Consider the following 57671-nt stretch of genomic DNA (forward strand, 5'->3'; position numbering starts at 1 on the left):
TTCGAGACTTGGAGAAGCCCACGCCGTAGCTTGCTCGGCGTTGGGAGTCGTCACGAATAAAAGCGTTTTTCATTAGTGATCAATTTAGCCGCTACAACACCCCCTAAAAAGCCGAAAAGATGACCTTGCCAAGAAATTCCAGGACGACCTGGTAAAACCCCAAATACCAGTCCCCCATAGAGAACCCCAACAATTACTGAGAGACAAATTGAAGCAAAATTTCGCTGAAAATAGCCTCGTAATAACAAAAATCCTAAATAGCCAAAAATCAGGATACTTGCCCCAATATGTACTGATCCTGGTGCGCCAAAAAACCAAACTCCGAAACCACCGATAATCATTGTTAAGAAAGTGACAATCCAAAAATCACTGGTTTCTTGTAACATGACTAACCATCCTAACACCACGAAAGGAATGGTATTACCAATTAAATGAGCTAAATTTCCATGTAAAAAGGGGGCAAATAGAATTCCTCTCAACCCAACAAGACTGTGAGGAATAATACCAAAGCGATCTAACCTTCCCCTAAAAATAGACATATCTAATAATTCTGTCACCCAGAAAATTGCGACAAAACTGCCTAAAATCATAGCATGGGTTTTCATCTCACGGGAGAGAGGATTTTGTTTGTGATCACTCATCTTGTTGATCCTAGAATTAATGGGTTAGTGACTACATTTGTACCTTATATCAACCATCATACTAATTATTCTCAATTTTAACGCTACATAACTTAATCTGACAACCCTAGAGAAACGTTTACAATGAGGATAAGAGAATCTGCTGAGAAAAGACTCAGACGCTTCTCAGAAGAATTGAGGTAGCGCAATGCTCAATAAATCTTTTAGTCTAATGTTAGGAATAACCCTCTTAGTGAGTGGGTTTCCTAAAGATATCCTAGCTTATCCCGTCCGGATCAGAACTAATCCCTATCCAGGCATCCATCGAACAATTATCCCACCCAATAATCAGCCTAGTAGGTCTTATGATCGAGGTAATTCCTATTATGATAGGGGAAGGAATTCTTATTCGAGAGAAAGGATTATTATTGAACGCGATCGCCGAGGATATTGTGGTAATTGTCATCATCCTAACCATTCTAAACCGTCTCGATCTCATCCTGGCTATCAAAGATATTATAATCATAACCGATCTAACATTTTGCCAGGCAACAATTATTAGGAATTTATTCCCTAATTATTAATCGACTACCTTAGAAAGATCAGAGTCCTTTAGAAAAATTGCCCGAAAAATTTCAGCATTTTTGTATATTTATGTATAATTTACACAGGCAGTCACAACAGCTAAAAGACAATGATACGCTCTAAGAGCAAAAGAAAAGCAACGAAGGGTCAAAAAGAGACTTCAGCCATTGATATCAAGGAAAAACTCGCCAAAAAACGCCAAGCGAGAGAAAACACAAGAAAAATCATGGGTTTAATCGGATTCTCTTTATTCTTTGCGATTATCGTGGGAGTAACTTTGAGTTTCAGTATTAGCCCCAAAGTCGGTATTGGCGTTGGTTTGCTAGTGCCAACCATGGTTATTTGTTACAATTATCCCCGAATGGCTATGTGGGCCTTTCTCATTTATATGCCATTCAGTGGTACCGCAACCTACTGGATTGGTGGAGGAAATGCCCTCTTTCAAATATCTAAAGATGCCTTTTATCTTCCTGCCTTATTGGGCTTTATAACAGAGTGTCGCCGTAAAAGAAAACCAATTATTGTGCCTAAAAAGCTACTTCCTACTTTACTTTTTATCTTAGTATCCGGCCTACTCACACTATTTTTAGTCAATGGATTACAGGAATTTCTCCCAACTTGCGATTCTCTCAGCGAGTATGAAGAGCTTTTGCGAGATGCTAATGGAGAACTTATTTTAGGTAGCAATGGAATCGTTATAAGAACACCCTGTAAAAATGGAATTCCCTTTCTACAAGGGGTACTGGGATTAAAAGTATTACTTGGTTATGTTCCCTTGATTTTTTGTGCTTATTACTTAATTGAAGATAAAAAAAAGTTACTTTTTTTAGGTCGTTTGCTCGTTATTTTAGCGATTATTTGCTGTCTGTTAGGCCTAGCCCAATATTGGATGTTAAAAACAGGTCGATGTCAGGGAACAAATCACCTGACAGGACTCGATTTATTCAAGCCCCAATTAAATGCTAAATGCTTGGTCGGCGGTTCTCTACTTTATAGTCCCAGTCAAGGTCAAATTCGATTACCTGGAACCTTTGTATCTCCTTGGCACTGGGCATGGTTTTTAATAGGAAATGCCGCCATTACTTTTGCTGTTGCTTTTAGTGATACATCTTTCTTTTGGCGCAATACTGGTTTAGTTGGCATGGCCCTAGTTTTTATTAATGCCATTATCTGTGGGCAAAGAATAGCCTTAGCGATGGTGCCAGGGGTAATTCTTATTTTACTAATTATCACAGGACAAGTTGCTAACCTTAAGCGATTTATCCCTATTGGAATTGGCCTTTCTTTTGTTCTGTTTATTGGATTTTCTTTTTTAAATCCAGATTTTATTCAAGAAAGAATTGACAGTTTTGTGGCTCGGTGGAATGCGTCTCCTCCCTATGTTTTTATGCAAGAACAATTCTTAGTTGCCCTAGATAACCAAAAAGGAATTTTAGGGAGGGGTTTGGGTAAAGCTACAAACTCTACTCGAATTTTTGGTCCTATTTTCTTAATAGAAACCTATCACCCTAAACTGTTATTTGAAATTGGTTTTTTAGGCTTAGGAGCGTTTATGATTTTTGTTAGTCATTTATCCTTTCTTTCTTTCAAGGCTATGAAACCCTTAAAAGATAAAGCTCTAAAAAGTTTTGCCTCTGGTTTTTGGGTGTTTCTGTTAATTATTAGCTACTTCCCCTATTGGTATCCCCTAGATACTGATCCGGTTTGTGTCTACTATTGGCTGTTTGCTGGTATTATTTTTAAATTGCCACTTATTGATAAAGAGGAACAAGCTAAAGTCAAAGCCCAAAAAGAAGCAGAAGACGCTAAGAAAAAGAGAGTTAAATCCACTAAAAAATTCCCATCAGCTGCCTAAAATTATGAACTATCCTTTGATTTCTTTAATTATTCCTACCTATCGACGAGAACAAATCCTAAAAGATACTCTTGAAGATGTTATTAAGCAAGATTATCCCAGTCTTGAAATTATCGTTGTCGATCAAACTCTCACCCATGAACCAAGCATTCAAGCTTATTTAGAACAGCTAGTTAACACCAATAAAATTAACTGGTTTCGCATTAATTGGGCCAGTTTACCAGGTGCTAGGAATTATGGTGTTCGACGGGCTAAAGGTGAGATTGTTATCTTTATTGATGATGATGTTCAATTACCCCCAAACTATCTATATGCTCACGTAGAAGCTTATCATAAATATCCAGGGGTTGGAGCCATTGCGGGACGAGTTTTAGATCGCATGAAATTGGCTGATTCTGAAAAGGTGAATAACCCTGAATCTCCCTATACTATTGATATTTTACCACCAGAAGCAATGGACCCTGGTATTGCTTGGTATCATATTGATTTAGTTCATACAACTAAACCACAACAGGTGATCTCAACCCGTGGTTGTAATATGTCTTTTCGACGGGAAATTTTTACTAAATATAATGTTTGGTTTGATGAAAGATTTCGAGGCAATGCTGTTAGAGAGGAGTCTGATTTTTGTTTACGGTTACGACAAACAGGTTATCAAATTTGGTATGAACCTGATGCTTATTTAGTGCATTTAGGAGAAGAAACAGGAGGATGTCATGACATCAGTACCCGTTCTTTTAATTATCAACTCACTTTCTATCATAATCATTTTTTGATGGCTCTGAAAAATTTAACTTTTAATCAACAATTGCGTTTATATGCTAAACTTTTTGACTGTCATGTATTAGGAAATCCTCCCTGTAATAAAGGGGGTTCACCGATTAAAATTCTGGTACGTTTGTTTTTTTATAGCTTGGGATTATTGGATGCGATGAAAACAGTTATTTTCGCCAGGTGGAATGATGGACAAATTTATAGTAAAGAAGATTTAAACAGTTCTAACTTGAATCAAAATAAACTCTCTCAAATAGCTTAAATAAACCTTGCTTGTTAATTAATACTAATATGAGAATTTTAGTTGCTAGTCACACCTACATTGTTGATCTAAACGGTGAAAAATTTAGGACTTTAGCGAACCTTGAACCAAATATTGAGGTCATAATTGTTGTACCTAAACAATGGCGGCCAGGTGGGGTACAAAATCAATTAATTGAGACAAAACCTCGCACTGAGGGACAATTTAGAGTGATTCCTATTTCTAATTTCAGCAAAAATAATCAAGGATTATTAACATTTGGCTTAGATATTATTCCTTTATTGAAAGACTTTAAACCTCAAATAATTCAAGTTGAACAAGGGGTTAAATCTTTTGCTTATGCTCAGTTAATTACCCTTAATCGTTGGTTAAATCTCCAAGCAAAAAATCTCTTTTTTACTTGGTGGAATCTCCCCTATACCTCTAAATTTCCTATTTCTTATTTGGAACAATATAACCTCAAAAATACTGATGGTTTAGTAGCAGGAAATCAAGATGCTGCTGATATTTTACAAGCTCATGGCTATAATAATGCTGTTGAAGTGATGCCCCAATTGGGAGTAGATGAAACTTTTTTTTCTCCCCAAAAACAGCCCGAATTAGCCAATAAACTAGGCATTAAACCAGAAGAATTCGTGATTGGATTTGTAGGGAGATTTGTAACAGAGAAAGGAATTTTGACTTTATTAAAATCCGTTGCTAATTTATCTCAGTCTTCTTGGAAACTGCTCTTATTAGGTAGGGGAGAATTAAAAGAAACAATTCTTAGTGAGGCAAAAAAAATCGGACTTGAAAATAGATTAATTATTATAGAAAGTGTTCCCCATGATCAAGTAGCTCGTTATATTAACTTGATGAATGTTTTAGTTTTACCCTCAGAAACAACCTATCAATTTAAAACCTTAACTGCTGTAGGTTGGAAAGAACAATTTGGCCATGTTTTAATTGAAGCGATGGCCTGTAAAGTTCCTGTTATTGGGTCTAATTCTGGGGAAATTCCTAATGTTATTGAAGACGCTGGATTGATTTTTCCGGAAGGAGATGATCTCGCCTTAAAAGTTTGTTTAACTCAACTCATAGAAAATCCACAGTTAGCCCAAGAATTAGCAGAAAAAGGCTATCAAAGAGTATTAGAAAAATATACAAATAAAGCCCTGGCACAACAATTATTAATTTTTTATCAAAAACTTTTACAATCATCTTAAAACAACCAAGAAGCAAAAAGTCAGCAATTCTTGAAAAAATTTCCTTAACATCATTGTCCACAAATAGGGATTATACTGCTAAGCTAGAGAGAGAAACTTTTTGAATCGGGATCAAGACCATGCTAATTTTACCAGGAACAACAGTACGCATCACTAATCCTAATGATACTTACTACCATTTTGAAGGACTGGTGCAGCGGGTAAGTGACGGAAAAGCTGCTGTATTATTTGAAGGCGGAAATTGGGATAAACTTGTCACCTTTTTGTTATCTGAAATAGAAGCTGTTGAGCTAACTTCAGGCAAGAAAAAGTAAGATTAATGAATTAAATTATTGTTTGATAGACGCAAAATTTTGCGTCTCTATAGTTGTTTATTTAATTATGCGTCTTCCCTTACCCCAATTTGCCACAGATAGTCGTCGTCCCGATCATATTGCAGAAGTGATTGAAACATCAACCACGCAATTTTTAGCCCAATGTTTGGAACCAGAAACCTTAAGTTTTCCTGTGATGCCTCCCTTTGGCAGTTGGGTAAAATCCTTAGATGAAGAATCAGGCAATAAAATTTTAGGAATTGTTACCTATGCTACCACAACTCCTATTGATTCAGTCCATCGTGCGAGGGCATTAGGCTTATCTTTATCAGATTTACGGGAACAACAACCCCAAATTTTTGCCATGCTTAAAACGGAGTTTCGGGCAGCAATTGTTGGCTTTGAAACTTCTCAAAATATGGTTAATGGTAATGGACAAAATTTAGGAAAAATTTATCAATTTTTGCCTCCTCGTCCCCCTCAAATTCATCAAGCGGTGTATCAATGTCAACCTACAGAAATTGTTTATTTTAGTGAACAAGTTGAGTTTTTACGGATTCTTTTACAAGTTAAAGAGGCCCCCTCAGAAGCGTTGATCGCGGCGGCAATTAGAGAGATTTATTTATTACGAAAAGCTGATCGAGATTGGTTAGTTAAGGTGGGACGAACATTAAGCATTTTATTGAAAGATGATTATGATCGTTTACAGTACATTCTCAGCCAAGTTACTTTATAAAAACTATGAACACAGAAACAACTATCAGCTATAAAACGCGCCAAAAATCTTTTAATGTTGGAACTTTTAACCTATATAATTTAGTATTGCCTCAGGTAAAATACCACGGTAATCGAGAATATACACCAGAAGTTTATCAGCAAAAAAAAGCTTGGATTAATCATCAATTAAACCTGATGAAAGCTGATATTATTGGGTTTCAAGAACTCTTTCATCAGGAAGCATTACAGGAAATTATTGCAGAAAATCAAGACTATAAAGACGCGGCAATTATTACCACTAACCCCACAGGAGAATTACCCACTGTTGCCCTTCTCTCTAAATTTCCAGTTATTAAATATACAATATTTAAGGAATTTCCTCTAGGAATAAATTTGGATTTTAAAGAGGTTATTATTCCGATTAATTCTTTTAGTCGTCCTGTAATTGCGGCGGATATTGCCTTAACAGATGATATACAATGTACTGTATTTGTTGTCCATCTAAAATCGAAACGTCCTATTATTCCTGAAAGTGTTGATCGTCAAGATCCAGTGGAATTTGTTAAAGGAAAAGCAAGGGCTTTAATTCTTCGTGCGGCGGAAGCAGCAGCCTTGAGAGTAATTCTCATGGATAAGCTAAAAAATCGTCAATATCCTGTGATTGTTTTAGGAGATTTAAACGATGGAAATCTAGCTGTTACTACCAGAATGATTATGGGTGAACCCCCTTGGGAAAAACTGAGATTTGAAGCCAAGAAAAAGATCTGGGATGTTCTGCTTTATAGTGTCAAAGATATTCAAGCCCGTCAAAGCTATGGGGATTTTTATTTTAGTCATATTCATAATGGTTATTATGAAAGCTTAGATCATATTTTAGTTAGTGAAGAATTTGTCGCTTTCAACCGTGAAAGTATCGGAAAAGTTACCTATGTTTCTGTGTTTAATGATCATTTAATTGATGAAATGTTAAGCGATGCTGAAGTAGAACCTTGGCAATCAGATCATGGACAGGTTGTGGCTTCTTTTCAACTCAAACCACCCCTTAATCCTTCCTAGGGAAATTGCCCCTTATTCGGTTCGGTTCTACCACTGTTCTTAATCTCTTGATTCCGTTATCATCAGAGATGCTAGAGGTCAATTGTTTGCACTGAGAGAAATTAATGATTGTGTCTGAGGGATTATTAGAGAAACTAAGCGATATTATTAATCGTCATGAAGATACGGTGATTCAAACTTGTGTATCTCAGCAAACCACCGAGGAAATTGACCAACTTCGACTTAAGGGACAAGGACAATGGTTTAGTGCGATCGCCGCTTTAGAAACCTTACTTTTATCCCAAATTGGGGAGACAACTGAGGTAAAATTTACCTCTCAAGGACTCATTTTATCAGCCCCTACGCCTATACTTTGTCATCCCACCCTCACCAACCAACTTCAGACAGGAATTTTTACCTTACAAATGGGTCAAAACTGCGTAGGAAAAAGGTTTCAGCTACCAGCGGCCCCAGCGACTTGCGTAAATATAGACCCCCCAGGAATTACTCAACTGCCTTTATCTCCTCAAGATCCCCTCGTTACTGAACAATTTTGCCTGATTTTAACTCCTCATTTTGGGTTAATGATGGTTTTAGGGGAAGATCGCCTAGGACTGCCAGCCTTTCAATTTTCCTTTGATCCTGATGTGGTACAACAAGGATGGTTAACCTTGCGATCGCGTCTCGTTATGACCCATCATCCTCAATTATGGCAGTTAGATGAGTGGGTTGAAGAATTTCCCCCAATTGCGCCCAATTATCGCATTGTTAGCCAATTTAGTCGGTTACTTCTCCATTATTTACCCCAATTTCCTACTCTTTCTGCTCGAAAAATTCGTTCTTTTTGTGACTTAGAAACTTCTAAGAAAACGGCGAAAAAAGTGGCAGATATTCCTTTACATCTTCAGGGAATTGATGAAGCCACAGATATTACTTTATTACAGGCCTTAACCCATGAAATTCGTACTCCTTTAACCAGTATTCGTACCATGACAAGGTTATTATTACGGAGTCGAGAATTAGAGCCAAAAATGATTAAGTTATTAGAGAATATTGATCAAGAATGTACGGAACAAATTAATCGCATGGAATTGATTTTTCGGGCCACAGAACTAAAAAGCAAAACTAATCACAACTTAGCAGTTGAATTAGTGTCAACTTCTTTAGAAAGTCTTTTAAATCAATGTGTTCCCCGTTGGAAAAAACAAGCCCAACGACGAAATGTCGTGCTTGATGTGGGACTTCCCAAGAAATTACCCCAAGTGGTTAGTGATCCTGGAATGTTGGATCAAGTGTTAACTGGATTAATTGAAAAATGTACTCGTAGTCTAACAAATGGGGGACATCTTCGGGTTCAAGTTAGCACCGCTGGTCATCAATTAAAGTTACAATTTCAAACAGAATCTAATCAACCAAATAACCCGCTTCAAGCCTTAGGACAGTTGTTAATGTTTCAGCCAGAAACAGGTAGTTTAAGTCTTAATTTAGATGTGACAAAAAACCTCTTTCATCGTTTAGGCGGTAAGTTAATTGTTCGTCAGCGATCGCAACAAGGTGAAGTGTTTACAATTTTTCTACCTTTGGGAACAAATTCGGTTAGCTACCGCGCCGTTAAGTAGATGATAAAAAAGTTCATAGTGAGGGCTGAAGCCCTTAATAATTATACTTTGATTATTTTTACTCGCTATCCTGAACCGGGAAAAACAAAAACCCGTTTAATTCCTGTTTTGGGAGCAGAAGGAGCAGCAAATTTACAACAAAAACTAACAGAACATACCCTAAAAGAAGCAAAAAAACTCTTAAATTATCTGGCTATTTCTATCTATTATACAGGAAAAAATAAGCAATTAATGCAAGCATGGTTAGGGGATGATTTAACTTACTATTCCCAAGCAAGCGGAGATTTAGGAAACCGCATGAATTCCGCTTTTGCTGAGTCGTTTAAGTTGGGATTTTCTAAGGTTGTGATTATTGGTATTGATTGTCCTGATCTTAATATAAACATTCTTAAAAGTGCCTTTAATTACTTAGAAAATAATGATTTAGTGTTAGGAGAAGCTGCGGACGGTGGTTACTATTTAATTGGTTTAAAAAAAGTTATCCCTGAATTATTTAAGGATATTGCTTGGGGAACATCTCAAGTTTTATTGATGACGAAAAATATTGCTGATCAACTTAATTTAAGTTATCATCTGTTACCTATTTTATCCGATATAGATCGTCCAGAGGATTTACAGATTTGGGAGAAATATTGATAAGTAAGCAGAATTAATAAATATGCTCCTATAATTAAAATAGGCATTTTAAAACGGATTCTGCATCAATTATGGCACTGCTTACCACAGGAAAAGGATTCATCCGCGCCTTAGAAAAATCCGGCGCATTAGGGGTTTATGCTCCCTTAGAAGGGGGATCTGAAGGACGTTATCAACGACGTTTACGGACGAATGGCTATAATAGCTTTTCTCTTACGGCCCGAGGACTAGGAGACGTGGGAACTTATCTAATGGGAGTCCATGGGGTGCGCCCTCCCCACCTCGGTAAAAAGAACATTGGGCAAGAGGCAGCAGTAGGGCCAGTTTATTTTATTCCCCCTATCGCTGGCTATCAGTTAGAAACTTTGCCCCCCAAGTCAAAAGGGCTGGTTTTGTGGATTTTAGAAGGCTATGTCCTTTCTCAAATTGAATTGACCTATTTAGCTAATTTACCTCAACAAGAACCCCGTCTTAAAGTGGTGATAGAACTCGGTGGGGAACGTTATTTCCGTTGGCAACCCCTGGAGGAATTAATTAAAGTGGCTTAGGTTTTGTGTTAGGTGCAAGATCTCAGTCTAGCTATCTAAGGCGTAAATTGACAATCTCCCGATTATAAATTGGGAGATTTTTGGGTGAATCTGGATTCCAGGGAACAGAGTTATTTTTTTTGGCGAGAAAAGATAGATTTTTAAGACTTGGTGGGTAAACTAATCATGTGTCTTTTCCCCAAACTAATCATGACTCATCTTATTCTAAAACACCTTATCCGAAAGAAACAAGACAAAGGATTTACCTTAATCGAATTATTAGTTGTTGTTATCATCATCGGTATTTTGGCCAGTATCTTGTTTCCCCAAACTATGAATTATATTGGACGAGCGAGAGAATCAGAAGCCAAAGGGACAATGGGTACATTAAATCGCGCTCAACAAACTTTCTTTAATGAAAAACGGATATTTGCCACTGGGACGGAACAGCTAGAAGTGCCTATGGGCAATGAGAAATATTATACAATTTTCCTGGGTGAAAAGAATGATGATACCCAAGGGTTACAGGGTGCGGTAGGGAAAGAGAATGGGAGAAATGCCACCCGCGATTATGCTGCTGGGGTTGGTTATGATCCAGATGAGCGGACATTTTCAACGGTTGTTTGTCGTTCCACCGATAAAGCGAGCGAATATGGAATTGACGGTTTAGCTTCTACTGATACCAATCTTGGCACGGGAAAAGTTGGCGGTGTGATTCTTAATGGGACAACGGTTGAATGCGATGATTTTCTACTTCTAGAAACAGTTAAATAAGGTTTTTAAGATTTAGGGATGACGACTGCCATCGGGCATGGTTGCCTCAGTTAAATTAATATCACTAATATTACTATTACGGAAGTTAGCATTTCGCAAATCTCCCCCCCGCAAAGACGCATCAATTAAATTAGCACCCCGAAGAATACTATCGCTTAAATGAGTTTTATTTAATAATCCATAACCCAAATTAGCATGACGGAGAATTGCCCCTTTTAAGTTAGCCCCTTTGAGATTAGCAGAACTTAAATCAATTTCGCTGGCAAAAGTGATCGCCCGTAAATTAAACTCAGAGAGAGTGACCAGACTGAGATTCACCTCTCGTAAAATCGCCCCCGTTAGATTCGCTCCTTTTAAATTAGAGCGGCTAAAATTCGCCCCTTGTAAAAAAGCCTCTTGGAAATCAATATTTTGCAGCTTACTTTCACTCAGATCCGCTTTATAAAGATTGGCATTAGTTAAGTCAGCTTCTCTGAGATCGGCCCCACTAAGATCGGCTCGACTCAAATTGGCCCCACTGAGATCCACACCACTCAAATTGGCCCCACTAAGATCCACACGACTTAAAATAGCCCCACTTAAAATGGCACCACTGAGGTTTGCATTACTGAGGTTAGCACTTCTGAGATCAGTGTAACTAAGATTGGTTTGTTTGAGGTTGGCCCCGCTCAAATCAGCACTAATGAGGGTTGCTTCTTCTAAATTTACCCAACTTAAATCCGCATTGCTCAGATTTGCTCCGGTTAAATCTGCTGCGAATAATTTAGCACTGATGAGACGGGCATTAATTAAGTCAGCACGGTTTAAATTAGCACGACTGAGATCCGCTCCGCTTAAATTAGCCCAATCTAAGGCGGTACGGCTTAAATTAGCTTCACTGAGATTAACCTGAATCAGATCGGCCCGCTGAAGATCCAGCCGACTAAAATCCCTGTCTCCCTGACTATATCGCCAGATTAACTCCTCAACATTCATAAAATGTGAAATAATCAAACCTAGGTTTGACATAAAGTGATCTCAGTTGCCTTATTATTACTTAACATAACAACTGTAACTTAGATATTTTCTATTATGTGTGTTTTGGATCAACCTGGGACAATTGCGGTCATGAATGCCAGGCAAGATAGGGTAATTTGGGGGCTGTAGCCTTAATTTCTTCAAGGTTTTGAATCAACTGCCCACAGCTATCCCAAGTGCCTTCTAATAGCATTTGACGCGATCCCTCTCCCATAGCAATCGGGGCAACCCAATCATTGCATCTGATTTCCTTTGTAGTTAAGTCTAGGGTAACTTGAGCTTGGGGGTTGGTTTGGAGTAAACTTTGGAGGGTTTTGATCGCTTCTGGGGAGGCGGTAACACAAGGAATGCCATTGGCGATACAGTTGCCAAAAAAGATCTCAGCAAAACTTTCTCCCACAATAGCCTGTATACCCCATCGTATAATAGCTTGGGGGGCGTGTTCCCGTGAGGAGCCACAGCCAAAATTAGCATTAACCACTAAAATTTGAGCATCTTGGTATTGGGGCTGATCAAAGGGGTGTTTTCCCTTTAATTGGCTGCGATCATCCGCAAATACCTGCTCTCCTAACCCATCAAAGGTAACACAACGCAAAAACCGCGCTGGAATAATGCGATCGGTATCAATATCATCCCCAACTAAGGGAATTCCTTGGCCGGAAATAGTTGTGACTTGGCTCATTGATGTAATCCTTTACAATTTTTAGCAAACCGAAGTTAGATTTCTCCTTCTATAATAAGCCGTGAGAAACCTTTCGGATCTGATTAAACGTTTGCTGACGAACAATTATCCTTTAAAGCATAGGTAACTTGTTCTTGTTCTTCTGGGGAAAGATCGGGGAACATGGGTAAAGATAAGACTTCACGGGCGGCCTTTTCGGTGACGGGAAAATCTCCTTTTTGGTAGCCTAAATTTTGATAAACTTTCTGTAAATGCAAGGGAATAGGATAATAAATCATAGAAATAATCCCTTGTTTTTGCAAGTTTTCTTTCAGGCGATCGCGGAATGGACTCTCCCCTTGCTCTTTATCTTCAACTAGGATTGTATATTGATTCCAGACATGATAGCCGGACTCAATTTCCTGGGGAAGTTGTATCCCTGGAATGGGGTTTAATAATTGATGATAACGTTGAGCAACTTCTCTTCTTTGTTCATTCCATCCGTCTAAATAAGGCAATTTAACTTGTAAAATAGCGGCCTGTATCGTGTCGAGACGGCTATTAATACCAACAACATCATGATAATAACGTACCTCAGAGCCATGTTCTTTAATGACACGAATGGCATCAGCGATCGCCGGATCATTGGTGGTGACTGCCCCTCCATCCCCACAAGTTCCGAGATTTTTAGTAGGAAAGAAGCTAAAACAACCAATATGACCAATATTGCCCACCTGTTGCTCTCCCCATTTAGCCCCCGTTGCTTGGGCGCAGTCTTCAACGATGTAGAGATTATGTTTTTGGGCAATTTCCAGCAAACGAGTCATATTGACAGGTTGGCCAAATAAATGAACGGGAATAATAGCTTTAGTTTGGGGGGTAATAGCGGCTTCTAGGGCTTCCAGGTCTAAATTAAAGGTGCTGCGCTCAATATCCACAAAAACGGGTTTAGCCCCCACTAGACTGATGATTTCAGCACTGGCGATAAAGGTAAAGGGGGTGGTGATAACTTCATCTCCTGGGCCAATTTTTAAGGCACGTAGAGCTAAATAGAGGGCATCAGTACCTGAATTACAGCCCACACATTGGGAGGTTCCGACATACTGGCCAAATTGTTGTTCAAAGTCGCTGACGGCAGCACCACCAATATAACGACCGGAACGCACGACTTCGAGAACAGCAGCATCAAGATCTTCACTGATGAGCTTGTGTTGACGGACTAAATCGACAGGGGGAATGGTGTTCACTCGCATCTTAATCAAAATTTTATACCTATCTTAAATGCAAAAAGAGGACTCCCGCCATAGTTTCCCCTGGCGGTGAAGCTTCCGGTGAGCGTCACGCCGAAGTCCAAACCGATAGAAAGGTATTAAAGAGGGAATCCTTTGATTAGTTTTCTGTTGAGGGGGACAAGGAAGACAAGGGGGACAATGGAGAATTTTTCCACTAATATTAGGCTAAATAATCAGAATTCAGAGTTGCTGAAAGTTTATGAGATCGTCAATCCTTCGTTTCTGTCTTAAAATGCTGCCAATTTTACTGGCTTTATTGTTATTTGTTGCTTCAATTATCATGATTACTCATGAACTAAAAGCCCATAGTTTACAAAGTATTTGGCAATATTTAAGCACTATTTCCAAGAGTCATAAAATTGCGGCGATCGCTTTAACAGGATTCGGTTATTTAGTCATGACGGGTTATGACTTATTGGGGTTTCGTTATATTAATCAATCTTTGGCTCCGGCTAAAATTGCCTTAACCGCTTTTATTAGTTATGCGGTGGGTAATACCATTGGATTTACTGCTTTTTCAGGGACAGCTATTCGCTATCGTTTTTATGGGACTTGGGGGGTTTCTAAACTTAAAATTGCTCAGTTAATTATTTTTACCCATTTAACCTTTTGGTTAGGCTTATTTGCAGTAAGTGGGGTTGTTTTTTTAGTTGATCCTTTGAGTCTTCCTGCTATTCTTCATTTACCTTTTGAGTCTGCCCATCCTATCGGCATTATCTTTTTGATTTTTGTTTCTATTTATTTTCTGATTAGTGTTTTTGGTAAAGGTTCCCTGAAAATTGGTTCAGAATTGATTAAGTTTCCTACTCCTAAGATTTCTTTAGCTTCTATTAGTGTTGCTGCCCTTGATTGGGGATTAGCATCAGCCGTATTATATTTATTGTTACCTGTTGGACATGGGTTATCATTTTCTGGATTTTTTGGCATTTATATTTTAGGATTAACCGCAGGATTAATTAGTAGTGTTCCTGGGGGTTTAGGAGTATTTGAAACAGTAATTTTATTATTAATTCCTGCTACTGTTTCTAATGCCGATGTGTTAGGTGCTTTAATTGCTTATCGTGCTATTTATTATTTTTTACCCTTGATTGTTGCCTTAATCTTATTTATGGTTAGGGAAATACAACAACATCGAATAACCTAATAAAAAGTTGAGGAAAATATAGTTCTACCCAACCTAGTATGTAAAACTATTAGAGATTATAGATTAAACTCGCTGAATAATGAATAATTAATTATCAATTATCAATTATCAATTATTCATTGGTGAATGAGATTTTAGGAAATTCAAAAATTCTTGAATTTCCTGACTATTTAACTGTTGACGTGATTGCTTATTATAGTTTTGTTTTAAATGATTTCGCCCTTGTTCAATTGTCCAACTAATTCGATTCATTTCTACCAAAATTAAGTCAGTATCAGATAACTCTATAACCCCTGCAATCAATTTCCAACAGGGATCATCACCCTCCCAATTTGAAGGACGATGAGGCATACTAACACTAACTGTAACAAGACAAGGATTGATAGGAAGATAGCCATTATCTAATTTTTTGGCAAATTCAGGATCAGTAATAGCAGCCTCGGTTAATTGTTGACCCCGTTTGGTTATCAACGAACCTTTCCACTTTATTCCTGTACTTCTTATCTCTTTTTTAAGAATAACTCTTAGTGCATAAACTAACTGAAGGGTACATCGTTTTTGAAAAGGAAGCTGTTGTAAATAAGAGACATTAACATACTTCGATAAATTATGTAGAATGTAGGGTGTATCAGAACAATATTGAATCAGATCCGATGCTGGTATAGAATTCAGTCTTTGCCATTTTCCAGACGAAATATTGAGATTTTCCGACTCAAATCCAAAATCGTTTCCTGTATTTTCTAGAGGAATGTCTAAAAGATCGAGTATTTTAGGTTCTTCCCCATTAATGAAGCGGATTTCTTGGGGAACACGACCATCATCAGGGTATTGGGAATAAATTGGACGAATCCAGCGACCTGTTTGGGGATTAATACCAGCAATACAACGTTCCTCATGTTTCCGTGAATTTGCTAAACAAATAATCTGAGTCATGGTTAAGATTATTCAACTAGAGTATAGTCTTATAATTCCCAAATAGTCAGCAAAATTTACAGAATTATTGGAGTTTATTCTGCTTAAAGATGATAAATATTAATATTTCCCCAGTGATCTCTCAGATATTCTGCAACTAAACGACGATGACAATAATGAGGTTTCGCTTCACTACATAATAGACAACTATCTTGGAGTAAATCAGGATCAAGTTTTTTTTCTATTTCTCTTTTGACCATTAATTCTCTAAATTTTTGTTCATAAATTGACCATTCTCCTTTCTTCTTTTTGTAGTCATCTAAAATCTCTTGAGTCGGTGATAAATCTAGCAGATGAATATAATCAATATTGGCAATTTCTTTGAGAAAATATTGTAAGTCGTTACGTTTAGCAAATCCCGCTAATTGTGAAATGTTATTCAGTCGAGTATCAATAATTCGTTTAACTTTTGCTTTTTGTAACAATTCAAAAAATTCTTTAGCTGTTTTTTTTGTAAAGCCAATTGTCGATAAATTAATTGTGTTATTCATGGGTTTTCTCTACATAAGCAATTTTATTTCCTTGTCGTCTGTAAGCTTCTTTTAAAGAATCTTCTAGGGATAAGGTTTGACAAGGAATCTGAGCAGGTAAACTATCAAATAAACTTAATTGTACCAGTTGCTCTCTGTCTGATTGTCCTAAATTATGAATGTTTAATAATCTACTTTCTAATTGCTGATGGGATTCTATTTTTCCATCCTGTAAAATATGATTAATTTCTATAGGAAAGGATTTTAAATGTTGACAAACCAAAATAGCTCGATGACAAGTAATCGGATCTTTTTCGGCACACATTAAAGCAATATTGTAAGATTGAGAACCCTTGAACACACGGTCAATACCTTGAGAAAATAGCTGAGTTTTGGCAATTTCCTCATAAACTGCTTTACCTTCAATATAACAGTTTTGATCCTTTGGTCTAGCCCCTAATTCTTGTCCCAAAAAAACATACTTAATGCCTGAATCTAGTAACGTTCTTTTCAGGTTATCTTGATTAAAGTGTGGTAGATATCGACTATAGGGGGATGAGCGTACATCTGCCAATGCTGTTACATTATATTGAGTAAGTAAGGACGTGAAAGATTCTATGTCTAAGTTAGAATGGCCAATAGTAAATAATCTATTTATCATATTCAGTGGACGTTTCATGAGGCTGCCAAAGTAGGTACAATTGTAACATGAGAAGCTGCTGTTAGAATCAGGTATATTGGCTCCTCTAAATCAGCTTTACAAGACTTGTTAATTATAACAAAGTTGAAATAAATTCTCCAACAAAAAAGCAGCACTTTTTCAAGGTGCTGCTCAAATATTTAATAAGTAAAAACCCTAGGCAATACTAGCCATTTTCACTTCATTGCTGCTTAAAACTTCTTGCAACTCATCTGAATCTACGGTTTCTTTTTCTACCAACATTTCCGCTAATTTATCCAAGATATGACGGTTATTAAGTAACACATCTTTAGCCCGTTGATAAGCAGTATCAACCAGTTGACGCACTTCCTCATCAATAGTGGAGGCAGTCTCATCAGAAAAATCCCGATCAGAAGCAATATCTCGACCTAAGAAAACGCTGCCACCTTGTCGGCCCAAGGCAACAGGGCCCAAGCGATCGCTCATACCAAACCGCGTCACCATCTGACGGGCCACTCGCGCCACCTGTTGCAAGTCATTAGAAGCCCCTGTGGTCACTTCTTCCTCACCAAAGATGATTTCTTCAGCAACCCGGCCACCCAAGGCCACAGCCATTTGATTTTGCAGGTAAGAGCGAGAATATAACCCAGACTCCATCCGATCTTCACTGGGAGTAAACCAGGTTAACCCACCGGCCCGGCCGCGAGGAATAATACTGATTTTCTGTACTGGATCATAGTCAGGCATTAAAGCACCAACTAAAGCGTGGCCTGCTTCATGAAACGCCACTAAAGTTTTGCGTTTCTCACTCATGACCCGATTTTTCTTCTCAGGCCCTGCTAAAACGCGATCAATGGCATCATTGACCTCATCCATAGAGATTTCGGTTAAATTACGACGGGCGGCTAAAATAGCAGCTTCATTTAACAGGTTAGATAAGTCTGCTCCGGTAAACCCAGGAGTCCGACGGGCAATTTTATCGAGGTCAACATCTTTAGATAAGGTTTTCCCACGGGCATGAACTTTGAGAATTTCTTGACGGCCCGCGTAGTCAGGACGATCAACCACCACTTGACGGTCAAAACGGCCGGGACGCAATAAGGCCGAGTCTAAGACATCAGGGCGGTTGGTAGCGGCGATAATTATCACACCCGTATTACCTTCAAACCCGTCCATTTCCGTTAACAGTTGGTTGAGGGTTTGTTCTCGTTCATCGTTACCTCCCCCTAAACCGGCCCCCCGTTGACGGCCTACTGCGTCGATCTCATCAATAAAGACAATACAAGGGGCGTTAGTTTTGGCCTGTTCAAATAAGTCACGAACGCGAGATGCACCAACCCCGACGAACATTTCCACAAATTCAGATCCAGAGATGCTGAAGAAAGGAACACCTGCTTCTCCTGCTACGGCCCGCGCTAAGAGGGTTTTTCCGGTTCCAGGAGGGCCCACTAATAAAACCCCTTTAGGAATTTTGGCACCAATAGCAGTAAAGCGATCGGCATTTTTGAGGAAGTCTACCACTTCAGTCAGTTCTAATTTTGCCTGTTCAATACCGGCCACGTCCCCAAAGGTTACTTGGGTTTGGGGTTCCATTTGTACCCGCGCTTTGGACTTACCAAAGTTCATCGCTTGGGAACCAGGGCCATTTTGGGCCCGTCGCAACAGGAAGAATAATCCGACCAGAAGCAGAATAGGCAAGAATAGGCTACTGGCGACGCGGAACCAAATTCCTTCATCATTTTGGGGTTGTACAGCGATGTCTACCCGATTTTTCGACAAAATATTGATTAATTCAGTATCATTAGGGGGCAAGTTAACCAGTAAAGGTGCGCCACCACTGGGGTTAGGCACTCTTGCTTGGGTTCTATCTGCGCTTAAAGTTACCCGATCAATTTTATGGCTTTCTACTCGGTTAATAAACTCGCTATAGCTTAAACTTTCTCGACTTTGGGAGTTATTGTTATCTAGGAAGGCTGATGCTAGGGCTAATACCACAATCAACAGGAGTGCGTATAGTCCGGCATTTCGCCATTTTTTGTTATTTTTGTTCACGCTTTCGGCCTCTTTAAAATTTACTGAAGGTGAAGATGGAGTTATAGCATTCGTCAGAAGTCAGACTTTCTCTATACTTATAACGGTTGTTAACTTATGTTAACGTTTCTCAGGAAGGTTTGACCAGGGAATTCTCGAAGGCAAGGGTTATTTGATCAGTAAGATGGAGCAAGGAACATGATGAACCACATAATTGCTCACACTGCCCAGTAACATTTCTGATAATCCGGTTAAGCCTCTACGTCCCATCATAATCAGATCTGCTTCCCAAGTTTTGGCTATTTGCACAATGGAGGTACTGGGATCGCCAATTTTCCAATCCCACTCCACAGAAATACCCTGCGCTGAGCCTTGTTGAGCATAGTCTGTTAACCATTCTACGACTCTTTGTTGCTCTGTTTCTAGCCCTTTTTGCCATTGGGGTAGCAGGGTGGTTAATTGGCTGGTGGTAAAGGTTCCATAGGGGGTAATATAAATGTCGGAAGGTATGCAGTGAAAGAGTTTTAAGGTGCTGTTGTCTTGTTTCGCCATGTTTAAGGCTTGAGTAAAGACTTTTTCGCTTTCATCTACATGGGATAAAGGCACTAATATTTTTTGATACGTCATTGTTTAGTAGCTGCTTTTCGCCCAATAATGTTAAGAGGACTTATTTGTATTTTAACCTCCTAACAATTTAATCTTAAAATTTCAGAGGGGGATAGGTTTGGCTCTATTATGATAGGGTGGAGTGCTTTGCGATCGCCGTCAAAAACCCTGAAGAAAGCGATCGCCAATGCTTCAATTATCCGTTAACTCAAGAACACAAATAATCCTATGGGGACAGCTAACCGCATTTGGCTATACGATACCACCCTCAGAGATGGGGCCCAACGGGAAGGGATTTCCTTATCCTTAGAAGATAAGCTAAAAATTGCCCGTCAATTGGATAAAATGGGGGTTCCTTTTATTGAAGGGGGATGGCCGGGAGCTAACCCCAAGGATGTACAATTTTTCTGGAAGTTACAAGAAGAACCCCTTACCCAAGCGGAAGTGGTGGCCTTTTGTTCTACCCGTCGTCCTAATAAATTGGCCGCAGAGGATCAACTATTAAAGGCGATTTTAGCGGCGGGAACCCGTTGGGTGACAATTTTTGGCAAATCTTGGGATCTCCACGTTACAGAGAGTCTGAAGACCAGCCTAGAGGAGAATTTAAAGATGATCGGAGATACAATTGAGTATCTTCGCAGTCAGGGAAGACGGGTGATTTATGATGCGGAACATTGGTTTGATGGCTATGTCAATAACCCTGATTATGCCCTAGAAACCCTCAAAACAGCGAAAGCAGCAGGGGCAGAATGGTTAGTCTTGTGTGATACGAATGGGGGAACCTTACCCCATGATGTTAGCCGTATTGTTCAGGATGTGGTGGTTGCCTTAGAAATTGAACCGGATACAGAGGGGCCGCAATTGGGCATTCATACTCATAATGATTCGGGAACTGCCGTGGCCAACGGGTTAGCGGGGGTGGTTGAAGGGGTGAGAATGGTACAGGGAACTATCAACGGTTATGGGGAACGCTGCGGCAATGCGAATTTATGTACATTAATTCCCAATTTACAATTAAAAATGGGCTATGAATGTTTAGGTGAAAATCAGTTAACCCAATTAACAAAAACTAGCCGTTTAATTAGTGAAATGGTTAATTTAGCCCCTGATGATCATGCGCCGTTTGTTGGGCGTTCTGCCTTTGCCCATAAAGGGGGAATTCATGTGTCAGCAGTCCAGAAAAATCCCCTAACTTATGAACATATTAAGCCGGAAGAAATTGGGAATGAACGACGCATTGTAATCTCGGAACAGTCGGGGTTAAGTAATGTGTTATCAAAGGCCAAAGCCTTTGGTATTGAGTTAACTAAAGATGATATTGCTTGCCGTTATATTTTAGAAAAATTGAAGGAATTAGAACATAAAGGCTATCAATTTGAGGCGGCAGAAGCTAGTTTTGAATTGTTAATGCGTCAAGCTTTAGGACAGCGAAAAACCTTATTTCAATTAAAAGGTTTTCAGGTTCATTGTGATATGTTATATGGGGAAGGAATGCCCTATAGTAACGCCTTAGCCACGATTAAATTAACGGTGAATGGAGAGGATAGATTAGAGGTTGCAGAGGGTAATGGGCCAGTTTCTGCTTTAGATAGTGCTTTAAGGAAGGCTTTAGTCAATTTTTATCCTGAAATTGCTCAGTTTCATCTCACTGATTATAAGGTAAGAATTTTAGACGGAGGGGCCGGAACTTCTGCCAATACTCGTGTTTTAATTGAGTCTAGTAATAGTCAGGAACGCTGGACAACGGTGGGGGTTTCTCCTAATATTTTAGAGGCTTCTTATCAAGCAGTAGTTGAAGGTATTGAATATGGATTATTGTTAAAGTCTTCCCTTAAAAAGTCTGTGATTACAACAATTTAAGGGCAAGCACAGGGGTAAGCGAAAACATATTTTATTAACTATTATCTTTTTGCCAATACTTATAAGCACTATAGGCTAAAGTAACAACCCCTGTAAGGATAGCAGATTCGTCAACTTCAAATAAAGGATGATGCAAAGGATAATTTAACTTATTAGGAGAACCCACCCCTAAACGGAACATACTGCCTGGGGCTTGTTGTAAATATAAAGCAAAATCTTCAGCCCCTAAAGAGGGTTCAGGAAGAATTTCAACGCGATCATTTCCCCAAGCTTCCCGACTGGCACTTTCCAAAATTTGCGTTAAAAGAAGGTCATTTTGAACCGAAGGAACTCCCCGACGATAATTCATTTCATACTTAGCATTATAAGTATTACAAACATTAGAAATAATGCCCTCGATCCACTGAGGTAAGTTAGCATGGGTATCAGGATGCAGCGATCGCACAGTTCCGGCCATTCTCACCTGATCGGCGATCACATTGGGGGCCCGGCCGCCATTAATTTGTCCAATACTTAACACGAGGGGACGCAGAGGGTTTTGAGTGCGACTAATGGCTTGTTGTAAGGTGGTAATAACTTGAGAGGCGATCCAGATCGCATCGATCGCTTCATGGGGACGGGCCCCGTGGCCAGACTCTCCTTGAATAAAAATTTCGATGTCATCAGCAGCCGCAGTTAAGGCCCCGTAGCGAATGCCCACAGAACGGGCAGGAAGGGACGGAAAGACATGAACCCCAAAAATAGCCTTAACGTCTCGCATCGCCCCGTCTTGCACCATCCAGCTTGCGCCCTGGGCAATTTCTTCGGCGGGTTGAAAGAGAAAGCGAATGTTCCCTGGCAATTCTTCTCGCAACTGAGATAAAATCATGGCAGTTCCGAGGCCAAGAGTTGTATGGACATCGTGGCCACAGGCGTGCATAATGCCAGGTTTACGGGAAGCAAATTCGAGTTTTGTGTGTTCCTCAATGGGTAAAGCGTCCATATCCGTGCGAATAGCCAAAATCTCAGATATGGTGCCATTTCCTTCTAAATTCCCGACGACTCCCGTCTTTCCCACTGCTTCTTTAACATGAATACCACAAGAAGAAAGTACCCCCGCGACATAAGCTGCTGTTTGGTATTCTTGGCCGCTTAATTCGGGGTGGGAATGAAGATGACGACGAATTTCTATCAGTCTAGGAAACAGGTTTTCTGCGAGGTCTTTTATTTGAGAAAGCATTGATAATTATGGGAGTTGACACAGGATCATTTTAGCCTAGGGATTACAAAATTTATTTATGTAACGATAACAATTGTAGAGACAATGCCTCTGTTCTTGCCCCAAAACCATCATAGATCTGTAATAATTAATTTATGGTCAAACTTCCTTCTCCCTACAACAATAATAAATATAAATCTCAATCTTTTGATACTAGCCAAGAAGCGGATCTGATTTTATTTGAGCTTTTGCAGCAATTAAAGCCTTATCAAAAAAAAGACAGATTTTGTAAGTTTAATCAGTCGATTAGAAATATAGTGTTAAAGGGGATAAAGTCACAGTATCCTGAAGCAAGCATCAATAAAATCAGGGAAGAATATATTAAGAGGACTTTAGGAGAAAAATGGATTACTATTTTAAATAAGGTTAATGATATTTCAGGATTTATGATTGAAGATCCTCTTAGTTTGGCTCAAAAAATTGCAGATATTTTAGTTGGTTTAGACATTCCTTATTTAATAGGTGGATCTGTTGCCAGTTCCTTGCTTGGAGAAAGTCGTGCTACCCAAGATTTAGATTTAGTGATTGATTTATCTTTATCCCAAGTGACTCCTCTTATTCAAGCAATGGGATCTGATTTTTATATTAGTGAATCTGCTGTGATTGAAGCAATTCAAAATAAAACATCTTTTAATATTATTCATTTATTATCCATTGAAAAGGCTGATTTATTTGTGATGGATAATACAGCTTTTTCTCAATCGAAAATGAAACGCCGTCAATTTTATCCTGTCGATCCTCAATTAAATCAAGGAGTTTATATCTATTCTCCTGAAGATATTATCTTACAAAAACTTTTTTGGTATAATCTCGCAAAAAGTGAATCACAAAAACAGTGGCGCGATGTATTAGGGGTTTTAAAAATTCAACAAGATAATCTTGATTTTGCATATTTAACTAATTGGGCTAATTTATTACAATTAGAAGAATTATTAACAGAAGCATTAGAACAAAGTGGTTTAAAATAATTAAGGATTTTATCTAGTAGTATATTATGCCCTTTGATTTGAATTCTTACCCTTATCCTTCCCAAAGACGCGTTATTTTAGGCAAAAATTGTGCTGTTTCTACCAGTCAACCTTTAGCAACTTTGGCAGGAATTGAAATGTTTCAATTAGGAGGTAATGCGGTGGATGCTGCTGTAGCAACTGCCATTACTTTAACAGTTGTAGAACCGACTTCTAATGGTATTGGTTCTGATGCTTTTGCCTTAGTTTGGGATGGAAAATTACAGGGACTAAATGGGTCAGGAAAAAGCCCTCAAAATTTATCTTTAGATGCTTATTCTTCCTTCAAAGAAATGCCCCAATTAGGATGGTTAACGGTAACAGTTCCTGGGGCCGTTTCTGCTTGGTATCAATTATGGAAACGTTGGGGAAAATTGTCTTTTAAACAGTTATTTAGTCCAGCTATTCGTTATGCAGAAAAAGGGTTTCCTGTTTCTCCCGTAACCGCAGAAATTTGGCGACGCAAAGCAGCAGTTTATTTGTCTCAAAAATCCTCTGAATTTCAACCTTTTAAAAATGTTTTCTTTCCTAACAATAGGGCCCCAAAAACGGGAGAAATCTGGGGAAGTTTGTTTCATGCAGAAACTTTAAAAGAGATTGCTAAAACCGGAGGAGAAAGTTTTTATCAAGGAAATTTAGCGCAAAAAATTAGCAATTTTTCCGCAGATACAGGTGGATATTTAAACATAGCTGATCTCAACAATCATCAACCTTTATGGGTTGAGCCAATTTACACTAAATATAAACAATTGGAAGTCTGGGAAATGCCCCCCAATACGCAAGGAATTGCGACTTTAATGGCTCTTAATATTTTGGAAGGATTAAACTTAGAAAGCTATCCTCGTGATTCTATAGAAAGCTTTCACTATCAAATTGAAGCGATGAAATTGGCCTTTGCTGATGTTTATTGTCATGTTAGTGATCCAGATTATATGAGAGTTTCTAAAGAACAATTATTAGATAAAATTTATGCAAAACAACGTCAAAATTTAATTACTTCTCAAGCAATTTCCTTAGCAAATCCTGGTATTCCTCAAGGGGGAACTGTCTATTTATGTACCGCAGATCAAGATTTAATGGTATCTTTTATTCAGTCTAATTATGATGGGTTTGGCAGTGGAATTTTGATTCCAGAAACAGGCATTGCTTTACATAATCGGGGATCGGGATTTACCTTAGAAACAGGTCATCCAAATCAAATTGCCCCTAATAAGCGTCCGTTTCATACTATTATCCCTGGATTTTTAACCCAAGATCATCAACCTTTGGGGCCGTTTGGAGTGATGGGCGGCCCCATGCAACCCCAAGGACACACGCAAATGGTCGTCAATTTAACTGATTATCAAATGAATCCTCAAGCTGCCTTAGATGCCCCTAGATGGCAATTTTTAGAGGGAAATAGGGTACTTTTAGAAAGGGGTGTACCCTCGGAAATCGTAGCAGGATTACGACAACGGGGCCATGAGATTCAATTATCCCCTGAAACCATGTTTGGTAAGGGTCAAATAATCTTAAAAAATGAGGGCGTTTTTATTGCTGCATCAGAACCTAGGGCCGATGGTTTAGCCTTAGCTTATTAATGAAAATATGTAGGGGTAATTCATAAATTATCCCTACAAAAAACTGATTAAACCAATTTCAGAACTTGGTATTGCCAGGGGGAAAAATCCAGATAAAGTGAATTATGGCCATCAACTTCGTAACTGCTAGGACTCATTATGTCCTGAAGTTGTACCTTTTGACCCGCTAAATCTGACCAAGGAAAGGATAAATAACATTGACTTTGATTTGGGGCATAATTAACCAAGATAATCACCCGTTCGCCCTGATTTTCTTGCCAACTATAGGCAATAAAACAATCCCAAGTCCAATTATCCCCCCAGGCCGGTTGACATTGCAATAATTCCCATTCTCCCTCCCGAACTGCATTTAAGCGCAACCCTTCAAGGAGTTGGCGGTAAAACCCTTGTAATTCAGGATGATGGGGTTGTTCTGGCCCTCGTCCCAAATGTACCGATATTTTTTTTGTCCATCCCTCTAACTGTCCATGATGGAAAAAGCGCAACCCTGGACAAAAATGGGTTAAAACTGCTGCCGCTTGATGAACATCAGGAGCAAACGTTCCTGCGGCCCGAGGTTCATCATGATTTTCCAAAAAACGGGCGGATTTACTCTGATAATCAAGATCGGCGCAAAAATGTTCCCGAACCGGACGGGGAGACTGATCTCTCAGGCGATCGTACAATCGTTTATCGTAAGTATAATCAAACCCTTGTTGTTGCAAAGTCCATTCCAGATCCCAGTAAACCTCGGCCATAAAGACAAAATCAGGATTTTTTTGCCGTACCTGGGGTATCGCTTTGGGCCAAAAAGGTTCGGTGGGAATGCCCCAAGTTCTCTCAAAAATTTCTGGTAAGACTAACATAGCCATATCACAGCGTAACCCATCACACCATTGACCAATGGTTAATAATTCATTGATTAGGGTCGTTTGTAGGTCTGAATTGCCATAATTGAGTTGTAGGGTGTCCGGCCAACCATCAAAATAGGGATCACGACCATAAGCAAGAATTCTCGACCCGTTGGGAGAGTCTATTTTAATATAATTTTGAGGTTGCTCAGCCAGTAAAATTTCGTCACCAGCAATATAATAATCAGGATAGGAATGAACCCAATGATGATCAGGGGCCGTATGGTTAGGAACAAAATCTAACATCAACTTGAGGCCCCGTTGATGTAGGCGATCGCCCAGACGAATTAATGACTCTGGTTCCCCTAAACTGGGATTTAAGTTATAACCTGTAATCGCAAAACCCGACCCAGGGATATCATCTTCGTGTAAGTCGTGTAAAAGTTCTTGATATTCCGCTAACCATTGCGGGTTAGTACGAGAAACTTGACGGGCCACTTCTCCCGTTTGCCAAACACCGAGGAAATAAACCCAATCAAACCCTAAATTAGCCAAGCGATCAAGTTCTGTATCTGGGATATCATCTAAGGTAGCTTGACGGCCGAGTTGGCGAGAGAGTTGATTTAGCCAAACACGGGTATTAATTTGATAAAGAGAAGGATGAAGATTGTTAGGCATAATTTAATTATCCGTTTTTAAAGAAAACAGGGTTCTAGAGGGTGGGCAATGCCCACCCTACAGATTTAGGGGTCAACGGCCGTTGACCCCGTAGGGGTTTATTTCTTATTGAGATACTTCCTCATGGCCTCAAGTTCTACATCAGAACTAGATAGGAGTTCTTCTGCCACTTCATCAGTCAAAATTCCTGTTACTTGGATAATGGTAGCGATACCACCCGTCCAACCTGTTTGGTGACTCGCCCCAATACCTGCCCCACTGTCCCCATGAAAATATTCGTAGAATAGGATCAAATCTTTCCAATAGGGATCATTTTGGAATTTGTCAGAGGCCCCATTTATGGGACGCTTGCCATTGCTATCTTTTAAGAATAGGCTGATCAGTCGTTCGGCCAGTTCCCGTGCTACTTCAAATAAGGTCATATACTGTCCAGATCCGGTGGGACATTCTACCTTGAAGTCATCACCATAAAAGGAATAAAGTCGCCGCAACGAAGCCACAAATAACATATTAACGGGCATCCACACCGGGCCACGCCAGTTAGAGTTACCCCCAAACATCCCTGTATTAGAATCTCCTGGTACATAATCTACCCGAAATTCTTCCCCTGCATGGTGAAAGATAAAGGGATTATCGGCATGATAGCGAGACAGAGAACGAATGCCATAGGGACTGAAAAACTCGTTTTCATCCAGCATTCGTGACAAAACCTTACGCAGTTTCTCCTCAGTAAACACTGACAGCATATAGCGACCGGCTGCCCCTTTTTCATCAGGGATGTGTATATTCTCGATCAGATCAAAATGACGACTCCAAAAAGCTTGGGCCCGCTTATAAAAGTTGGGTAATTTGGCGATATCATCCTCATTAAAAATAGCCACGGCCGCTAAGGGTAAGAGTCCAACTAGCGATCGCACTTTCAGACGCATGGCTGTTCCATCAGGCAATTTCAAAACATCGTAGAAGAACCCGTCTTCTTCGTCCCACATTTCATCTTGGTTTTCTCCGATGCGATCCATCGCCCCGGCAATCCACATGGTATGCTCAAAGAACTTACTGACAAACTCCTCATAAAGAGGATCATGGACAGCTAGTTCTACAGCAATGCGTAACATCTGTTGACTGAAAAAGACCATCCAAGCGGTTCCGTCTGCTTGTTCTAAACTGCCACCTGTGGGTAAGGGCGCACTTCGGTCAAAGACCCCAATATTATCTAATCCTAAAAAGCCTCCTTCAAAGGCGTTGTTCCCGTCACTATCTTTGCGGTTAACCCACCAGGTAAAGTTTACCAGCAATTTAGAGAAGGCATACTTGAGAAAATCGAGATCCCCTTGTCCAAAATTGCGGGCCTTGTCCATTAAATAAATTTGCATGGTGGCATAGGCATGAACGGGAGGGTTAACATCGCCAAAATTCCATTCATAAGCCGGAATCTGACCATTAGGGTGTAGATAGTCGTTGCGTAACATTAAATCTAACTGTTCTTTGGCAAAGTCTGAGTCAATGCTCGACAAAGGCAACATATGAAAAGCTAGATCCCAGGCCGCAAACCAGGGATATTCCCATTTGTCGGGCATGGAAATAATATCATCGCTGTGCATATGGAACCATTCACCGTTGCGGATCTTGCTTCGTTGTTCTGGCCCCAATAATGGGTTAATATTATGCTCCTCTAGCCATTTATCTACGTCATAATAGAAGTATTGTTTTGTCCACAACATCCCCGCTAAAGCTTGACGCATGACATTGACGCGATCGCTATCAGCTTTAATAGCAGGGGGGGTCACAGAATCATAGAAAGCATCTGCTTCCTGCAAACGGGCCTGAAAGGTTGTCTCAAAGGTAGCAAAAGGTTCACCGATTTCCCTAGGGGCAGTTTTCGTCAGACGTAAACAGATCACTTCCGTTGCGCCCGCCCCTACGGTTAGGTGATAATGGGGAGAGCATTTTGTTCCTGTTTGAGCGGGGTTTACTCCTTCCCGTTGTCCATGAACGACGTAGTTATTGATGCCATCTTTGACGTAGTAACTGGGATTTGGCACACCGAATAAATGGGCATTATTAGTTTCGTTGTCGGTGAATAAGAGGGGAACGGTTCGGTCACAATAGAGATAATAATCACTCACTAATTTTTGAAATAATGGATCGGTATGATGAGTTTGGATCACCCGATCTCCGACTTTTTGGATAATGGGTTTTGCTCCCCCATCAGCCCAAGACCAAGTATTCCGAAACCACAAAGTAGGCAATAAGTGAATGTCTGCTGCTTCTGGCCCTCGATTAGCAACACTAATTTTAATTAAAATATCTTCGGTATTGTCTTTAGCATATTCCACAAAGACATCAAAATAACGATTTTCGTCAAAAATTCCTGTGTCGAGTAATTCGTACTCTAACTCATCCTTACTGCGTTGTTGATTAGTTTTGATTAAATCTTCATAAGGATACTCTGCTTGGGGATATTTGTAGAGATACTTCATGTAAGAATGAGTCGGGGTGCTGTCAAGATAAAAGTAATATTCTTTGACATCTTCTCCATGATTTCCTTCACTATTTGTTAACCCAAATAGTCTTTCTTTGAGAATAGGATCATTGCCATTCCATAAAGCTAAAGCAAAACAAAGAACCTGGTGATCATCGCTAATACCTCCTAGTCCATCTTCTCCCCAACGATAAGCACGTGATCGCGCTTGATCATGGGTAAAATAATTCCAAGCATCACCATTATCACTATAATCTTCTCGTACAGTTCCCCATTGTCTTTCACTTAGGTAAGGGCCCCATTTTTTCCAAGGGAAACCATTACGGACGGACTGAAGACGTTGTTTTTCTGCACTTGCTTTTAATCGGGGGTTCTCAGGATTTTGATCCATAGTGGTCATAGAATTTTTCGGCCTTTGAAAGCCATATTCCATAAGGGTTAATCCTATCCTTTGTAGCAATAAATAATGAATAAAGCTTTAAACTTTAGGAAAATTACAACTTTCTGTCATGATTGGGATTTAATCAAGATCTTAATCCCTGTAAGATTAAAAGGTTATACCTTGATTAAGTTTCTTAATTTATTCCCTTTTTCGGTGTTCCCTAAAATTAGAAAAGGCTGTCCTCACTAAATTGATCATAAAAAAGGCAGTCGGTTGTTGCTTGATTAATCTTTTTATTCCTATGACTTTTGATCCTTCATCCCAGCAAAAACATCTAAAAATAAGTATTGATACAACTAACCCAGTATTTCTTCAAGGGTTAGATCACTGGTTACAATTAGAATTAATTAGTGAGCAACAAGTCAAAGAAATTTGTGAGACTCATTTATGTTGTTCTTTGCCTGAATCTGCTATATTAACCAACAGGGAAGACAGAAAAATAGTAGAGGTTACTTCCCTTTCTTTCACTCCCCAAGCAATTCTCTCCGCAGCAACTGCACCTATTCAAAAATTTAGTCATTTTATCAAACAAATAGGACAAGGATTTAAAGAGGAATTAAGTGTCCGTTGGTTGCTATTTTTAGGAGTATTTCTTGTTGTCACCTCCTCCGGTTTATTAGCAGCAAACCAATGGCAAAATTTACCTAACTTTTTACAATATGCCGTGTTATGGGCATATACCCTGAGCTTTTGGGGGATGGGATATTTGACAATTCAAAAACATCATTTAAGGTTAACTTCTAAAACCTTAACTGCCATAGCTTGGTTACTCATTCCTATTAATTTTTGGGCTATGGATAGCTTACAATTAGGGGATAATTGGGGAGAATTAGTTCTCAGTATAATTGCTTCTGGTAGTTTAATTAGTATTCTTTTTGCTTACAGTAAACGGCATCATCGCTGGCTAATTTTTATTAATATTTTAATCCTAAGTTGTTTAAATTGGGGATGGAATTTTACTAATTTTCCTTTATTAGCCATTTACAGTGCCATCTTGACAACGGTTTTAATTTTAAGGTTTTTGAGAATTCCCCATACTGTGACTCGTTATTCCTTAGATTTAGAAAAGGGTTTTATTGTTTACAATCTTTTTATTTTACTATGGCGAGGCATTTTTATTACCCATCTTCCTGTTAAAGAATTGAGCTTAGGAATTGGTATTTTGGGCTGGTTATTACAACGAAAACAACCGCGAGTTAAGCAAAGTTTAACGCCATTTTTAGAAGTCATTGGCATAATTTTACTATTTTGTGGTTGGTTAGCAGGAATAAAAGAATCATGGCCTTGGCAAGCTACTATTGTGACTGGTTTAGGGATACATTTTTTTAGTCAAAGATTACGTCGAGATTGGCGACGACGGGATTTATTTGCTATTTTTATGATTGGGTTACAAGGACTATTTTTATTAGATAGATTATGGCCTTTAGTCTTGCGCCAACAGATGCTAGAATGGGCTGCTCATGTCTCTAATACGGTTGAGTTTGTTTCCTCTATTTATAGTATTATTTTCTTTCCTTATATTGTTATTTTTGCTATTTTTACCCAGTGGATTTATCGTCAATCACAGCCTAAAGTTGGGCAATTTGGAGATTACTTAATTCTCATTATGACCATTGTTTTATCGGGAATTGCTTTTGTTAATCCTTTATGGCGATCGCTTGATTTATTATTATCTACAGCAACACTAATTTATCTCAGTCGTAACCCTAGTCCGATCAGATTTATCTTAATTTATATCACAAATATTTGTGGAATTCTAGGCATTTGTGCCTTTATTTATTGGCGTTTTCCTGGACTTTCTACAACCCAATGGTCACAAGTTTTCTTAGGATTAATGTGTTTGTTATGGACAATTGCTAATCTTAATATTCCTAGGTTGAAAATTTATCGAAGTAGTAGTCACTATTTAGGCTTGATTTTAGGGGGATTAAGTTATGTTTTATTATGGCCAAATATTGAAAAGTTTCTGAATACTGGAACCTCTCAACCTGTGGTTTTATGGTGGTTTCTTACTCCCCTAGCTTTAACTGGTGTTGCTATCACTAATTTTAAAGGATATAAAAAGCGAAGAAGATCAGCATTTTTAAGCACTTATTCCTTGATTTTAGCCCAATCTCTAACCCTTTGGCAACCTTACATTAGATTAATTGGTTTAGGTATTGGAGCAGTTTTAATGTTAGTCAATAGTTGCTTTTTTCTTAATCCATTTGCCGCGAGAATTCAAATTGGTTTTACCATTAGTCTAGGAATTTTTAGCTTATGGGAAACTTTTGAAGGAAGCCTAATAGAATTCCTTGATTTTCCTGGTACTATTTTAGATGATGGATTTCTTTTAATGGCACTTTGGGGGTTAAGTCGTTGGTTACAAAGGTTTCATCATCCCCTAGCAATTATTTATACAAAAGCAACCAATAGTTGGGGAATTCTTGCCTGTCTTGTTCTTTTATTTCGCTTTAGTTTAATTGGATTTTTGATTATCTTTGATAGTCACACCCTCATTATTTCCACTTGGCAACATCTTATTGCACCTTTTATTATTATCATCATGATTATTTTTCGTTATGGAAAAAATCTGAATAATTGGGCAATTTTTGGGATAAATTGGGCTTTAGAACTTTTAATTATTCATAGTATTTTATTGGGAGAATTTGCTTGGTTTAAAATTAGTATTATTAATCTTATTATTGCTGGATTAACCTTGATTATAACTCAGAAGTTAATCTATAAATTTCCTAGCTTATCCTCGATTATAAGCTTTCAGTTATTACCCCTATTTTTTGCTATATTTTCAATTCTTTGGCGACTGAATTATTTTAGTTACTATACAGGATTAATAACGATTGTAGCTGCCTTAATTGGGGTTGGAGTTGGTTGTCGTTTTCCTCAACAAAAAATCTATAGTTATCTCTCTTTTAGTTTACTCACAGTTGGAGTTTATGAATGGTTGATTTATGGGGTGATAAAAGAGATAGAAATTAATTTATTAAATGGTTTATTGTTAATTGTATTAGTAACGGCAATTATCGCTTTAGTTTACCGTGTTTCTAGCTGGATTTTTAGGATCAGAGGATATCAATTTTTTTTGAATTTAAGGTTAAAAGAAATTTCAATTATTGCTCATATTCATTGGGCGATCGCCTCTATTTTAAAAACCTTTGTAATTGCTTTAGCAGCCATCAATTTTATCCGAACAAATGCCACTCCTGATCTCAATATTATTAATGTTTGTATTGGTCTAACTTTATCTTTTTATGCGTTTATTCAAGGACGAGATAAGAATAACATGACCCGAATATCTCAAACATTTATCTTTAAAGATTTATGGGTATATATTGGGTTCATTGATATGACAAGTACCTTTATATTCATACGTCTAATTTGGAGAGAGTTGAGTATTTTTGATTCAGCTTATGCTGGCATTTTTGGTATTTTTTCTTTGATTATCTATTATTTTCCTTGGAAAAAGTTAGGATGGAATGCCCAACCTTGGAAACTTGTTTCTTTGTTACTTCCGACTTTATTAGCATTCATTACAACAACGGATATCTCCTATGGAAGTTTATTCTTAGTGGCAATTTTTTATTTACAAGTCGGAATTAATCAAAATAATCTTCGCTGGAGTTACATTAGTTTAGTATTTATTGATTGGGCAATTATTCGCTTTCTCTATAAAAATCAGTTACTAAATAATTTCACGATTGCTTTAGTTGTTGGTTCATTTATTCTTCATATTGCTCAATTTGATATCAGTTTTAAAAATGGTTTAAACCCCAGAAAACGTCACTTTTTACGTCTATTAGGTATGGGAATAATCAACGTAACTGTTTTGGTATTTTATCAAACATCTGGATTCATCCCATTAATGATTAGCTTGGGAACAATAATCTGGGGATTAGGATTAAAAATTAAAGCCTTTCTTTATGTGGGGACTATCACATTTATACTCACAGTTTTGTATCAATTAATTGTCTTAAGTGTTGAATATGCTCCTCTAAAATGGTTGTTAGGATTAGGATTAGGTATTATGCTAATTATCTTAGCTGCTATCTTTGAAAAAGGACGACACAAAATTCTCTCCATTTGGCAAACCTGGAAAGAAGCTTTTCGTCAATGGAAATAAATTTTGTTTAAAGAACTATTCTGCTGACATTTCTTTGGGAGGAATTTGCTCACGAGTAATAATCATCATCTCAAAGAAATTACGAATTACATCAGGTTGAATTGTAACAATACCATCCTTGCCAAAATAACTATTAATCATCTCAACATAACGAGAATCACCTGTTAGATAGCCATCCATCATTTTCGCAATAGTATAGTTAACTAAATTCAAAAAAGTCGAATCATTTTCAGGAATCATACAAGCAATTCCATGCCTAAAATAAGACTCATTAGGCACAACTTTATAAGCATCAGGATTTGCTAATGTTTGCCGCATTCCTTCTAAAATAGTTCCATCAAAAGCCAACCCATCAATTTTGCCGTCTGCTACTGCTTTTAACCCTTCTTCTAAGCTATTAATATTAACAATTGTCACCTGAGATTCAATGACTTTAATTGCTTCTTGACGCAGGGAATTTTTAACAATACCAATGCGTTTACCTTTAAAAGATTCCGGGGAAGATAAATTACTATCCTTCTTGACTAATAACTTAATCCCTGATACACTATAAGCCAAAGAAAAATCAACAAATTTATCCCGTTGCCAAGTAAAAATTGTATCACAAACAATATCTACTTCTCCGTTAATAACACTTTTAATGCGATCACTAATTTCATCATCTACCACAATATTAAGTTTAACTTTTTTTCCGAGATCTTTTTCTAATTGTTCCCGAATTAATTCAATTAAATCCATAGAATAACCCGTTAACTCTTCTTTCTCATTCACATAGGAATAGGGAACCAAATCAACCCTTGCCCCTACGGTTAATGTGCCTGTTCTCGCTACCCTTTCAATCACAGTTTCTGCTAAACTTTGGCTAGGTATAGCCACAATCGCCAGCAAACTTAAGGCAATTAATGATACTTTATTAAACATGGTTTCTCCTGTTAAACTGATTAGAAAATAAACCTAAAATAATTGTGACTGTTTTCAGCCACTCTGTAAACAAAAGGTAAACAAATTTAACAATCATGATTATTTGCTTAGCTTTTTTGCTAAAGTGCTTAAGAGAGTTGTATCATAGGATAGAAAATTATGCAAATCACCACTAAAATTACTTTTGTGGGTTTCTTATTAGCCGTTGCTACTGTGAGCGTTTCCGCAGTAGCAAGTACCGAAATGTCTAACAATAAGAGTGTTACAGGTAAGATTGAGCATCGTCTTTCTCGGATTACAGAAGCGATGCAACAGCGAGATATTCAATCTTTAGACACATTTGGGAAAGAAGGAGGGCAACAAATAGCCGGAGGTTTTGGTAATCGCGTGGGTGGTGGCGGCTTTGGTAATGTTGGCGGTGGCGGTGGTTTTGCTAATCGTGGTGGCGGTAGCGGCGGTTTTGCCAATGTTGGGGGTGGCGGTGGCGGTTTTGTCAATCGGAGTCCTTGGACAGATAGAGGTAGCTTTTTTAACCGTTAGTGATAATTTAAAGCCCTGTTTTTTGCTATAGTTTTAAGAGTAACTTTCCTACAAGGAGAAATGAATTTTGCAACTGACGACTAAAATTACCTGTGTTGGATTTCTCTTAGCAGTTTCGACCTTAACTGCTTCTGTTACTCAGGCAAATTCCACTTTACCCAATGCTAATTTAACCATAGAAAGTCGTCTTTCTCGCTTAACAGAAGCTATGCAAGAAAGAGGGATTGAATTATCAGATGAAAATCAAGCAGATGATTTAATGGCAAGAGGTTGGGGAGATGGACGTGGAGGAACTTGGGTTGATACCAATCGAGGAGGTTTTGCTAATCGTAATGGTGGGGGGAGTTTTATTAATCGTAATCCTTGGGGAGATAGAGGCAGTTTTTTCAATCGTCGTCCCTGGGGAAATGGTGGATTTATTAATCGTTGGTAATCATGATCAATAGGAGAAATAATGAACAATGAATTGATTGATCTTTCATCATTTGGGCCGATTAGTTTAGTAGTAATTCAACCCACACCTTTTTGTAATTTGAATTGCGATTATTGTTATTTACCCAGTCGAGACTTAAAAGAGAAACTTTCTCTTGATCTGATTGAACCCATTTTTAAAGCTCTTTTTACCAGTCCTTTTGTGGGGGAATATCTTGATATTTGTTGGCACGCAGGGGAACCCTTAGCAGTTCCAATTTCTTTCTATGAAGAAGTTTTTAAAAAAATTGAGATTACTAATCAAAAATATAATCCGCAACAAATTCCGATTTGTCATTCTATTCAAACCAATGGAACCCTAATTAATCAAGCCTGGTGTGATTTATTTAAACAGCATAACATCTGTGTTGGTGTGAGCATTGATGGCCCAGATTTTTTACATAATTCTCATCGACAAACCCGAACAGGATTAGGCAGTCATGAAAGTGTGATGAGGGGTATTCGTTATCTACAAAAAAATGAGATTTATTTTAATATAATTGCTGTTATTACTCAAGAATCCTTAGATTATGCAGAAGAAATATTTGATTTCTTCTGGAAAAATGGCATTACTGATGTTGCTTTTAATATGGAAGAAATAGAAGGCATTAATCAAACATCTTCTTTAGAAAAGGCAGGAACAGAAAAACGTTATTATGATTTTATGCAACGATTTTGGCAATTAACAGCGCAAACCAATGATCAACTTAAAGTAAGAGAATTTGAGTCAATTTGTGGTTTAATTTGTGATAATAAACGTCTAGCAAAAACAGATATGAATCATCCTTTTGGTATTGTTAATATTGATTATCTCGGCAACTTTTCAACTTTTGACCCTGAATTATTATCTATTAAAACTGAACCCTATGGCGATTTTATTTTAGGAAATGTTTTAACTGATACTTTTGAATCTATTTGTAACAGTGAAAAATTCAAACAAATTTATCAAGATATGACAAAAGGGGTTAATTCCTGTCGTCAAACCTGTGATTATTTTGGGGTTTGTGGTGGTGGTGCAGGGAGTAATAAATATTGGGAAAATGGCAGTTTCAATTCCACAGAAACTAAAGCTTGTAATTATCGAATTAAATTGATAACAGATCTTGTTCTCGAAGAATTAGAAAAGTCTTTTAACCTAAATGTTTATTGATAATAGCTTATATAAACAAATCCCGCGAAGGCTATTTTTTGCATTATAGCTGAACCCTTTACTAAGATCTTGCACCATGATTAAAAAATTACAAAACCCCGATTTTTAAAGACTTAAACCAAGTATTACTTCGTTACTATTTGGTAAAAAATTGGGGTTTTCAAGCTAGGTGCAAGATCTCAGTTTAGGGTGTAAGCGTCAGGGAGAATGAAACTTTTACCCATATTCATGCTTTTGATAATTTGTCAGTGATCTTAACCCAGAAATAAGATGATTAAGATTACAAATTAAGTCATATAGCATCACTGTTAAGTTATCGAATTAGGTATAAATTAAGGATGTTAGGTGATTTTGTTTACTCCATGGAGATAGCTCAAATGTCTAGAAAAAATTTAGTGACTCCCGTTACGAATAAAGCTGAAAATAATCAAGATTGGTACATTTCCATTGTTGAAATTCTAGAATTAGATCCCTGGAAATTTTTTCATCAATCTATTCCTATTTCCGCTAAAGTTAAGATCTAAACAGGTAATTTATATCAGGTTTTAACCCTTGACAACTGCCCCAAAATCTGCTAAAACTCTCCCATGATTGCGGAGAATTCCCAACAAATTTAGACGGTTTTGTCTGATCTGAGGATTGTCATCCATCACCAAGACACTATCTTCTCCATCAAAAAATTGATTCACTGTGGAGGCAATATTCCCTAAACCTTCCACTAATAATTGATAATTACTATCAGATTGGGCAATTTTTGTTTTAGGAACTAAGGTAACTAACGCTTCATAAAATCCCTGTTCTGAGGACTTTTCAAATAATTGAGGCCGAATGACTTTAGTGGGATCTAATTCAGTATAGTCTAAGTCCCCTTTAGCGGCCAAACGGGTTGAACGGTTCACCGTTTCATAAATCCGATCTAACATCCCATTTTGACGAATTTCCTGAAGAAATTGAGCGCGATCGCGGACATCTAATAAATTTTGTAACGCCCTTTCTGTATAGTCGAGATCATTTTCTCCGAGGACAGCATTAACTAAATCATAATCAATCTCTAATTCATCTTGTAAGAGGGTTTGAATGCGTTGAATAAAGAAGGTTTGCAACGCTTCAAGGGGTGATTTCTTTTCAGGATGAGAGGTAACAAATGCCTTACAACCTTGGGATAATAATTGAGATACATTAATTAATAATTGGGCATTCCAGGTCACATTAATAATAGCATTGGCTGCCCGTCTTAAGGCAAAGGGATCGGATGATCCTGTGGGGATCATTCCCAGTCCAAAAATACTGATTAAAGTATCTAAGCGATCAGCAATTCCTACTACTTGGCCAGTCAAAGATTGGGGCATTATATCATCAGCCCCACGGGGTAAATAATGCTCAAAAATGCCTTGGGCGACGGCTTCTGATTCCCCACTTACTAAGGCGTATTTTTGCCCCATGATGCCTTGTAATTCGGGAAATTCATAGACCATCTGCGTCACTAAATCAGCTTTACACAACATGGCGGTACTTTCAATTTCCTCCCGTTGCTTTGCAGTAATTTCTAACTGTTCTGCAATTTGTTGGGCAATATCCATAATGCGATCAACTTTATCGCAAATAGTGCCTAATTCTTCTTGAAAGGTGACAGTTTCTAGTTGAGGTAAATAACTTTCTAATGGTTGATCACAGTCTGCTGTATAGAAAAATTGGGCATCAGCTAAACGGGCCCGAATTACCCGTTCATTGCCTTGGGAAATAATCTTTGATTTTTTGGGATCGCCATTAGAAATTGTGATAAAATTAGGTAATAGTGAGCCGTCGGATTTCTTGACGGCAAAATATCGCTGATGAGTCACCATTACGGTTATGATGACTTCAGTTGGTAGACTTAAAAATTCTTCATCAAAGTTGCCACCAACAGCAGTTGGATACTCGACTAAGTTAATGACTTCTGTTAATAAATCAGCCGGAATTTCAGGGGTTCCGCCTAATTTTTTGCCAAGGGTTTTAAGCTCTTTTTCAATAATTTGCTGACGCTGTTTGGGGTCAACTTCCACATAAGCTGATTGTAGTGTTTTTACATAAGTGGATGCTTGAGTTAAACTGATAGAGTCAGGGTGTAAAATTCGATGACCATAGGAGAGGCGATCGCTGGTTAAACTGCTGCTTCCATTAACAATTTCTAGGGGTAAAATTTGATCATCACATAAAGTCACTAACCAACGAATCGGGCGAGAAAATCGCAAATCTCCATCACCCCATCGCATAAACCGTCTGCCTTCTAAGCTATTAATCCAAGTAGGAATTAATTCTTGTAAAATTTCTTTTGTTGCCTTACCTTTTATTTTCTTTTCAATAAAAACAAAGTCACCTTTTTCCGTGGGGCGAATTTCTAAATCTTTTAAGTCTACTTCTTGTTTCCGAGCAAAACCTTCCGCAGCTTTAGTGGGTTTACCGTCTTTAAAAGCAGCAGCAGCGGGGGGACCTTTGATGATTTCATCTCGATCATTTTGTTGCTCAGGTAGTCCAGCAATTAACACCGCTAACCGTCGAGGTGTCCCATAAACTTTTATGGAGTCTGGTTCTAAAAAATGCTCTTGGATACTAACAGGAATTCGTTGTTGCCATTGGGCGATCGCTCCATCAACGAAATCTGCGGGTAATTCTTCTGTACCGACTTCCAATAAAAAGAACATAGGGACTCAAAAGGATAACTTAAGGATACAAGGCTCAAAAATACACTATACAATTATACCAGTTTTTTGACTTTTTTATTCATATTTTTTTTGTTTTTGTTCTGATGTGACTGGTTTACAAGCATCAGTTACTTGATAAATCCACAAAATGGGTTTACTGATGATTTGTTGAAATCTAACCTGATTTAAGCAAGTGGTAATATTGCCTAAAGTGTAATAAGATGAATAAGAAAAGTCTAGGGTTTCAAAGGGGGCAATTTCCTGTTCCCAATCAATTGTCTCAGATAACCACTTTTTTTGAGAACCCATGAGAAGACTCAGGGCGAAGCGTAAAAAATGCTGGTTAATTTGATGAAAATTGACTATCATAGATGAGCAATCGAATTATTATTGATGTCAGCCGAATGATCTCTAATTTAGCTCAAGTTATCTCACTTAAGCCCTTATCTCCCTTTATTATAAGGCTAATTAAACTTATTTCTACTATTCTGATTTCCAGTGCGATAATTTGGGAATTAGGGAACCTCTATGCCCATTATAAGGGACTGATAATTCCTGATGGCTTGAGATTTATTTTTTGGTTAGATCGAGTAGCCCTAGGTTCCCATTTTGTGGAAGCATTAATCGCTGCTTATTATACCGCATTAGGCGGTCAAAATCCTCTCAAATATGGTATTTATACTTTTTTTGTGGGAACGGTTGGTTTATTAGAATTAAAACAGGAAAAATAAGGACTAGCTAGATGACAATTTTCACCCTACGATCAGTTAAGAAAGACTTTGGTATTAAAGAGATTTTAAAAGAGGCAACCTTTAGCCTTGATGAAGGGGATAAAGTCGGTTTAATTGGCACAAATGGGTCAGGAAAATCTACTTTATTAAAGATGATAGCAGGATTAGAACCCATTGATGGGGGTGATTTATGGGTAAACTCAGGGTCAAAAATTGTTTATTTACCGCAACAACCTAATTTAGACGAAAATTGTACGGTTTTAGAACAAGTTTTTGCAGACTGTGGGGAACAAATGGCCTTAGTAAGAGAGTATGAGGAAATTTCTCATAAACTAGCTCATAATTCTCAAGATACTGATAGTTTAATGTCCCGTTTGTCTCAAGTTACGCAAAAAATTGAAAGTTTAGACGCTTGGGATGTAGAAACTAACGCTAAAATTATTTTAAGTCAATTAGGTATTGAAGATTTTGAGGCAAAAATTGGAGATTTATCAGGAGGATATCGTAAACGAATTGCCTTAGCGTCTGGGTTATTATCGGAACCTGATGTGTTATTAATGGATGAACCAACTAACCATTTAGATGCTTTATCTGTTGAATGGTTACAAAGTTATTTAAACCGTTATCAAGGGGCATTATTATTAATTACCCATGATCGGTATTTCTTAGATAAAGTTACAAATCGTATCATCGAAATCGATCAAGGTGATATCTATCAATATGCAGGAAACTATGCTTATTTTTTAGAGAAGAAATCAGAAGCAGAAGCATCAGAAATTAGTAGTCAAAAGAAACACGCGGGAGTCTTAAGACGAGAATTAGAATGGTTAAAAAGAGGGCCAAAAGCTAGAAGTACCAAGCAAAAAGCCCGTATTGATCGCATTGGAGAAATGCGGGAGAAGGAGTTTAAAGAAGGACAAGGGAAGGTAGAAATAACGACAGCAAATCGTCGTATTGGTAAGAAAGTTATTGAATTAAATCAGATTAATAAAGCCTATAATGAAAGGGTGTTAATTAAAGATTTTACCTATATTTTTAATCCTCAAGATCGGGTAGGAATTATTGGGGAAAATGGGGCAGGAAAATCAACTTTAATGAATATTATTACAGGAAGAATTACCCCTGATTCGGGAATAGTTGAGATTGGCCCTACCATTCATTTTGGCTATTTTGATCAACATTCTGAAGACTTATTAGTTAATGAAGATCAACGAGTCATTGATTATTTAAAAGATGTGGCAGAATTAGTAAAAACTTCTGACGGAAGTGTTATTACTGCTTCCCAAATGTTAGAAAGATTTCTATTTCCACCGAATCAACAATATGCACCGATCCATAAACTTTCTGGAGGAGAAAGACGACGTTTATTTTTATTACAAGTCTTAATGAGTGCGCCTAATGTGTTAATTTTAGATGAACCAACCAATGATTTAGATGTGCAAACTTTAGGGGTTTTAGAGGAATATTTAGAGGACTTTAATGGTTGTGTAATTGTTGTTTCTCATGATCGCTACTTTTTAGATCGCACAGTTGACACAATTTTTGCTTTAGAAGATGGTGGAAATATTCGACAATATCCAGGGAATTATTCTGTTTATTTAGACTATAAAAAAGCAAACGAAGATCGAGCAAAAGAAGCGGAAAAAGCAGCACAGAAGAAAGCAGAAGTCAAGGGAAAAGAGCAATCTAAAACGGAACAAAAAGTTAAATCTAGTGAAGCTCGTAAACTCTCATTTAAGGAAAAGTATGAGTATAAAGAATTAGAAGAAAAAATTCCAAAAATGGAAGCCGAAAAAGAAGAACTTGAACAAATATTATATCGTAATCCACCAAGTGATTTTACAGAAATGCAAACTTTAACAGAACGTTTATCCCAATTAATTCAAGAAATTGATCAAGCTACCGAACGGTGGTTAGAATTAGCAGAACGGGATAGTTAATACTAGATCCGATTGAGAAAACCCATTGATATAAAATAACTTTAATCTTTATTAACAAGAGGTTGACAAATATCGCATAAGCCAAAAAATTCTAGGGTGTGATAATAAATTTGAAATTTTTGTAATTCAGATGACTGATGAACAGATTTTTTTAGGGGACAATCTACCGCTTCCAAGGGAACAGATCTGCCGCAGTTAATACAGTTCAGGTGATGATAATGTTCCGAAGCATGGGAATCGATAATCAATTTGTATAAGGATTCTCCTGTGGTAATAATTCTTTCTTGAACAAGTCCTTCAAGATGTAAGGATTTTAAATAACGATAGACTGTTGCTAGTCCTATTTTAAAGCCTTGCTGACGTAATTCAATATGTAATTGCTGTGCGCTAATTTCGCTGTCTATCTGTTGTAAAATCTCTAAAATTTTCTGTTGCTTTTTTGACAATTTATTAGACATATTGAACAATAAGAGTAAGATATAATGGATATTAATTTTTTTTACTTAGGTTGAAAAGGCTGATAATTTCCTTCTAGTCCTGTCACAATGGTTTGGGTATTAGATATTAACATTTTTTGATAACTATCTCCTGTGGTTCCTGCTTCTCCTAAGCCATCAGTATACAGTTTTTCTTCAGAAACTTTAACCTTTGCTTCTTTAGCAACGGTTTGAATTAACTTAGGATTGATTGAGGTTTCGGCAAAAATTGTCGGAACTTTCGTTTTTTCCACGTCCTTAACCAGTTCTCTTACTCGTGCGGCAGTGGGTGACTCCTCGGTACTAAATCCTCCTAACGCTCCTTCAAAGGCTAAATCATAAGCATTAACATAGTAACCTAATGCGTCGTGAGTCGTAACTAATTTGCGCTGTTCGACAGGAATTGTTGCAATTTGCTCTTTGATCCAGGTGTGAATTGCCGTTAATTCTTGGCTTATTTGACGCTGATTGGTTTCATACTGTTGAAGATAATTCGGCTGCAATGTCCCTAATTGCTGGGAAATGACTTGTACCATCTTAATGCCATTTTTCCCATCATGCCATACATGGGGATCAGGAACACTTTCTGTTGCTTGATGGAGGTGTTCTTGTTCATGTCCATGATTATGTTCTTTCCCCATTAAAGGCTGAGTGACAGCTTGTTCATGAACAGCTATTTTAGGGGCAGAATTATTACTTGCATTGATTAATTTAATCAAACTAGCATCAAAATTATAACCCCCATATAAGATCAATTGTGCCTGATCGATGGCCTGACGATCCTCTGGAGTTGGTTGATAAACATGAGGATCAACTCCTGCCCCGACTAAACATTTGAGGTTAATGGTTTCTTGGGCAACCTGACTGGTTAAATCACACAATACGCTAGTGGTTGCTACCACTAAGGGACGATTTTCTTGGGTAGAAAAGGTCTGGTTAGAATCTTGGGGTTGAGTGGTGGTACAACTCACTAACCCGATAATTAAGGCGCAAGGAATTAGCTTCTGACTTAACATGAGTTTTTCGATCCTATATGATAATGATAATCATTTTAGTTTAAAATTATGTTAGAAGTCCAACATCTCGTCGTCAACTACCGAGGAGTAGTAGCGGTTGAGGATATCAGCTTTTGTTTAAATTCTGGGGAGATTGTCGGGATTATTGGACCAAATGGAGCAGGAAAAAGCTCTTTAATTAAGGCTATCTTAGGATTAATCCCTATAAAGCAAGGAAGTGTCAAATTTCGTTCTCGCGCTTTATCTCGGCAGTTGGCAGAAGTCGCTTATATCCCCCAAAGAAACCAAATTGACTTGGATTATCCCATTACCGTGCATAATATAGTAAAGATGTCTAGAATTCGTCATACAGGTTTGTTTCGCTCAATTTCTCCCCATTCTAAAAAGATGGTTCAGGAGGCTTTAATGCGAGTGGGAATGTGGGAATTAAGAGATCGTCCCATTGGAGAGTTATCTGGGGGACAACAACAACGGGTTTTTTTAGCCCAAGCTTTAGCCCAGGAAGCACAATTATTCTTATTTGATGAACCCTTTGTCGGGGTTGATAAAAAAACTGAGGCGATGCTTTTTGACATATTTGATGAGTTAAAATCATCGGGGAAAATTTTATTAGTGGTGGGCCATGAATTAAGGGAAACAGCAAGGGAATATGATCGGTTTTTATTGATTAATAAAACCTTAATTGCTAATGGTTCTCGAAAGGAAGTTATTACAGCCGAAAATCTTCAACAAGCTTATGGGGATAATGTTATTTTTTTAACTCATAGTCCCTAGGACTTAACTTATAAATTATCCCCTAAGATCTATATCCACCCATTCCCAGTTAAATTAGTCATGGTTAATTTTTTACTTGAACCTCTAAGCTTTGAATTTATGAGAAATGCCCTAATTATTATTATTTTATTAGGGATTCTCTGTGCTGTAACTGGTAGTTATTTAATTGTACAACGCATGGGATTATTAGGAGATGTAATTGCCCATGCAGTGTTACCAGGATTAGCGATCGCTTTTTATTTAGGGATAGATATTTTTTTAGGGGCATTTATTTCAGGAATGTTTAGCACCTTGGTTATTTCTTGGATTCAATCTCAATCTAAAATTAAAGTTGATGTAGCAATGGCTTTAGTCTTTTCAGGATTTTTAGCATTAGGAATTATGTTAATTACTTTGTTAAAAAGTAAGCTTGATCTTCATAGTTTTTTATTTGGTGATATTCTTGGCGTAACTGAAAATGATGTTAACCAAACCTTGATAATTGTTCTATTTGTTGTTTTATTTATCAAGCTTTTTTATAAAGAATTATTGTTTTACACTTTCAATCCTTGGGGCGCACAAGCTATCGGATTACCTGTTAAATGGATTCATTTAGGGTTAATTTCTGCCATTACTTTAACCATCATTGCTAGTATGAAAGCAGTCGGGGTTGTTTTAGTGGTTTCATTATTAGTAGGGCCAAGTATTACGGCTTATTTATTGGTAAAAGAACTCCATCAAATGATGGTGCTTGGAGCAATATTAGGCAGTTTAAGCGGCATGATAGGAATTTATATTAGTTATTACTTAAATGTCCCTTCAGGGGCAGCAATTGTGTTAGTAGTAACCGGTTTATTTTTATTAGCTTTATTAGTCAGTCCCTCCCAAGGAATTTTAACTCGTCCTGAAGTAATTTATCGAGGTAAAAAGCTTTTATATCAATTAACAAAATCAAGTAAATAATTTATCCAAATCCCCGACCTCGATAAGATTTTGCTAAAATGAGTAATTCTCCATTTTGTCCGCCTGCGGCTAATTTTAGCCCCAAGGGATGCCATGCTAAACTAGAAAATCCGGCGGATACTCCTTCTAGACGTTGACTTAATTGTTTGGCTTTTTTCCATAGTAATAATTGTCCATCTTCTCCTACTGAACCCAATAATAAACTATTAGGCTGAAACCCTAAATCTGTAATAATATCTTCCTGGGCAATTAATCCCCATGAAAGCCAACCTTCCTCATCATTTTTTTCTTTCTTCCAGACAATAATTTCCTCTAAACAAGCAACAGCTAATAAGGGGGCAATTCCTGATGTAATATTTGACCAAGCTAAACGACGAATTTTTCCCCCAAACCCTGACATACGCCAAGGAATTTCCTCTTGCCAACGCCAGACTAATACCGTATTATCTAAACAACTAGCAGCTAAATATTCTCCATTATGTGACCAGGTGATCCCAGTACAAGCGGCAGCCATTTCGACTAATTCATTATTTTAGCGCATTTTTCAAGAATAATAATCAATCTCAACAGAAATAAAAGTTTATATCTTAACACCTGAACAGGTATTCAGGTGTTAAGATATAAATAACAAGCTCTGTTAGCACTAAGGAGATATTAATCATGACAGCAACCACCGTTTCCCAAATGAAATGCGCTTGTACTTCTTGTGTTTGTATCGTAAATCTCAGCGATGCAATCCAAAAAGACGGCAAATACTATTGTTCTGATGCCTGTGCGACTGGGCATTCTAGCGGTGTAGGGTGTTCTCATCACGGATGTGAATGTCACGCCTAGTCAGTTTCCTCAAGGTGTTCTGCAACAGATTGATACAATGCTAAAACATGATGATCTTGCAACGAATAAAACACCTTGCGTCCCCTTTTCTCATATCTAACTAAACGCATGGCTTTAAGAGTTCGTAACTGGTGGGAAACAGCAGATTCAGTCATATTCAAGATGTTCGCTAAATCACAAACGCATAATTCTTGATGGGCTAATATAGATATAATTCGTAAGCGATTTCCATCTCCTATTAAACTAAAAAACTCGGCCATGCGTTGCGCTTTTTCAACACTGAGAATTTTATGTTGAAGGACTTTTAGAGGTTGAGTTTCCAAGGTATGAGGTTGGCATATCAGGAGAGCATCAGACTCAGTAGAAAGAGTTACGAATGTTTCCATAGAATTATTGTTATTTTTAATAATTTTGCCTAAGTTTATTCTAATGTTTATTATAACTTAGGAGCCAACCAATCCCATTAGTTTTTACTGCAACATTAACGCCACTTCCTTAGCAAAATAGGTCAAAATCAAATCAGCCCCGGCCCGTTTCATACTGGTCAAGGTTTCAAGAATCACTTTTTTCTCATCAATCCAACCCTGTTGACCTGTCGCCTTAATCATGGCATATTCTCCACTAACATTATAGGCAACCACTGGCAAATGGGTATAGTCCCGCACCCGACGAATAATATCTAAATAGGCTAAAGCTGGCTTAATCATTAGTAAATCGGCCCCTTCTTCAATATCTAGGGCTATTTCCTTTGTTGATTATTGGTTAGAATATGGTTGAGCAAGGGTTTAGTTCTTTGGGTTGGGATAACGTCATTGATTAAAGAGAGGGTGACTAAAACTCAAAATGATAATCGTTCTCAAATTTTAGCACAGGAGGACAACATTCAAGTTATTGGTATGGAATTATATTTAAAATGGTGTGTCTACCTTTAACTGAATCATTTTTTGTAACTGAGGATGTTCAAATTTAATCTCTCTTGCGTGTAAATGTAAGCGATTTTGATTATCATTATTTCCATAAAGTCTATCCCCTAAAATTGGCATTCCTAACCCTTGAAGATCAGCACAATGAACCCTTAATTGATGAGTTCTTCCCGTAACAGGAATTAATTCAACACGACTATAATTTTCTCTTTTTCCTATTACCTGAAATTGGGTAATACTGGGTTTTCCTTTGAGAAAATCTACTTTTTGATAGGGGCGATCGCTAGGATCTCCCCATAAGGGTAATTCAATGATACCTTGATTAATTAATAAAGAACCTGATAAAATAGCTTCATAAGTTTTAAATACTTTTCTTTGGGCAAATTGTTGAGTTAGTTTGTGATGATTTTTTGAATCTTTAGCTAATAAAAGAATTCCTGAAGTATCTTGATCTAAACGATGAACTGCCCTCAAATTTTCCCCAGAGGCTAATAAATTTTTAAAACGACTTAAAACACTATCTTGATTATTACTATAACGTCCTGGTACTGACAGTAAAGCCGCAGGTTTATTAATGGCAATTAGCCATTTATCCTCATAAATTATCTGGAGATTATTATCAATTTCGGGAGAATATTTCGGAATAGTAGTATCTGATAAACCTGATAATAAAAAACCCATTAAAGGTTGACAGCGTTCCCGACAGGGGCCATAAAAATTTCCTGGTATTTTATCCCCCAAAGATGGCCCCCACCAAAATTCTGCCATAGCGAGGGGTTTTAGATGATGTGTTGCTGCATAATGAAGTAATTTTGGGGCGCAACAGTCTCCTGTTCCCGTCGGTAAACCATTGGGTAACAAATCTTGTAAAGAATAGGATTTTTCTGCAAAATTAGTGATACTATAAACGGCGTGCATTTGCGCTTGTAATTGACGGGATAATTGTTTTCTTTGTTGTTTTAATTGGGTGATTTTTATGGCTGCTGTAGTGATGTTTTCCTGTAAAGATTTTAAACTTTGATACTGTTGTTGTTTGAGTTGCTTTTTCTCCCATTTATCTCGACGACTTTCTTGATTAAGTTGTTCAATGGCATTGTTTAATTCATCATTTTTTAAGCTATTTAAGCATAACTGACGCTGTTTTTGTCTTTGTTGTTTACGCTGTTGATGAACAATAGTTAAATGGTCTAAACGAGTTTGCCATTCTTGAAATAAAGTCTCATATTCTTGTTTTTCTTTGGTGGTATCTAAGTTAATAATTTGCTGTTTAATTTCGGCTAATTTAACTAGAGTTTCCGCTTCTTGTAAGGCGACTTTTTCACGCCCAGAAATAGGTTGAACCCACCCAGTAACACAACTTTGACTATTTAATAACCCTGAAAATGCTTTTAAAACTCCCGGTTGTTTTGATGGGGTTTCCACTAATAAGATGCCATACATTTTACCTTCCAGAGAATAACAGCTATCTTGGGCTAATTGTTTCATTAAACCAACAGCGATCGCTTCAGCTAGGGCCGTGCGAGGGAGTCTTAAAATTTGTTGAGTTTGGGGGCAAAATCCTTCATACCAATCATTAATTGGAGAGTCAATAATTGCTCCTTGATAATCAATAAAATCCGATAAACAATGAAATTTTAAAGAGTCCATTGACCAATTTATCAAAAATTATCTTCCTTAATGACCATTTGATTCTCTCCTTGATTTTGTGCTTCTAATAAAGCGCGTTGTGCTGTGTTTATTAGATCATGATAATAATTTTGATTATTAGGAATAGTTGTCGCAATACCTAAATGGACAGAGAGGGGGAAAATGAAGTTATCGCTGGCTAAAATCAAGTCATCTTCCCAGGAAAGAAACCAATTTAAAAATCTCTGGCCGACGACTCTCGCTCCTTCCCCATAAGTGTTAGGTAAAACTGCCGCCCATTGGTTATTTTTATACTCTCCTGCAAAGTCTCCTGGCCGCTTCAGGATATGAGTTAAACCTTCAGCAATCTGTTGTATCATTTGAGCTATTAAGGCACTTGATTGATTGGTTTCTTTGAAGGAAATTTGACATAATATTAGGGATAAATCTCGCTTTTCACGGGTCATGCGCCGCCATTCTTGCTCCAAATGGTAATTAAAATCAGAAAGATTATACATAAGAGCTACAAAGTCCGAGTTATTTTCCTGAGCTTGAATTGGAGATAATCGAGTTTCTTCAACAATTACTAAATTCTGGGAAACTTCTAGAAAATTGATATCAATGATAGATTGTTCGTCTTCCTCAACTATTTTATGTTCTTTTACCAGTTTTTTAGCGAGAGAATAGCTGATATTTTCACCCTGTCTAGCTCGGTTGAGAGCTTGATAACGGACGGTTTCTGGGGTTGAGGGAGCAGCTAAAACATAAAGAGCAGAGGGAGCAATTTCAACTTCTTGGAGTTCTTCAATTTTAAACATCTGACTGACTTGCATAAATTTGTTGGCGGTGGAAATACTCCAATCAAATTCCGTTTTTAACCAACTGCGAAATTGTCCATGTTGTAATTGTTTCTTGATTTTGCATAAATTATCCCCAATTTCTACAATGTCTTGAGCGCAGCGACGCAGTTTATTTTTGATATCAATGGTTAATTCTTGAATCTGCTCTCTTGTCTTTTGATTCAATTGTTGATAGTCAAATTGTTTGGTTTCAAAAGTTTTGGAAGTAACATAAACTTTATTTTCCGGCATAGATCTGCTCCTTGTCCAATTTTTTCGGATTTTCTGATATCCATAAACACCTCTAATTCGTCCTTGAATGATGAGTTTCCGGAGAATAGACGACTAATAAAACAAATTAATCCAAGATTAAGTATTAACTTATCTTAGCAACTTGCTTCTCTCGGTAACTCGATGGAATTAGGTATATCAGAGTTTGGTTAGGGAGTTTCAGTGTTTATATTTAGTCTATCTTTGTCTATACTTCAACAGATTTGAGGTTACAGAAAATCTTTACTTAACTTATTATTTGCCTCAAACTGTAAATCAAGATGGAAGGTGATGGGCAAAGACGAAGTAGACTATATACCAAATCGATCTTTCTGAACCGATTGTACCAAATTTACCGATTGATGTAAATGAAACTTCATTAAAAATAAATATCTCTAGGTTGTTTCCTGCTATGTAATTTATCAGATTTTGGTGGATATTTTGGAGATAGCCACGCTTTCTTTGGAAATATCCACCAAAATCTGACAATATTGGTAAAGCAATAAATGCGTAAAATTTACACATTTATTTTCGATTAAACATCAAAAGGGAAAACAAGCTTTTGTGCATTTAGATCAAATTATTGTACAGGATCTGAAAATTTGATCTTGAATCTCGATTATTAGAGGATTATTCTGTTGATTTTTCTAAAAATATCAATATATTAATTAACAAAATAACTCTTGACAAATCCCTAGGAAGTAATTAATACTTTAGAAGGGCATAAATATGTTCTTTGAATAAATTTAAAATTCGTTTAACTTACAAATTGTGAAGTACGGAGTCAGGGTTAAAACCCATGAAATATCCTATGACATTAAATCAACAGAAAGAGATTGAAAGAACAGATAAAACAGCAAGTCAGTGTTTAACTCTCTTTCAAAAAAAACTATTACTTCAAGCATTGGAAAATGAGTTACGCTCTGAATATCGCCGCCGTATAGAAATTATGTTATTGGCAGATACAGGATATTCTCAGTCAGAGATTTGTCAACAATTAAAATGTTGTCATGAGACGGCTCGTTATTGGATAAAAGTCGCTCAAACGGGTCAAGCTCATCATTGGAATGACCATCCCATCGGACGACCAAAACAAGTTAGCCAGCAGTATCAACAACGACTACAAGAATTAATTAATCATAGTCCTCGTGATTACGGATATTCATTTCATAGCTGGACAGCAGAATGGTTAAGCAAACATTTAGCTAAAGAATTTGGCAAAAAATATAGCAATCGTCATGTGTATAGACTTCTCAAAAAAATTGGAATTTCTAGTAAACAAATAAAAGCAAATATCAGGGACATAAACCCAGAAAATAATGCCAATATTGTCATTGAACCCCTTCAACCATCCTACCCAAATAAGTTAGTAGATTTTTGTTTTTTACAATCTGATGATACTGGATTTATATCATGAAATCTTCTTCAGCAATGTCACCTGAATTTGAGCAGAATCTCCAACAAATTTTAGGACAAAAATTACCAGAAAAAGAGCTTGATAACTGTCTCAAGCAAGTTAAGATTTTAACTCCCCCATCTGGACAACTTTTCTGGCAATCTTCAACCCATGAAAAGGGTATATATATCCTAATCAAAGGAAAAGTTAGACTCCTAGACGAGCAAGAAAACTTATTAGTGACTCTAGGGACTGGTTCATCATTTGGAGAACTAACTCTGTTTCCCCAAGATAGTTTTCAACCCTATTTAGCCAGAGCATCCATTAATCTTAAAATCTACTATCTTGATCAAGATTGGGCATACAATTTATTGGCGCATTATCCTACAATAGAAGCCCATCTGCACCAGCAAGCTATTCTTCAAGATCTCCTGTTATTATGCCGTCAACATCCATCCTTGAACCATACCTCTCCTAAAGAAATACGGGATATCTTAAGTCTATTAAAACGGCATTCTTTCAAAGGAGGAAAACTCCCTAACCCTTTACTTAAAGATGCTAAATTGTGGCTGGTGCGTCGTGGGGAATTGCAAAATGAGTCTGGGAAGCTTTTAAGAACTGGCGATATCAACATTATTGGCCAAGAAAGACCGCCAGAAAATTGGCAAATTATTCAGCCAACAGAACTCTATAGTCTTAATCACAGTGATTGGCAAAAAGCAGTTGAACAGGTGCCTCAACTTCAGGACATTGCCCCCACCTCGTTACAGAGCAAGCCCACAAATCAAGTTTTTTCCCTCCCTAACCCTAGAGAATTATCAGAGATTTCTGATAGTCCACAAACTTCTAAACATCAAGCTCAAGCCCACATTCGCCGCGCTTATTTTCCCAGTCCTACCCTACAAGTGACCCATTGGTGGCAGCGAGTTACCCGACGTTATCCCACCTACTTACAACAAAGTGTGACGGACTGTGGGGCAGCTTGTTTGGTAATGATCGGTCGTCATTGGGGCAAAAACTTTAGTATTAGCCGTTTACGGGACATTGCTAACGTTGATCGTAACGGGTCTTCCCTGCGGGGGTTAGCGGCGGCAGGTGAAAGTATGGGGTTTGCCACCCGACCGATCAAAGCCAGTTTAGATAAACTAGCCGAACAGTCCCTTCCGGCCATTGTCCACTGGGAAGGAAATCACTATGTTGTTGTCTACGAAATTGGACGAAAGCAAGTGATTATCGGAGATCCTGCCATTGGTCAACGAAGTTTAACCCTGAAAAACTTCCAAGCAGGGTGGACAGGGTATGCCCTCCTGTTGCAACCGACAGTGGAGATCAAAAAATCCAAGGAAGCGACCCAACCTCTGTGGCAATTTTTTGAATTAGCTAAACCCCATAAATTAGTTTTGGCAGAAGTTTTTATTGCCTCTATTTTCATTCAGATTTTTGGGCTAGTCACCCCTGTTTTGACCCAATTATTACTCGATCGCGTGGTGGTACAACGCAGTAACACCACCTTAATTGCAGTGGGGTTAGGGTTACTGATTTTTGGCTTATTTAAAGTCGCCATGTCGGGACTGAGACAATATCTTCTCGATCACACCGCTAACCGAGTAGATATGGCCTTAATTGTTGGATTTATCCGCCATACCTTCCGACTGCCCCTAAGTTTCTTTGAGTCCCGCTATGTGGGGGATATCATGTCAAGAGTGGGGGAAAACCGCAAAATTCAGCAATTTATGACAGGAGAAGCCCTCTCGGTCTTTCTTGATGTTCTGACCATGTTTGTCTATGCAGGGGTTATGTTCTGGTATAGCTGGAAATTAGCCCTATTGGTGTTGGTGGTGTTACCCCCTATTGTCTTGCTAACCTTAGGGGCAACCCCATTTTTAAAGCGAATTTCTCGGGAAATTTTCCAGGCAGTAGCAGCGGAAAACCGTTATCTCATTCAAGCTTTGACAGGGGTAAGGACAATTAAGTCCATGGCGGTAGAACAAACCGTCCGTTGGGAATGGGAAGATCATCTACACAAACTGGTTAAAACGCGATTTACTGGGCAGATCATTGGCAACCGACTGCAAATACTCAGTGGAATCATGCAAACAGTCTCCACCACTGCCTTGCTGTGGTATGGGGCCTGGTTGGTGATTAACAATGAAATGACGATTGGGCAATTAGTCGCCTTCAATATGTTGATGGGCAACGTCATTAGTCCTTTCCAACGGTTAGCGGGGTTATGGAATCAGTTGCAAGAGGTTGTCATTGCCGTGGAACGCATTAATGATGTTCTCGACAGCGAACCCGAAGAAGACTTACACCATCAGCTACGACAATTTTTACCAGCATTGCGGGGGCATATTCGCTTTGATCACGTGACCTTTCGCTACCACCCCGAAAGCGATGTCAATGTCTTAGAAAATCTCAGTTTCGAGGTACAACCAGGTCAGATGATAGCCCTGGTAGGACGTAGTGGGTCAGGAAAAACTACCATTTCTAAGCTCATTTTAGGACTCTATCCCCCCACCGAAGGCAATGTATTGATTGATGGTTACGATATTACCAGTTTGTCCTTGCGATCGCTGCGTCAGCAAGTTGGGGTGGTTGATCAAGATACCTTCTTGTTTGGGGGAACCATTCAAGAAAACATCAGCCTTGGTTGTCCAGAGGCCACCCTAGAAGAAGTGATAAAAGCGGCTGAAATGGCGGGGGCTGACAAGTTTATTAAACAACTGCCTATGGGCTACGAAACCCGCATTGGAGAAGGGGGCGGCTTGTTGTCTGGCGGACAACGGCAACGGTTAGCGATCGCCCGCGCCCTATTAGGAGATCCTCCCCTGCTAATTTTTGATGAGGCTACCAGTCATCTGGATTCTGAATCGGAACGACTGATACAAACCAACTTAGAAACCCTCTTGAGAGATCGTACCTCAATTGTCATCGCCCATCGCCTTTCCACAGTACGGCGCGCCGATCTCATTCTGGTCTTAGATCAGGGGGTATTGGTGGAGAAGGGAACCCACGATCAATTAATTGCCAAACAGGGAACCTATTTCTATCTCAATCAACAGCAATTAGCGGGAATTCCGACCTAGATCTCTGCCCTTAATTCCCCAAAATTAAGCCTTTTTTTAGCTATTCGGAGACAAAACTATGACTAGTTCCTACGACTTCAATAATAATCACAAAACTCCCCCATCGGGTTCCACCACCGCACCAACTCCCATTACTAATTATCAACCCCTTCCCCCTTCGACTCCTCCTATCCCCTTAAAAGATCCCACTGAGGATTGGTCTTTAGCCACCAAAGACATAATCGATACCTTGCCCCAGGTTTGGACTAGGGGGTTACTGTATCTTTTAGCAATTTTTGCTGGGGTGATTTTGCCCTGGTCAATGTTGGCGAAGGTGGATGAAACAGGAGAGGCGAGGGGAAAACTTGAACCCAAAGGCAACACCATCGACTTGGATGCCCCCGTAACAGGCAAAATAGCGGTGATTAATATTAAAGAGGGAGAACCCGTTAAAGCTGGTCAAGTCATCCTTGAATTGGACTCTGAGTTAGTCAAAGCGGACCTTCAACAAGTTCGACAGAAACTGCAAGGGGAAATCAATCGTTTAGCCCAATTGGAGATCCAGAAAAACCAGTGGTTGATGGCAGTACAAACCCAAGGCTTACAAAATCAGTCCCAAGAATCAGAAAAACTGTCCCAAGTCGATCAAGCAAAGCAACATTTAGAGTCTTTAAGGGCTTCCTATGGCTTGCAACGGGCTGAAAAAGAAGCCAAAATTGCCCAAGTTAAACAAGCGATCAATGCCAGCGAAGCATCCTATCGATTAGCCAAAGTCCGTTTAGAAATGGATCAAGAAAAACTCCCTCGATATCAGAGAGTTTTTAAAGAGGGAGCTATTTCTGAAGACCGATTTCTAGAGGTGGTTGCTTCTGAAAAAGAAAACACTGAAAACCTAGCTAAAGCTGAATCAGAAATTGCTCAAGCTCAGTCTGGTCTGTTGGAGCAGCAGGGCAACTACGAGACAATTTCCCATGAAGCGGCTTCGGAAATTGAACAGGCTGTATTGAGGTTACAAGAGCAAAAAAGAAGCTATAAAACCATGGTGCATTCTGGGAAATTGGCGTTATTAAAAAATCAAGAACAACTCAAAAATGTTGAAACAGAAATTATGAAGATTCAATCTTCTATTGCTGAAAATAAAAGTCAGATTACTTCTTTACAATTGCAGTTACAACAACGGGTGTTTCGCTCTCCCATTGATGGGACAATTTTTGAGATGCCAACCGATGAACCTGGACAAGTGGTGCAACCGGGTGAATTAGTCGCTCAAATTGCTCCCAAAGGTGTTCAGTTAGTGCTTCGGGCCCAAATGCCATCTTCCGAAAGTGGTTTTATGAAAGTGGGAATGCCAGTTAAAATCAAACTTGATGCTTATCCTTTCCAAGAGTATGGCATTTTAGAAGGACGTTTAGATTGGGTTTCTCCTGACTCTAAAGTTCAAGAAATGAAAGAAGGTAACTTGGAAACTTATGACATTAAAGTAACTTTTGATAAGCCCTATTTAGAAACTAAAGGGGAACTCATTCATCTCATTCCTGGTCAGGGTGCAACCGCAGAAGTTATTGTGCGTCAGCGTCGGGTAATTGATTTTGTTCTTGATCCCTTTAAGAAGTTACAAGAAGGGGGCTTAGAACTTTAAATTAATCCTGAATTTTTATGGTAGACATTGTCTACCCTAGTTGTTCCTAAATAACCATCTTCTAATTATTAATTACAAGAGTTTTTCATCATGTCAGAACTTATCATTTCTCTCGAAAAAGTCATCAAACAAGTTAAGTTTTCTTATCAATTTACCCCCATTATTGAAGGAATAGCGGCTCGTCAAATTGTAGCTACGGTAGCTCAAGAAAAAGGAATTAAAGTTGAGGCCGAAGAACTGCAAAAAGGAGCCGATAGCATTCGACTAGCTAACCAACTTTTTAAACCAGAAGATACCTGGTCTTGGTTAGCAAAAAATGGACTTTCTTTAGATGAATTTGAAGAATTAGTCCACCATCAAATTCTGGCATCAAAGTTAGCAATGCACTTATTTTCTGAGCAAGTAGAACCATTTTTTGTCGCCAACCAACTTAATTGGACAAGAGCAGCTATTTATGAGGTTGTTCTCGATGATCAAGATTTAGCTATGGAATTATTTTATGCTCTCAGTGAAGAAGAAATTAGTTTTCCTGAAGTAGCACATCAATACATCGAAAATCCTGAAATTCGTCGTGTGGGAGGATACCGAGGACTCCTTAACCGTAAGCAACTTAAACCGGAAATTTCATCGGTTGTTTTTGCAGCAACTCCCCCCCAAATTCTTAGACCTATTGTTACTTCTGTCGGGGTACATGTAATTTTAGTTGGGGAAATTATTCCCCCAAAATTAAATGAGCAATCTCATCAGCAAATCCTAGGAGAGTTATTTAATCAATGGTTAAAAACAAAAATCTCTAAGATTGAATTAATTGATCAAACAAGAGCTTTAGAAAAATTGAGTTCTGCTGATTGATTAGGTAATTAAAGTATAACCCCCCGAAACAAGGGGGTTGGATAAATTTTTTTCATGAAAACACTTACTAAAAACCTATTATTATCTTTCGGTGTTATCGCTGGAAGTTTGACAAGTATCGTTACTCCTAGTAAGGCTGTAACTCTCGCTAAAGCACAAGGTAGTCTTGAATTTACGAACTTTAGTCATATCCCTCAAGAAGTGGCTACATTTCAATCAGCTTTTGCTTATATTTTAACACAGGAGGAACAGAATTTGACTGTTGTTACTTCAACACCTATGTTTGTTACAGGTTTATCAAATATTTTTTTTCACCCATCTTCCACCAAAATACCTGCTAATCTAATCTCACTTCCTGGAGTAAATTTAGTTACTGCTCCGTTAGGGTTTAACTCAGTTTCTGGTTTAACAATGGGGAGTAATCAATTAGTTTATTCTAGCTTAAACCCAGAGCAACTTCTATCTGTTAATTTAAGTTCTCAAAGTCTAGTTTCTGTTAGTAATATTCCCCATATTGTCTCAACCACTGGTCAATCTGCTTTTAACGCAAC

At 38.1% G+C, this 57671-nt stretch carries 51 protein-coding genes and 1 pseudogene (1 of these 52 running past the window's edge); 30 read left to right on the plus strand and 22 right to left on the minus strand.

Annotated features, from left to right (window positions below; genetic code table 11):
- Nucleotides 1–50 precede the first annotated feature (50 nt).
- Nucleotides 51–641 (minus strand): rhomboid family intramembrane serine protease, encoded by a 591-nt coding sequence (locus tag VB691_RS20125; protein WP_323293312.1) that lies wholly within the window; start codon nt 639–641, stop codon nt 51–53.
- Nucleotides 642–828: 187 nt separating this feature from the next.
- Here VB691_RS20125 and VB691_RS20130 point away from each other — a divergent pair, with 187 nt between their 5' ends.
- From VB691_RS20130 to VB691_RS20180, 11 genes are all read left to right on the plus strand, one after another.
- Nucleotides 829–1182 carry a hypothetical protein gene (locus VB691_RS20130; protein WP_323293313.1) on the plus strand — a complete coding sequence of 118 codons (354 nt, stop codon included), beginning with the start codon at nt 829–831 and terminating at the stop codon, nt 1180–1182.
- A gap of 132 nt (nt 1183–1314) precedes the next feature.
- A complete protein-coding gene (hpsL, locus tag VB691_RS20135) occupies nt 1315–3060 on the plus strand; it encodes a hormogonium polysaccharide biosynthesis protein HpsL (RefSeq protein WP_323293314.1) in 1746 nt (581 codons plus the stop codon).
- A 4-nt stretch (nt 3061–3064) separates the two neighbouring features.
- Nucleotides 3065–4096 carry a hormogonium polysaccharide biosynthesis glycosyltransferase HpsN gene (hpsN, locus tag VB691_RS20140; protein ID WP_323293315.1) on the plus strand — a complete coding sequence of 344 codons (1032 nt, stop codon included), beginning with the start codon at nt 3065–3067 and terminating at the stop codon, nt 4094–4096.
- 29 nt (nt 4097–4125) lie between these two features.
- Nucleotides 4126–5301 (plus strand): hormogonium polysaccharide biosynthesis glycosyltransferase HpsO, encoded by a 1176-nt coding sequence (gene hpsO / locus VB691_RS20145; protein WP_323293316.1) that lies wholly within the window; start codon nt 4126–4128, stop codon nt 5299–5301.
- A gap of 119 nt (nt 5302–5420) precedes the next feature.
- Nucleotides 5421–5615 (plus strand): NAD(P)H dehydrogenase subunit NdhS, encoded by a 195-nt coding sequence (locus VB691_RS20150; protein WP_323293317.1) that lies wholly within the window; start codon nt 5421–5423, stop codon nt 5613–5615.
- Nucleotides 5616–5682: 67 nt separating this feature from the next.
- Complete coding sequence (locus VB691_RS20155) at nt 5683–6351, plus strand: HAS-barrel domain-containing protein (RefSeq protein WP_323293318.1); 669 nt, start codon at nt 5683–5685, stop codon at nt 6349–6351.
- Between the two features lie 5 nt (nt 6352–6356).
- Complete coding sequence (locus VB691_RS20160) at nt 6357–7388, plus strand: endonuclease/exonuclease/phosphatase family protein (protein ID WP_323293319.1); 1032 nt, start codon at nt 6357–6359, stop codon at nt 7386–7388.
- 104 nt (nt 7389–7492) lie between these two features.
- Nucleotides 7493–8986: a HAMP domain-containing sensor histidine kinase gene (locus VB691_RS20165; RefSeq protein ID WP_323293320.1), complete on the plus strand. Its 1494-nt coding sequence runs from the start codon at nt 7493–7495 to the stop codon at nt 8984–8986.
- On the plus strand, nt 8987–9622 hold the full coding sequence (locus tag VB691_RS20170; protein ID WP_323293321.1) for a TIGR04282 family arsenosugar biosynthesis glycosyltransferase: 636 nt from the start codon (nt 8987–8989) through the stop codon (nt 9620–9622).
- Between the two features lie 71 nt (nt 9623–9693).
- Nucleotides 9694–10170: an NAD(P)H-quinone oxidoreductase subunit N gene (locus VB691_RS20175; RefSeq protein ID WP_323293322.1), complete on the plus strand. Its 477-nt coding sequence runs from the start codon at nt 9694–9696 to the stop codon at nt 10168–10170.
- Between the two features lie 189 nt (nt 10171–10359).
- The gene (locus tag VB691_RS20180) at nt 10360–10923 is read left to right on the plus strand and encodes a type IV pilin-like G/H family protein (protein ID WP_323293323.1); all 564 of its coding nucleotides are present in this window, start codon (nt 10360–10362) and stop codon (nt 10921–10923) included.
- Between the two features lie 12 nt (nt 10924–10935).
- On the opposite strand, the gene VB691_RS20185 is transcribed toward VB691_RS20180, so the two are convergent.
- From VB691_RS20185 to VB691_RS20195, 3 genes are all read right to left on the minus strand, one after another.
- Nucleotides 10936–11898, minus strand: a complete 963-nt coding sequence (locus VB691_RS20185) for a pentapeptide repeat-containing protein (RefSeq protein ID WP_323293411.1) — start codon at nt 11896–11898, stop codon at nt 10936–10938.
- Nucleotides 11899–12028: 130 nt separating this feature from the next.
- Nucleotides 12029–12622, minus strand: coding sequence for a 3-isopropylmalate dehydratase small subunit (gene leuD / locus VB691_RS20190; protein ID WP_323293324.1), 594 nt, complete (start codon nt 12620–12622; stop codon nt 12029–12031).
- 83 nt (nt 12623–12705) lie between these two features.
- Complete coding sequence (locus VB691_RS20195) at nt 12706–13848, minus strand: DegT/DnrJ/EryC1/StrS family aminotransferase (protein WP_323293412.1); 1143 nt, start codon at nt 13846–13848, stop codon at nt 12706–12708.
- A 244-nt stretch (nt 13849–14092) separates the two neighbouring features.
- Between VB691_RS20195 and VB691_RS20200 the strand changes: the two genes are divergently transcribed.
- Nucleotides 14093–15037: a hypothetical protein gene (locus VB691_RS20200; protein WP_323293325.1), complete on the plus strand. Its 945-nt coding sequence runs from the start codon at nt 14093–14095 to the stop codon at nt 15035–15037.
- 108 nt (nt 15038–15145) lie between these two features.
- On the opposite strand, the gene VB691_RS20205 is transcribed toward VB691_RS20200, so the two are convergent.
- From VB691_RS20205 to VB691_RS20225, 5 genes are all read right to left on the minus strand, one after another.
- Nucleotides 15146–15970 carry a dual OB domain-containing protein gene (locus VB691_RS20205; protein ID WP_323293326.1) on the minus strand — a complete coding sequence of 275 codons (825 nt, stop codon included), beginning with the start codon at nt 15968–15970 and terminating at the stop codon, nt 15146–15148.
- 83 nt (nt 15971–16053) lie between these two features.
- The gene (locus VB691_RS20210; RefSeq protein ID WP_323293327.1) at nt 16054–16500 is read right to left on the minus strand and encodes a DUF488 domain-containing protein; all 447 of its coding nucleotides are present in this window, start codon (nt 16498–16500) and stop codon (nt 16054–16056) included.
- Entirely contained in the window at nt 16493–17158 is a 666-nt protein-coding gene (locus VB691_RS20215; protein ID WP_323293328.1) for a DUF488 domain-containing protein, read from the minus strand. The genes VB691_RS20210 and VB691_RS20215 overlap by 8 nt, the downstream gene beginning before the upstream one ends.
- Nucleotides 17159–17335: 177 nt before the next feature.
- Entirely contained in the window at nt 17336–19192 is a 1857-nt protein-coding gene (gene ftsH3, locus VB691_RS20220) for an ATP-dependent zinc metalloprotease FtsH3 (protein WP_323293329.1), read from the minus strand.
- 147 nt (nt 19193–19339) lie between these two features.
- On the minus strand, nt 19340–19798 hold the full coding sequence (locus VB691_RS20225; protein ID WP_323293330.1) for a universal stress protein: 459 nt from the start codon (nt 19796–19798) through the stop codon (nt 19340–19342).
- A gap of 207 nt (nt 19799–20005) precedes the next feature.
- On the opposite strand from VB691_RS20225, the gene cimA reads away from it, so the two are divergent.
- On the plus strand, nt 20006–21637 hold the full coding sequence (gene cimA / locus VB691_RS20230; protein WP_323293331.1) for a citramalate synthase: 1632 nt from the start codon (nt 20006–20008) through the stop codon (nt 21635–21637).
- A gap of 34 nt (nt 21638–21671) precedes the next feature.
- Here the strand turns inward: cimA and VB691_RS20235 are convergent, their stop codons facing one another.
- Nucleotides 21672–22856, minus strand: a complete 1185-nt coding sequence (locus tag VB691_RS20235; protein ID WP_323293332.1) for a M20 family metallopeptidase — start codon at nt 22854–22856, stop codon at nt 21672–21674.
- Between the two features lie 134 nt (nt 22857–22990).
- Here VB691_RS20235 and VB691_RS20240 point away from each other — a divergent pair, with 134 nt between their 5' ends.
- Both VB691_RS20240 and VB691_RS20245 read left to right on the plus strand, forming a co-directional pair.
- Complete coding sequence (locus VB691_RS20240; protein WP_323293333.1) at nt 22991–23863, plus strand: hypothetical protein; 873 nt, start codon at nt 22991–22993, stop codon at nt 23861–23863.
- Between the two features lie 26 nt (nt 23864–23889).
- The gene (locus tag VB691_RS20245; protein ID WP_323293334.1) at nt 23890–25482 is read left to right on the plus strand and encodes a gamma-glutamyltransferase family protein; all 1593 of its coding nucleotides are present in this window, start codon (nt 23890–23892) and stop codon (nt 25480–25482) included.
- 47 nt (nt 25483–25529) lie between these two features.
- On the opposite strand, the gene VB691_RS20250 is transcribed toward VB691_RS20245, so the two are convergent.
- Together VB691_RS20250 and VB691_RS20255 are read right to left on the minus strand one after the other, a co-directional pair.
- Complete coding sequence (locus VB691_RS20250; RefSeq protein WP_323293335.1) at nt 25530–26990, minus strand: alpha-amylase family glycosyl hydrolase; 1461 nt, start codon at nt 26988–26990, stop codon at nt 25530–25532.
- Between the two features lie 98 nt (nt 26991–27088).
- Nucleotides 27089–29872, minus strand: coding sequence for an MGH1-like glycoside hydrolase domain-containing protein (locus VB691_RS20255; RefSeq protein WP_323293336.1), 2784 nt, complete (start codon nt 29870–29872; stop codon nt 27089–27091).
- A gap of 283 nt (nt 29873–30155) precedes the next feature.
- Between VB691_RS20255 and VB691_RS20260 the strand changes: the two genes are divergently transcribed.
- A complete protein-coding gene (locus VB691_RS20260; protein WP_323293337.1) occupies nt 30156–34034 on the plus strand; it encodes a hypothetical protein in 3879 nt (1292 codons plus the stop codon).
- Nucleotides 34035–34049: 15 nt separating this feature from the next.
- Here the strand turns inward: VB691_RS20260 and grrP are convergent, their stop codons facing one another.
- Nucleotides 34050–34955 carry an extracellular substrate binding-like orphan protein GrrP gene (gene grrP, locus VB691_RS20265; protein WP_323293338.1) on the minus strand — a complete coding sequence of 302 codons (906 nt, stop codon included), beginning with the start codon at nt 34953–34955 and terminating at the stop codon, nt 34050–34052.
- Between the two features lie 159 nt (nt 34956–35114).
- Here grrP and grrA (VB691_RS20270) point away from each other — a divergent pair, with 159 nt between their 5' ends.
- The 4 genes from grrA (VB691_RS20270) (at nt 35115) to VB691_RS20285 (ending at nt 37640) form a co-directional block, all read left to right on the plus strand.
- Nucleotides 35115–35495 carry a GrrA/OscA1 family cyclophane-containing rSAM-modified RiPP gene (grrA, locus tag VB691_RS20270; RefSeq protein ID WP_323293339.1) on the plus strand — a complete coding sequence of 127 codons (381 nt, stop codon included), beginning with the start codon at nt 35115–35117 and terminating at the stop codon, nt 35493–35495.
- A gap of 67 nt (nt 35496–35562) precedes the next feature.
- Complete coding sequence (gene grrA, locus VB691_RS20275) at nt 35563–35928, plus strand: GrrA/OscA1 family cyclophane-containing rSAM-modified RiPP (RefSeq protein ID WP_323293340.1); 366 nt, start codon at nt 35563–35565, stop codon at nt 35926–35928.
- Between the two features lie 21 nt (nt 35929–35949).
- Nucleotides 35950–37116 carry a cyclophane-forming radical SAM/SPASM peptide maturase GrrM/OscB gene (grrM, locus tag VB691_RS20280; RefSeq protein ID WP_323293341.1) on the plus strand — a complete coding sequence of 389 codons (1167 nt, stop codon included), beginning with the start codon at nt 35950–35952 and terminating at the stop codon, nt 37114–37116.
- A gap of 377 nt (nt 37117–37493) precedes the next feature.
- Entirely contained in the window at nt 37494–37640 is a 147-nt protein-coding gene (locus tag VB691_RS20285; RefSeq protein ID WP_323293342.1) for a hypothetical protein, read from the plus strand.
- 21 nt (nt 37641–37661) lie between these two features.
- Here the strand turns inward: VB691_RS20285 and glyS are convergent, their stop codons facing one another.
- Nucleotides 37662–39797, minus strand: coding sequence for a glycine--tRNA ligase subunit beta (gene glyS / locus VB691_RS20290; RefSeq protein WP_323293343.1), 2136 nt, complete (start codon nt 39795–39797; stop codon nt 37662–37664).
- A 75-nt stretch (nt 39798–39872) separates the two neighbouring features.
- Nucleotides 39873–40166, minus strand: coding sequence for a hypothetical protein (locus tag VB691_RS20295; RefSeq protein ID WP_323293344.1), 294 nt, complete (start codon nt 40164–40166; stop codon nt 39873–39875).
- 2 nt (nt 40167–40168) lie between these two features.
- Here VB691_RS20295 and VB691_RS20300 point away from each other — a divergent pair, with 2 nt between their 5' ends.
- Nucleotides 40169–40528: a hypothetical protein gene (locus VB691_RS20300; RefSeq protein ID WP_323293345.1), complete on the plus strand. Its 360-nt coding sequence runs from the start codon at nt 40169–40171 to the stop codon at nt 40526–40528.
- A gap of 11 nt (nt 40529–40539) precedes the next feature.
- Nucleotides 40540–42468: an ABC-F family ATP-binding cassette domain-containing protein gene (locus tag VB691_RS20305; RefSeq protein ID WP_323293346.1), complete on the plus strand. Its 1929-nt coding sequence runs from the start codon at nt 40540–40542 to the stop codon at nt 42466–42468.
- A gap of 41 nt (nt 42469–42509) precedes the next feature.
- Here the strand turns inward: VB691_RS20305 and VB691_RS20310 are convergent, their stop codons facing one another.
- Together VB691_RS20310 and VB691_RS20315 are read right to left on the minus strand one after the other, a co-directional pair.
- A complete protein-coding gene (locus tag VB691_RS20310) occupies nt 42510–42926 on the minus strand; it encodes a Fur family transcriptional regulator (RefSeq protein WP_323293347.1) in 417 nt (138 codons plus the stop codon).
- Between the two features lie 41 nt (nt 42927–42967).
- Nucleotides 42968–43960 (minus strand): metal ABC transporter solute-binding protein, Zn/Mn family, encoded by a 993-nt coding sequence (locus tag VB691_RS20315; RefSeq protein ID WP_323293348.1) that lies wholly within the window; start codon nt 43958–43960, stop codon nt 42968–42970.
- 48 nt (nt 43961–44008) lie between these two features.
- On the opposite strand from VB691_RS20315, the gene VB691_RS20320 reads away from it, so the two are divergent.
- Together VB691_RS20320 and VB691_RS20325 are read left to right on the plus strand one after the other, a co-directional pair.
- Nucleotides 44009–44734, plus strand: a complete 726-nt coding sequence (locus VB691_RS20320) for a metal ABC transporter ATP-binding protein (protein WP_323293349.1) — start codon at nt 44009–44011, stop codon at nt 44732–44734.
- 60 nt (nt 44735–44794) lie between these two features.
- Nucleotides 44795–45676, plus strand: a complete 882-nt coding sequence (locus VB691_RS20325; RefSeq protein ID WP_323293350.1) for a metal ABC transporter permease — start codon at nt 44795–44797, stop codon at nt 45674–45676.
- A 1-nt stretch (nt 45677) separates the two neighbouring features.
- Here the strand turns inward: VB691_RS20325 and VB691_RS20330 are convergent, their stop codons facing one another.
- Nucleotides 45678–46190, minus strand: a complete 513-nt coding sequence (locus tag VB691_RS20330; RefSeq protein ID WP_323293351.1) for a hypothetical protein — start codon at nt 46188–46190, stop codon at nt 45678–45680.
- Nucleotides 46191–46336: 146 nt separating this feature from the next.
- Between VB691_RS20330 and VB691_RS20335 the strand changes: the two genes are divergently transcribed.
- Nucleotides 46337–46510, plus strand: coding sequence for a metallothionein (locus VB691_RS20335; RefSeq protein WP_323293352.1), 174 nt, complete (start codon nt 46337–46339; stop codon nt 46508–46510).
- Here the strand turns inward: VB691_RS20335 and VB691_RS20340 are convergent.
- The 4 genes and pseudogenes from VB691_RS20340 to VB691_RS20355 all read right to left on the minus strand — a co-directional run bounded on the left by VB691_RS20340 (nt 46507) and on the right by VB691_RS20355 (nt 50150).
- Nucleotides 46507–46896, minus strand: coding sequence for a metalloregulator ArsR/SmtB family transcription factor (locus VB691_RS20340; RefSeq protein ID WP_323293353.1), 390 nt, complete (start codon nt 46894–46896; stop codon nt 46507–46509). The genes VB691_RS20335 and VB691_RS20340 overlap by 4 nt on opposite strands.
- Before the next feature lie 84 nt (nt 46897–46980).
- A pseudogene (locus VB691_RS20345) lies at nt 46981–47259 on the minus strand (porphobilinogen synthase); the annotation flags it as partial.
- 159 nt (nt 47260–47418) lie between these two features.
- A complete protein-coding gene (locus VB691_RS20350; RefSeq protein ID WP_323293354.1) occupies nt 47419–49080 on the minus strand; it encodes an RluA family pseudouridine synthase in 1662 nt (553 codons plus the stop codon).
- 11 nt (nt 49081–49091) lie between these two features.
- On the minus strand, nt 49092–50150 hold the full coding sequence (locus tag VB691_RS20355; RefSeq protein WP_323293355.1) for a diguanylate cyclase domain-containing protein: 1059 nt from the start codon (nt 50148–50150) through the stop codon (nt 49092–49094).
- Nucleotides 50151–50967: 817 nt separating this feature from the next.
- Here VB691_RS20355 and VB691_RS20360 point away from each other — a divergent pair.
- The 5 genes from VB691_RS20360 to VB691_RS20380 form a co-directional block, all read left to right on the plus strand.
- The gene (locus tag VB691_RS20360; RefSeq protein ID WP_323293356.1) at nt 50968–51585 is read left to right on the plus strand and encodes a helix-turn-helix domain-containing protein; all 618 of its coding nucleotides are present in this window, start codon (nt 50968–50970) and stop codon (nt 51583–51585) included.
- Nucleotides 51582–54650, plus strand: coding sequence for a peptidase domain-containing ABC transporter (locus VB691_RS20365; RefSeq protein WP_323293357.1), 3069 nt, complete (start codon nt 51582–51584; stop codon nt 54648–54650). Before VB691_RS20360 ends, VB691_RS20365 begins: the two co-directional genes overlap by 4 nt.
- A gap of 58 nt (nt 54651–54708) precedes the next feature.
- Complete coding sequence (locus tag VB691_RS20370) at nt 54709–56268, plus strand: HlyD family efflux transporter periplasmic adaptor subunit (RefSeq protein WP_323293358.1); 1560 nt, start codon at nt 54709–54711, stop codon at nt 56266–56268.
- Between the two features lie 90 nt (nt 56269–56358).
- Nucleotides 56359–57120 (plus strand): peptidylprolyl isomerase, encoded by a 762-nt coding sequence (locus VB691_RS20375; protein WP_323293359.1) that lies wholly within the window; start codon nt 56359–56361, stop codon nt 57118–57120.
- A 54-nt stretch (nt 57121–57174) separates the two neighbouring features.
- Nucleotides 57175–57671 carry the 5' portion of a hypothetical protein gene (locus VB691_RS20380; protein WP_323293360.1) on the plus strand. 634 nt of this gene lie beyond the right edge of the window, so 497 of the gene's 1131 nt are visible here — the first part of the coding sequence; its start codon is at nt 57175–57177; its stop codon lies beyond the right edge, outside the window.

Source organism: Crocosphaera sp. XPORK-15E (assembly GCF_034931425.1).
GTDB lineage: Bacteria > Cyanobacteriota > Cyanobacteriia > Cyanobacteriales > Microcystaceae > UHCC-0190.

What these genes read in the sequence shown, in the direction of transcription:
- VB691_RS20235 (WP_323293332.1), bottom strand. Translation starts at nt 22,856, where the DNA reads ATGCTTTCTCAAATAAAAGACCTCGCAGAAAACCTGTTTCCTAGACTG.
- VB691_RS20150 (WP_323293317.1), top strand. Translation starts at nt 5,421, where the DNA reads ATGCTAATTTTACCAGGAACAACAGTACGCATCACTAATCCTAATGAT.
- VB691_RS20225 (WP_323293330.1), bottom strand. Translation starts at nt 19,798, where the DNA reads ATGACGTATCAAAAAATATTAGTGCCTTTATCCCATGTAGATGAAAGC.
- VB691_RS20170 (WP_323293321.1), top strand. Translation starts at nt 8,987, where the DNA reads ATGATAAAAAAGTTCATAGTGAGGGCTGAAGCCCTTAATAATTATACT.
- VB691_RS20310 (WP_323293347.1), bottom strand. Translation starts at nt 42,926, where the DNA reads ATGTCTAATAAATTGTCAAAAAAGCAACAGAAAATTTTAGAGATTTTA.
- hpsO (WP_323293316.1), top strand. Translation starts at nt 4,126, where the DNA reads ATGAGAATTTTAGTTGCTAGTCACACCTACATTGTTGATCTAAACGGT.
- VB691_RS20365 (WP_323293357.1), top strand. Translation starts at nt 51,582, where the DNA reads ATGAAATCTTCTTCAGCAATGTCACCTGAATTTGAGCAGAATCTCCAA.
- VB691_RS20205 (WP_323293326.1), bottom strand. Translation starts at nt 15,970, where the DNA reads ATGACTCAGATTATTTGTTTAGCAAATTCACGGAAACATGAGGAACGT.
- VB691_RS20180 (WP_323293323.1), top strand. Translation starts at nt 10,360, where the DNA reads ATGACTCATCTTATTCTAAAACACCTTATCCGAAAGAAACAAGACAAA.
- VB691_RS20305 (WP_323293346.1), top strand. Translation starts at nt 40,540, where the DNA reads ATGACAATTTTCACCCTACGATCAGTTAAGAAAGACTTTGGTATTAAA.
- VB691_RS20200 (WP_323293325.1), top strand. Translation starts at nt 14,093, where the DNA reads ATGAGATCGTCAATCCTTCGTTTCTGTCTTAAAATGCTGCCAATTTTA.
- VB691_RS20375 (WP_323293359.1), top strand. Translation starts at nt 56,359, where the DNA reads ATGTCAGAACTTATCATTTCTCTCGAAAAAGTCATCAAACAAGTTAAG.
- VB691_RS20340 (WP_323293353.1), bottom strand. Translation starts at nt 46,896, where the DNA reads ATGGAAACATTCGTAACTCTTTCTACTGAGTCTGATGCTCTCCTGATA.
- leuD (WP_323293324.1), bottom strand. Translation starts at nt 12,622, where the DNA reads ATGAGCCAAGTCACAACTATTTCCGGCCAAGGAATTCCCTTAGTTGGG.
- VB691_RS20255 (WP_323293336.1), bottom strand. Translation starts at nt 29,872, where the DNA reads ATGACCACTATGGATCAAAATCCTGAGAACCCCCGATTAAAAGCAAGT.
- VB691_RS20315 (WP_323293348.1), bottom strand. Translation starts at nt 43,960, where the DNA reads ATGTTAAGTCAGAAGCTAATTCCTTGCGCCTTAATTATCGGGTTAGTG.
- VB691_RS20330 (WP_323293351.1), bottom strand. Translation starts at nt 46,190, where the DNA reads ATGGCTGCCGCTTGTACTGGGATCACCTGGTCACATAATGGAGAATAT.
- VB691_RS20360 (WP_323293356.1), top strand. Translation starts at nt 50,968, where the DNA reads ATGAAATATCCTATGACATTAAATCAACAGAAAGAGATTGAAAGAACA.
- grrA (WP_323293339.1), top strand. Translation starts at nt 35,115, where the DNA reads ATGCAAATCACCACTAAAATTACTTTTGTGGGTTTCTTATTAGCCGTT.
- VB691_RS20370 (WP_323293358.1), top strand. Translation starts at nt 54,709, where the DNA reads ATGACTAGTTCCTACGACTTCAATAATAATCACAAAACTCCCCCATCG.
- hpsN (WP_323293315.1), top strand. Translation starts at nt 3,065, where the DNA reads ATGAACTATCCTTTGATTTCTTTAATTATTCCTACCTATCGACGAGAA.
- VB691_RS20165 (WP_323293320.1), top strand. Translation starts at nt 7,493, where the DNA reads ATGATTGTGTCTGAGGGATTATTAGAGAAACTAAGCGATATTATTAAT.
- VB691_RS20240 (WP_323293333.1), top strand. Translation starts at nt 22,991, where the DNA reads ATGGTCAAACTTCCTTCTCCCTACAACAATAATAAATATAAATCTCAA.
- VB691_RS20160 (WP_323293319.1), top strand. Translation starts at nt 6,357, where the DNA reads ATGAACACAGAAACAACTATCAGCTATAAAACGCGCCAAAAATCTTTT.
- VB691_RS20355 (WP_323293355.1), bottom strand. Translation starts at nt 50,150, where the DNA reads ATGCCGGAAAATAAAGTTTATGTTACTTCCAAAACTTTTGAAACCAAA.
- VB691_RS20210 (WP_323293327.1), bottom strand. Translation starts at nt 16,500, where the DNA reads ATGAATAACACAATTAATTTATCGACAATTGGCTTTACAAAAAAAACA.
- VB691_RS20185 (WP_323293411.1), bottom strand. Translation starts at nt 11,898, where the DNA reads ATGAATGTTGAGGAGTTAATCTGGCGATATAGTCAGGGAGACAGGGAT.
- VB691_RS20130 (WP_323293313.1), top strand. Translation starts at nt 829, where the DNA reads ATGCTCAATAAATCTTTTAGTCTAATGTTAGGAATAACCCTCTTAGTG.
- glyS (WP_323293343.1), bottom strand. Translation starts at nt 39,797, where the DNA reads ATGTTCTTTTTATTGGAAGTCGGTACAGAAGAATTACCCGCAGATTTC.
- grrM (WP_323293341.1), top strand. Translation starts at nt 35,950, where the DNA reads ATGAACAATGAATTGATTGATCTTTCATCATTTGGGCCGATTAGTTTA.
- VB691_RS20350 (WP_323293354.1), bottom strand. Translation starts at nt 49,080, where the DNA reads ATGGACTCTTTAAAATTTCATTGTTTATCGGATTTTATTGATTATCAA.
- cimA (WP_323293331.1), top strand. Translation starts at nt 20,006, where the DNA reads ATGGGGACAGCTAACCGCATTTGGCTATACGATACCACCCTCAGAGAT.
- grrP (WP_323293338.1), bottom strand. Translation starts at nt 34,955, where the DNA reads ATGTTTAATAAAGTATCATTAATTGCCTTAAGTTTGCTGGCGATTGTG.
- VB691_RS20250 (WP_323293335.1), bottom strand. Translation starts at nt 26,990, where the DNA reads ATGCCTAACAATCTTCATCCTTCTCTTTATCAAATTAATACCCGTGTT.
- VB691_RS20300 (WP_323293345.1), top strand. Translation starts at nt 40,169, where the DNA reads ATGAGCAATCGAATTATTATTGATGTCAGCCGAATGATCTCTAATTTA.
- VB691_RS20320 (WP_323293349.1), top strand. Translation starts at nt 44,009, where the DNA reads ATGTTAGAAGTCCAACATCTCGTCGTCAACTACCGAGGAGTAGTAGCG.
- VB691_RS20175 (WP_323293322.1), top strand. Translation starts at nt 9,694, where the DNA reads ATGGCACTGCTTACCACAGGAAAAGGATTCATCCGCGCCTTAGAAAAA.
- VB691_RS20260 (WP_323293337.1), top strand. Translation starts at nt 30,156, where the DNA reads ATGACTTTTGATCCTTCATCCCAGCAAAAACATCTAAAAATAAGTATT.
- VB691_RS20335 (WP_323293352.1), top strand. Translation starts at nt 46,337, where the DNA reads ATGACAGCAACCACCGTTTCCCAAATGAAATGCGCTTGTACTTCTTGT.
- VB691_RS20125 (WP_323293312.1), bottom strand. Translation starts at nt 641, where the DNA reads ATGAGTGATCACAAACAAAATCCTCTCTCCCGTGAGATGAAAACCCAT.
- VB691_RS20285 (WP_323293342.1), top strand. Translation starts at nt 37,494, where the DNA reads ATGTCTAGAAAAAATTTAGTGACTCCCGTTACGAATAAAGCTGAAAAT.
- VB691_RS20215 (WP_323293328.1), bottom strand. Translation starts at nt 17,158, where the DNA reads ATGAAACGTCCACTGAATATGATAAATAGATTATTTACTATTGGCCAT.
- VB691_RS20295 (WP_323293344.1), bottom strand. Translation starts at nt 40,166, where the DNA reads ATGATAGTCAATTTTCATCAAATTAACCAGCATTTTTTACGCTTCGCC.
- hpsL (WP_323293314.1), top strand. Translation starts at nt 1,315, where the DNA reads ATGATACGCTCTAAGAGCAAAAGAAAAGCAACGAAGGGTCAAAAAGAG.
- VB691_RS20245 (WP_323293334.1), top strand. Translation starts at nt 23,890, where the DNA reads ATGCCCTTTGATTTGAATTCTTACCCTTATCCTTCCCAAAGACGCGTT.
- VB691_RS20325 (WP_323293350.1), top strand. Translation starts at nt 44,795, where the DNA reads ATGGTTAATTTTTTACTTGAACCTCTAAGCTTTGAATTTATGAGAAAT.
- VB691_RS20155 (WP_323293318.1), top strand. Translation starts at nt 5,683, where the DNA reads ATGCGTCTTCCCTTACCCCAATTTGCCACAGATAGTCGTCGTCCCGAT.